This window comes from Paenibacillus chartarius (genome assembly GCF_042432825.1).
Taxonomy (GTDB): domain Bacteria; phylum Bacillota; class Bacilli; order Paenibacillales; family NBRC-103111; genus Gordoniibacillus; species Gordoniibacillus chartarius.
The window spans coordinates 1-52,823 of the sequence record NZ_JBHLWN010000070.1 but is presented as its reverse complement, the minus strand read 5'-3'; the positions used below and the strand labels follow the sequence as shown (position 1 = coordinate 52,823).

The 52,823-nt window shown below is 57.2% G+C and carries 45 protein-coding genes and 1 other annotated feature; of the genes, 3 read left to right on the top strand and 42 right to left on the bottom strand.

The genetic code is table 11. The annotated features are described in order from the left end of the window. Window positions 1-352 precede the first annotated feature (352 nt). The 8 genes from ACFFK0_RS17310 to pyrR all read right to left on the bottom strand — a co-directional run bounded on the left by ACFFK0_RS17310 (window position 353) and on the right by pyrR (window position 11,248). The gene (locus ACFFK0_RS17310) at window positions 353-2,488 is read right to left on the bottom strand and encodes a putative glycoside hydrolase (RefSeq protein WP_377471542.1); all 2,136 of its coding nucleotides are present in this window, start codon (window positions 2,486-2,488) and stop codon (window positions 353-355) included. Between the two features lie 132 nt (window positions 2,489-2,620). Beyond that, complete coding sequence (gene pyrE / locus ACFFK0_RS17305; RefSeq protein ID WP_377471541.1) at window positions 2,621-3,268, bottom strand: orotate phosphoribosyltransferase; 648 nt, start codon at window positions 3,266-3,268, stop codon at window positions 2,621-2,623. 18 nt (window positions 3,269-3,286) lie between these two features. After that, complete coding sequence (gene pyrF, locus ACFFK0_RS17300; RefSeq protein ID WP_377471539.1) at window positions 3,287-4,012, bottom strand: orotidine-5'-phosphate decarboxylase; 726 nt, start codon at window positions 4,010-4,012, stop codon at window positions 3,287-3,289. Window positions 4,013-4,037: 25 nt separating this feature from the next. Next, window positions 4,038-7,247: a carbamoyl-phosphate synthase large subunit gene (gene carB / locus ACFFK0_RS17295; protein WP_377471538.1), complete on the bottom strand. Its 3,210-nt coding sequence runs from the start codon at window positions 7,245-7,247 to the stop codon at window positions 4,038-4,040. Continuing rightward, window positions 7,234-8,409: a glutamine-hydrolyzing carbamoyl-phosphate synthase small subunit gene (gene carA, locus ACFFK0_RS17290; protein WP_377471537.1), complete on the bottom strand. Its 1,176-nt coding sequence runs from the start codon at window positions 8,407-8,409 to the stop codon at window positions 7,234-7,236. The genes carB and carA overlap by 14 nt, the downstream gene beginning before the upstream one ends. 46 nt (window positions 8,410-8,455) lie before the next feature. Further along, window positions 8,456-9,739, bottom strand: a complete 1,284-nt coding sequence (gene pyrC / locus ACFFK0_RS17285) for a dihydroorotase (RefSeq protein WP_377471536.1) — start codon at window positions 9,737-9,739, stop codon at window positions 8,456-8,458. Between the two features lie 61 nt (window positions 9,740-9,800). Continuing rightward, the gene (locus tag ACFFK0_RS17280; RefSeq protein ID WP_377471535.1) at window positions 9,801-10,685 is read right to left on the bottom strand and encodes an aspartate carbamoyltransferase catalytic subunit; all 885 of its coding nucleotides are present in this window, start codon (window positions 10,683-10,685) and stop codon (window positions 9,801-9,803) included. Window positions 10,686-10,699: 14 nt separating this feature from the next. After that, window positions 10,700-11,248, bottom strand: coding sequence for a bifunctional pyr operon transcriptional regulator/uracil phosphoribosyltransferase PyrR (gene pyrR, locus ACFFK0_RS17275; RefSeq protein ID WP_377471534.1), 549 nt, complete (start codon window positions 11,246-11,248; stop codon window positions 10,700-10,702). Window positions 11,249-11,711: 463 nt separating this feature from the next. Here pyrR and dapD point away from each other — a divergent pair, with 463 nt between their 5' ends. Together dapD and ACFFK0_RS17265 are read left to right on the top strand one after the other, a co-directional pair. Then, window positions 11,712-12,422 (top strand): 2,3,4,5-tetrahydropyridine-2,6-dicarboxylate N-acetyltransferase, encoded by a 711-nt coding sequence (dapD, locus tag ACFFK0_RS17270; protein ID WP_377471533.1) that lies wholly within the window; start codon window positions 11,712-11,714, stop codon window positions 12,420-12,422. Between the two features lie 49 nt (window positions 12,423-12,471). Then, entirely contained in the window at window positions 12,472-13,611 is a 1,140-nt protein-coding gene (locus ACFFK0_RS17265) for an N-acetyldiaminopimelate deacetylase (protein WP_377471532.1), read from the top strand. 188 nt (window positions 13,612-13,799) lie between these two features. Here ACFFK0_RS17265 and ACFFK0_RS17260 read toward each other — a convergent pair whose 3' ends face one another. From ACFFK0_RS17260 to lspA, 3 genes are read right to left on the bottom strand one after another with little or no spacing between them, the layout of a single operon-like run. Further along, the gene (locus ACFFK0_RS17260) at window positions 13,800-14,957 is read right to left on the bottom strand and encodes an aminotransferase A (protein WP_377471531.1); all 1,158 of its coding nucleotides are present in this window, start codon (window positions 14,955-14,957) and stop codon (window positions 13,800-13,802) included. A gap of 52 nt (window positions 14,958-15,009) precedes the next feature. Continuing rightward, window positions 15,010-15,981, bottom strand: coding sequence for an RluA family pseudouridine synthase (locus ACFFK0_RS17255; RefSeq protein ID WP_377471530.1), 972 nt, complete (start codon window positions 15,979-15,981; stop codon window positions 15,010-15,012). Then, complete coding sequence (gene lspA, locus ACFFK0_RS17250) at window positions 15,962-16,489, bottom strand: signal peptidase II (protein WP_377471529.1); 528 nt, start codon at window positions 16,487-16,489, stop codon at window positions 15,962-15,964. Before lspA ends, ACFFK0_RS17255 begins: the two co-directional genes overlap by 20 nt. A gap of 92 nt (window positions 16,490-16,581) precedes the next feature. On the opposite strand from lspA, the gene ACFFK0_RS17245 reads away from it, so the two are divergent. Then, the gene (locus ACFFK0_RS17245; RefSeq protein WP_377471528.1) at window positions 16,582-17,313 is read left to right on the top strand and encodes a TraR/DksA C4-type zinc finger protein; all 732 of its coding nucleotides are present in this window, start codon (window positions 16,582-16,584) and stop codon (window positions 17,311-17,313) included. A gap of 46 nt (window positions 17,314-17,359) precedes the next feature. On the opposite strand, the gene ACFFK0_RS17240 is transcribed toward ACFFK0_RS17245, so the two are convergent. The 31 genes from ACFFK0_RS17240 to bshC all read right to left on the bottom strand — a co-directional run bounded on the left by ACFFK0_RS17240 (window position 17,360) and on the right by bshC (window position 52,657). Continuing rightward, a complete protein-coding gene (locus ACFFK0_RS17240; protein ID WP_377471527.1) occupies window positions 17,360-17,698 on the bottom strand; it encodes a DUF5665 domain-containing protein in 339 nt (112 codons plus the stop codon). 96 nt (window positions 17,699-17,794) lie between these two features. Beyond that, complete coding sequence (gene ileS / locus ACFFK0_RS17235; protein WP_377471526.1) at window positions 17,795-20,569, bottom strand: isoleucine--tRNA ligase; 2,775 nt, start codon at window positions 20,567-20,569, stop codon at window positions 17,795-17,797. Between the two features lie 66 nt (window positions 20,570-20,635). Then, window positions 20,636-20,910, bottom strand: a binding site (T-box leader). Between the two features lie 63 nt (window positions 20,911-20,973). Then, on the bottom strand, window positions 20,974-21,465 hold the full coding sequence (locus ACFFK0_RS17230; RefSeq protein WP_377471525.1) for a DivIVA domain-containing protein: 492 nt from the start codon (window positions 21,463-21,465) through the stop codon (window positions 20,974-20,976). A gap of 98 nt (window positions 21,466-21,563) precedes the next feature. After that, window positions 21,564-22,346, bottom strand: coding sequence for a YlmH family RNA-binding protein (locus tag ACFFK0_RS17225; protein WP_377471524.1), 783 nt, complete (start codon window positions 22,344-22,346; stop codon window positions 21,564-21,566). A 10-nt stretch (window positions 22,347-22,356) separates the two neighbouring features. Continuing rightward, window positions 22,357-22,662, bottom strand: coding sequence for a YggT family protein (locus ACFFK0_RS17220; protein ID WP_377471523.1), 306 nt, complete (start codon window positions 22,660-22,662; stop codon window positions 22,357-22,359). Further along, the gene (locus tag ACFFK0_RS17215; RefSeq protein ID WP_377471522.1) at window positions 22,663-23,091 is read right to left on the bottom strand and encodes a cell division protein SepF; all 429 of its coding nucleotides are present in this window, start codon (window positions 23,089-23,091) and stop codon (window positions 22,663-22,665) included. It abuts the gene before it with no gap. A gap of 55 nt (window positions 23,092-23,146) precedes the next feature. Further along, window positions 23,147-23,839 (bottom strand): YggS family pyridoxal phosphate-dependent enzyme, encoded by a 693-nt coding sequence (locus ACFFK0_RS17210; RefSeq protein ID WP_377471521.1) that lies wholly within the window; start codon window positions 23,837-23,839, stop codon window positions 23,147-23,149. Further along, the gene (gene pgeF, locus ACFFK0_RS17205) at window positions 23,836-24,726 is read right to left on the bottom strand and encodes a peptidoglycan editing factor PgeF (RefSeq protein WP_377471519.1); all 891 of its coding nucleotides are present in this window, start codon (window positions 24,724-24,726) and stop codon (window positions 23,836-23,838) included. Before pgeF ends, ACFFK0_RS17210 begins: the two co-directional genes overlap by 4 nt. A gap of 79 nt (window positions 24,727-24,805) precedes the next feature. Continuing rightward, window positions 24,806-25,111, bottom strand: coding sequence for a YlmC/YmxH family sporulation protein (locus ACFFK0_RS17200; protein ID WP_377471518.1), 306 nt, complete (start codon window positions 25,109-25,111; stop codon window positions 24,806-24,808). Window positions 25,112-25,270: 159 nt separating this feature from the next. Beyond that, window positions 25,271-26,053, bottom strand: a complete 783-nt coding sequence (gene sigG, locus ACFFK0_RS17195) for an RNA polymerase sporulation sigma factor SigG (protein ID WP_377471517.1) — start codon at window positions 26,051-26,053, stop codon at window positions 25,271-25,273. Window positions 26,054-26,301: 248 nt separating this feature from the next. Continuing rightward, a complete protein-coding gene (gene sigE, locus ACFFK0_RS17190) occupies window positions 26,302-27,024 on the bottom strand; it encodes an RNA polymerase sporulation sigma factor SigE (protein ID WP_377471516.1) in 723 nt (240 codons plus the stop codon). A gap of 34 nt (window positions 27,025-27,058) precedes the next feature. Next, on the bottom strand, window positions 27,059-27,973 hold the full coding sequence (gene spoIIGA, locus ACFFK0_RS17185) for a sigma-E processing peptidase SpoIIGA (protein WP_377471515.1): 915 nt from the start codon (window positions 27,971-27,973) through the stop codon (window positions 27,059-27,061). A 182-nt stretch (window positions 27,974-28,155) separates the two neighbouring features. Further along, window positions 28,156-29,277, bottom strand: a complete 1,122-nt coding sequence (gene ftsZ / locus ACFFK0_RS17180; protein ID WP_377471514.1) for a cell division protein FtsZ — start codon at window positions 29,275-29,277, stop codon at window positions 28,156-28,158. A gap of 30 nt (window positions 29,278-29,307) precedes the next feature. Next, the gene (ftsA, locus tag ACFFK0_RS17175; RefSeq protein WP_377471513.1) at window positions 29,308-30,567 is read right to left on the bottom strand and encodes a cell division protein FtsA; all 1,260 of its coding nucleotides are present in this window, start codon (window positions 30,565-30,567) and stop codon (window positions 29,308-29,310) included. A gap of 382 nt (window positions 30,568-30,949) precedes the next feature. Further along, complete coding sequence (locus tag ACFFK0_RS17170; RefSeq protein WP_377471512.1) at window positions 30,950-31,801, bottom strand: cell division protein FtsQ/DivIB; 852 nt, start codon at window positions 31,799-31,801, stop codon at window positions 30,950-30,952. 95 nt (window positions 31,802-31,896) lie between these two features. Continuing rightward, window positions 31,897-33,174, bottom strand: a complete 1,278-nt coding sequence (gene murA, locus ACFFK0_RS17165) for a UDP-N-acetylglucosamine 1-carboxyvinyltransferase (protein WP_377471511.1) — start codon at window positions 33,172-33,174, stop codon at window positions 31,897-31,899. Between the two features lie 16 nt (window positions 33,175-33,190). Next, window positions 33,191-34,099: a UDP-N-acetylmuramate dehydrogenase gene (murB, locus tag ACFFK0_RS17160; protein WP_377471510.1), complete on the bottom strand. Its 909-nt coding sequence runs from the start codon at window positions 34,097-34,099 to the stop codon at window positions 33,191-33,193. 220 nt (window positions 34,100-34,319) lie between these two features. Continuing rightward, on the bottom strand, window positions 34,320-35,387 hold the full coding sequence (gene murG, locus ACFFK0_RS17155) for an undecaprenyldiphospho-muramoylpentapeptide beta-N-acetylglucosaminyltransferase (RefSeq protein ID WP_377471508.1): 1,068 nt from the start codon (window positions 35,385-35,387) through the stop codon (window positions 34,320-34,322). 9 nt (window positions 35,388-35,396) lie between these two features. Next, entirely contained in the window at window positions 35,397-36,494 is a 1,098-nt protein-coding gene (gene spoVE / locus ACFFK0_RS17150) for a stage V sporulation protein E (protein WP_377471506.1), read from the bottom strand. Between the two features lie 70 nt (window positions 36,495-36,564). After that, window positions 36,565-37,956 (bottom strand): UDP-N-acetylmuramoyl-L-alanine--D-glutamate ligase, encoded by a 1,392-nt coding sequence (murD, locus tag ACFFK0_RS17145; RefSeq protein ID WP_377471505.1) that lies wholly within the window; start codon window positions 37,954-37,956, stop codon window positions 36,565-36,567. A gap of 5 nt (window positions 37,957-37,961) precedes the next feature. Continuing rightward, window positions 37,962-38,924, bottom strand: coding sequence for a phospho-N-acetylmuramoyl-pentapeptide-transferase (gene mraY, locus ACFFK0_RS17140; protein WP_377471504.1), 963 nt, complete (start codon window positions 38,922-38,924; stop codon window positions 37,962-37,964). 102 nt (window positions 38,925-39,026) lie between these two features. Beyond that, a complete protein-coding gene (locus ACFFK0_RS17135) occupies window positions 39,027-40,457 on the bottom strand; it encodes a UDP-N-acetylmuramoyl-tripeptide--D-alanyl-D-alanine ligase (protein WP_377471503.1) in 1,431 nt (476 codons plus the stop codon). Continuing rightward, window positions 40,454-41,941: a UDP-N-acetylmuramoyl-L-alanyl-D-glutamate--2,6-diaminopimelate ligase gene (locus ACFFK0_RS17130; RefSeq protein WP_377471502.1), complete on the bottom strand. Its 1,488-nt coding sequence runs from the start codon at window positions 41,939-41,941 to the stop codon at window positions 40,454-40,456. Before ACFFK0_RS17130 ends, ACFFK0_RS17135 begins: the two co-directional genes overlap by 4 nt. Window positions 41,942-41,991: 50 nt before the next feature. After that, entirely contained in the window at window positions 41,992-43,926 is a 1,935-nt protein-coding gene (locus ACFFK0_RS17125) for a stage V sporulation protein D (protein ID WP_377471500.1), read from the bottom strand. 77 nt (window positions 43,927-44,003) lie between these two features. Then, on the bottom strand, window positions 44,004-46,352 hold the full coding sequence (locus ACFFK0_RS17120; protein WP_377471499.1) for a penicillin-binding transpeptidase domain-containing protein: 2,349 nt from the start codon (window positions 46,350-46,352) through the stop codon (window positions 44,004-44,006). Window positions 46,353-46,390: 38 nt separating this feature from the next. Continuing rightward, complete coding sequence (locus ACFFK0_RS17115; protein WP_377471498.1) at window positions 46,391-46,855, bottom strand: septum formation initiator family protein; 465 nt, start codon at window positions 46,853-46,855, stop codon at window positions 46,391-46,393. A 4-nt stretch (window positions 46,856-46,859) separates the two neighbouring features. After that, on the bottom strand, window positions 46,860-47,825 hold the full coding sequence (gene rsmH, locus ACFFK0_RS17110; protein ID WP_377471497.1) for a 16S rRNA (cytosine(1402)-N(4))-methyltransferase RsmH: 966 nt from the start codon (window positions 47,823-47,825) through the stop codon (window positions 46,860-46,862). 41 nt (window positions 47,826-47,866) lie between these two features. Beyond that, window positions 47,867-48,304 (bottom strand): division/cell wall cluster transcriptional repressor MraZ, encoded by a 438-nt coding sequence (gene mraZ / locus ACFFK0_RS17105; protein WP_377471496.1) that lies wholly within the window; start codon window positions 48,302-48,304, stop codon window positions 47,867-47,869. A gap of 112 nt (window positions 48,305-48,416) precedes the next feature. Then, the gene (locus ACFFK0_RS17100) at window positions 48,417-49,577 is read right to left on the bottom strand and encodes a DUF4349 domain-containing protein (RefSeq protein ID WP_377471495.1); all 1,161 of its coding nucleotides are present in this window, start codon (window positions 49,575-49,577) and stop codon (window positions 48,417-48,419) included. A gap of 159 nt (window positions 49,578-49,736) precedes the next feature. After that, window positions 49,737-51,002, bottom strand: coding sequence for an adenosylhomocysteinase (locus tag ACFFK0_RS17095; RefSeq protein ID WP_377471494.1), 1,266 nt, complete (start codon window positions 51,000-51,002; stop codon window positions 49,737-49,739). Between the two features lie 20 nt (window positions 51,003-51,022). Continuing rightward, window positions 51,023-52,657 carry a bacillithiol biosynthesis cysteine-adding enzyme BshC gene (gene bshC / locus ACFFK0_RS17090; RefSeq protein WP_377471493.1) on the bottom strand — a complete coding sequence of 545 codons (1,635 nt, stop codon included), beginning with the start codon at window positions 52,655-52,657 and terminating at the stop codon, window positions 51,023-51,025. Window positions 52,658-52,823: the final 166 nt, after the last annotated feature.

Genomic DNA, 52,823 nt, shown 5'->3' with positions numbered 1-52,823 from the left:
TAAAATTTTTCAATAATTAAGGTTTCGTCTGTTCTGTGAGGTTTCTTGCAACGCTAGTGATCTAAGATCTTTTATATTACACATTTACCCATTTTTATATATTATAGGAATTCGATTCTCGGTTCTAGGGAATTGCTCCCTATATGAAATCGACAATAAATACGTAACAAAAGTTCTATTTATACGACAATTTTGTTCATTCACTAAAGCCACAGACCTATAGTTGTAATTCAATCACATGGGAGAATGATATTTTTCTAGATTGTGTGTAAAGCACACTATCCATCCAGTACTCTAAAACGCTAAACAAAAAAAGCCCGCCACGCCCCTAAAGGCGCAGCCAGGCTCCCTATCACTTCGGCACTGTCACATATAGCGACTTCCAATTCCCCTCATACTGCCCAACAGCATTCCGCGCCCGGATGACCAGATAATAACTCTTCCCCGGCTCCAGCCCCTGTACCTTCGACTCATACGGGTAGCGCTTCGTCCGGTCCCCAGCTCCGGCATAGGCCGCCGGGATATCCTTGCTCAGCTCGATGACCTTTGCGCCCTGCTCTTCAATCGGCTTGGCTTTATCAAAATCAGTGCCTTCCTTCGCATACAGCACATACGAGATCGGCCTTGCCGACGAATGCGCGACGTCCCACTGCACGAACACATCCTTACCTCGTACTGCAACCTGCTGAATGCCTTCGCGAGGACCGTCATACGGCTTTCCGTACAAACTTGGCGTCTTCGTGCTGCCCCACGTCGGGGCCGCAGGTTCAAGGCGATGGCCCGCGGCAAAATGGTTCACAATCGTCAGCCCAGCATCTGTCAAATAATGCACCATGCCGAGCTGCTCCGTCTCCTTCACGTCCTCCAGCAAGGTGGCTGGCGCAGCTGCTCCCGATGCGTCCGTTAAAGCTTGCTTCGCCGCGCCGCCGTCCGGGCCTTCCGCGTAGCCGAGGCTAAGCACCCGGAACCCGTCGCTGCGATCCGCCTCGGCGAGCAGCTTCTGCGCGTAGTTGTACTTGTTGTCGTTGAAGAACGATTCATTAAACCACTCGTCCGTGCGGCTGTCCAAGCGGAAGCTCTCGAACAGGACAAAGTCGACCGCTCCCCTCAGCGTATAGGCAAAGGCCGGCAAATCCGCATTGTAGTAAAACAGTCCGCGGTTGCCGAGCAGCAGCTTGTCCGGGTACCGCTGGCGAATGTTCTGCAGCAGTTCCTTCGTGCCCTTCGCCGTCCACTCGTATTCCGTAACGTTGTAGCTCGAAGCGTCCGTGTACGAATTCGGCGCGGCGGTGTCGAGCGTATCCAGGAACAGCCCGTCACAAGCAAACCCTGCTCCGAAATTCGGCGTCAGCAGTTCCTTAAGTCCGCTCACTTTATCGCTTGCAAAAGTCATGTCCTCGAGCGCCTTCAGCCACTCCGGATGCCCGGGATTGACGAACGCGCTGCCGAAGCCCGGGTTGAATTCCGGCACGCCCTCGGCACCGACCCGATCCGTAACGAAATTATCATTCAGGTAAAATGGCGCAAAGCCTTTGTTCGTCGGCTTGCCCGCCGCGCTATAGCTCCCGGCTAGCTCTCCGCCGTTAGGATACGGCGCTCCCGGCCGCGGATCGACCGAAGGACCGCTGCCGTCGAGCGTAAAGCGCGGGTCATTTTTCATAGCTTCTATGTTATCCTTGAATCCGTCCGTACGCTGGTCTTCACCGACCGAAATGTAGCCAAGCACGATGACATCGTCTGCGGCATCCGCGGGATCTTTGCCGGCGCGCAGCGTCTGGATTTGCTCCGTTGTCATGTTCTTAGCCGTTACAATCGCAAGCTGGGCGTGCGTCCGCGCTTCTTCCAGCTGCTCATTTGACCATGTGCCATAGTTCACGACATAGCGGTCCACCTGATTGCGCACCTGCTCCCGGCTTTGCAGCTTCACATTGCGGATCGCTTGAACAAGCGGCTCCGCTCCGTCCGATGAAACTGACAAACGGATCTCAAAAGTGCTGCCCGCTTCCACGCCATCCTTCGCTTTGTCCCACGCCACCGAGTACATCCGCTTTCCGGCCTGTACAGCCAGTTCTCCGCCGCTCTTTAACGTCGCCGTCCGGAAGTCCGTCTCCCCCTGCTTTTTCACCTGCAGCGTGACACGCAGCGATTGTGCGGAAGCCGATTCGAAGCTGAACATCACCGGGATCGTATCCGCATCCACCTTCTGCGGCGTCCATAGCGTAAGCTTACCCGCCGTTAACGGGCGTTTCGACACAGGGGTTACGGCTGGAGAAGGGGTCGACACCGGTTCTGTAGTATTTGAATTCTCGGCAGCTGCTCGAACACCGGACGCTTCCCGATGATTCCAGCCAAGCTGATCTCGCTCGATGATCGCCGCCGTTCCTGCCGCCGCAAACAGAACGGCACAGGCGATCAGCCATGGACGCCTCATCTTCCGGCGACGCTTCTGTTTCCTATATTCCGATTCCAGCCGTGACAATGAGGCCATAACCTGTTGATCTCCCTAGTAACAAATTGGATATATGTCCACTATAGGTGATAACTCACCAACCGACAATAGCAAAAAAAGGCTCCCGATCCTATAAGAAGAATCGAAAGCCTTGACACGGTTATTCGTCGATTATACTCCGTACGAAGCCGGATCCTCGCGCCAAGCATGCAGCTTGTCCAGATCCTCGCTGCGAATCGCGCCGCGTTCGGCGGCTACTTCCAGCAGGGTCGGATAGTCGGACAGCGTATGCAGCGGCATGCCGGCTTCGGCGAAAGCGTTCGTGCCGCGATCGAGCTTGTACGAGAAGATCGCCAGCACGCCGAGCGCCTGCGCTCCGGCTTCGTTCACTGCTAGCGCCGCCTTCAGCGAGGAGCCGCCTGTCGAAATCAAGTCCTCGATCACAACGACCTTTTGCCCTGGACGCACGACGCCCTCGATCAAATTTTCTTTGCCGTGGCCTTTCGCCTTATCGCGTACGTAGATCATCGGCAGACCGAGCTTTTGTGCGACCCATGCGGCATGCGGAATGCCCGCGGTCGCGGTTCCGGCGATCACTTCGGCGTCCGGATGATGTGTCCGGATCAGCTGTACGAAGCCGTCGGCGATCTGCTCGCGCACAGCCGGGTATGACATCGTCAGGCGGTTGTCGCAGTAGATCGGGGATTTCAATCCCGACGTCCAGGTGAACGGCTGCTGCGGACGCAGCGCTACCGCATCGATGCTGAGCAGCGAAGCGGCGATGTCCCGCGATAATTGCTGCAAATCGGTTGTCGTCATTGTATGATGTCTCCTCTACTATTGGATCGACTCGATAATAGATTCCAGCGCAGCACGCGGGTCGCCAGCCGCCGTAATCGGACGGCCGATGACAATGTAGCTGGAGCCCATGCGCAGCGCTTCCGCCGGCGTCAGCACGCGTGACTGGTCGCCGATGTCGGCCCCGGCCGGCCGGATTCCCGGCGTTACGGTGACAAAGCTGTCGCCAAGCTCGCGGCGCAGAGCCGGTACTTCGAGCGCCGAAACGACGACGCCGTCGAGTCCTGCAGTCTGCGCAAGCCGCGCATAGCGAAGCACGGCGTCCTCCACGCTGCCGGCAATACCGATTTCTTCATTGAGCATCGCTTGGCTCGTCGAGGTCAGCTGGGTGACAGCGATCACCAACGGCCTCATACCAACGCCGCCCGAAACCGCTTTGTCCACGCCTTCCAGCGCCGCTTCCATCATGGCTCGTCCGCCTGCGGCATGCACGTTGAACATATCGACACCGAGCCGCGCAACGCTCTCCGAACCGCCCTTGACGGTGTTCGGAATGTCGTGCATCTTCACGTCGAGAAATACGCGGTAGCCCCGCTCCTTCAGCCCGGTCACAAAACGTGGGCCTGCAGCATAGAACAGCTGCATGCCCACTTTCATGTAACACGGTATGCCTTGGAGCGAAGCGACGAGCGTTTCGGCTGCCGCCGCATCGGGGTAATCGAGCGCCACCATGATGCGGCTTGCAATTTCATTTTTTTCCGCCATCGCTTCCGTCGCCCCCTCTACTGATTTACACGTGCGCAGGCATAGCCCGCGACGAGAAGTTGACGGAATCGAGCATGTACAGCAGCGCCCGCACCGTATCGAGCGAGGTCAAGCAGACGACGCCGTTCTCGACCGCCTCGCGGCGGATGCGGAAGCCGTCGCGCTCCGGCTCTTTGCCTTTTGTCAGCGTGTTGACGACGATTTGCGCTTCTCCCGTACGGATCATATCGAGAATGTTCGGCGAGCCTTCATGCAGTTTGTTTACATGATTCACGCGCAGGCCGGCTTCTTCCATCGCCTTCGCCGTGCCGCCGGTAGCGACGATCTTGTAACCGAGGCGGGCGAAGCCTGTCATCAGCTCAATCGCTTCCTGCTTATCTTTATCCGCAACCGTAACGATGATGTTGCCGGTTGGCGGAATTTTCATGCCTGCTCCGATCAGCCCTTTGTACAGAGCCTTCGCATACGTCACGTCGCGGCCCATCACTTCGCCCGTCGACTTCATTTCCGGACCGAGCGTCGTGTCAACGCGGCGCAGCTTGGCGAAGGAGAACACCGGCACCTTGACCGATACGTGGTCGTCTTCGCGCCACAGTCCGGTTTCGTATCCCATATCGGCCAGCTTCTCGCCCATGATGGCGCGTGTCGCCACATTCGCCATCGGGATGTTCGTCACCTTGCTCAGGAACGGCACCGTACGCGAGGAGCGCGGGTTCACTTCGATGACGTACACTTCATCCTGGAAAATTACGAACTGAATGTTCACCAGACCGACGACGCGCAGCTCGCGGGCGATCTTGATCGTGATGTCGACGATCTTCTCTTTCAGCTCGGCGGACAGCGACTGCGGCGGGTAAACGGCGATCGAGTCGCCGGAGTGAACGCCCGCACGCTCGACGTGCTCCATGATGCCCGGAATCAGAACGGTTTCCTTATCGCAGATCGCGTCGACTTCGACTTCCTTGCCGAGCATGTAGCGGTCGATAAGAACCGGATGCTCCGGATTAATCGTCACCGCGTATTCCATGTAGCTGAGCAGCTCTTCGTCGGAGTAGACGATTTCCATTGCGCGTCCGCCAAGGACGTACGAAGGACGAACGAGCACCGGATAGCCGAACTGTGCAGCCGTGCCGACCGCTTCCCCGACCGACGTAACCGTGCCGCCCGGAGGCTGGGCGATGTTCAAACTGCGCAGCAGCGCCTCGAACTTCTTGCGGTCCTCGGCGGTGTCGATGCTCTCGAGATCCGAGCCGAGAATGCGCACGCCGGCGCGGGCCAGCGGAGCAGCGAGGTTAATCGCCGTTTGCCCGCCGAACTGGACGATTACGCCGATCGGCTTCTCGCGCTCGATGACGTTCATGACGTCCTCGAAGAACAGCGGCTCGAAGTATAGACGGTCGGACGTATTGAAGTCCGTGGACACCGTCTCCGGATTGTTATTGATAATGACGGCCTCGTAGCCAGCAGCCTGGATCGCCCAAACCGCATGAACCGTCGAGTAGTCGAACTCGATCCCCTGACCGATACGGATCGGACCGGAGCCAAGTACAACGACCTTCTCTTTGCTCGACTCCTGCACTTCGTCTTCCGTCTCATAAGTCGAGTAGTAATAAGGCGTCGTCGCTTCGAATTCCGCCGCGCACGTGTCAACCATTTTGTACACCGGCTTCAGGCCGTTCTGCAAGCGCAGCGCCCGCACATCCGCTTCCGCCGTATATTCCGAAGCACCGGCAGCTTTGCGCAGCTCGGCAACCGCACGGTCGGTAAACCCTTTGCGCTTGATCTCGAGCAGCAGCTCCGGCGTCAGCGGTTCGTTCGCGATCACTTTCTCGAACGCTACGAGGCCTTCCAGCTTATGCAGGAACCACCAGTCGATCTTCGTCAGCTCTTGCAGCTGCTCCAGCGTGTAGCCGCGGCGGTACGCTTCGGCGATCAGGAAAATACGCTCGTCGTCCGGCTTCTGCAGGCGCTGCTCCAGCGTTTCCTTATCAAGCGTCTCCGCGTCCTTCAGGCACAGGCGGTGCACGCCGATTTCCAGCGAGCGGACAGCTTTATGAATCGACTCCTCGAACGTACGGCCGATGGCCATCACTTCGCCGGTCGCTTTCATTTGCGTGCCGAGCTTGCGGTTTGCGCTGGTGAACTTGTCGAACGGCCAGCGCGGGATCTTCGATACGATGTAATCCAGCGTCGGCTCGAAGCAAGCGTACGTTTGCCCGGTTACCGGGTTCTTCAGCTCGTCGAGCGTATAGCCGATCGCGATCTTGGCCGCCATCTTGGCGATCGGGTAGCCGGTCGCCTTCGACGCGAGCGCCGAAGAACGCGACACGCGCGGGTTTACTTCGATGACATAGTATTGATACGAATGCGGGTCGAGCGCATATTGCACGTTACAGCCGCCCTCGATGTTCAGGGCGCGGATGATTTTGAGCGATGCGGAGCGCAGCATTTGGTACTCGCGGTCCGACAGCGTCTGGCTCGGCGCTACGACGATCGAATCGCCCGTATGTACGCCGACCGGGTCGAAGTTTTCCATGTTACAGACGACGATGCAGTTGTCGTTCGCGTCGCGCATCACCTCGTACTCGACTTCCTTCATACCCGCGATACTCTTCTCGACGAGGCATTGCCCGATCGGGCTGTAGCGGATACCCGACGAAACGATTTCCACGAGCTCTTCGTCCGTGTTACAGATGCCGCCGCCCGTGCCGCCCAGCGTGTACGCCGGACGCACGATGATCGGATAGCCGATCTCATGGGCAAAATCAAGCGCCTGCGCTACCGTCGTCACGATGACGCTCTCCGGTACCGGCTGCTCCAGCTCGCGCATCAGATCGCGGAACAGATCGCGGTCTTCGGCTTTCTCGATCGCCGTCAGCTGCGTGCCGAGCAGCTTGACGCCTTCGCGCTCGAGAACGCCCGCGCGCGCCAGCTCGACCGCCATATTGAGACCCGTCTGGCCGCCCAGAGTCGGCAGCAGACCGTCCGGACGCTCCGTGCGGATAATTTGCGTAACGAAGTCGAGCGTAATCGGCTCGATGTATACTTTGTCGGCCATGTTCGTATCGGTCATGATCGTCGCCGGGTTGGAGTTGATCAGAACGACCTCGAAGCCTTCTTCCTTCAGCGCTTGGCAAGCCTGCGTACCGGCGTAATCGAACTCGGCCGCCTGGCCGATAACGATCGGACCGGAGCCGATCACGAGAATTTTTTTCAAGTCTTTACTTCTGGGCATACGTAAGCTCTCCTTTCCGATTCGCCGACTGGCCTGCGCTTTCGCGCCATGCGGCTTGCATTTGGGCTTGGCGCGGCAGCTGCGGGTTCGCCAGCTTGTGGTTACGGATCATCTCCAGGAATTCGTCGAACAGGTAGGACGAGTCGAACGGTCCCGGAGCCGCTTCCGGATGGTACTGTACGGAGAACGCCGGATGCACCTTGTGGCGCAGCCCTTCGATCGTTCCGTCGTTATTGTTGATATGCGTCACTTCGAGCTCCGTGCCGACGATCGATTCGTCCAGTACGGTGTAGCCGTGGTTCTGCGAAGTGATGTAGCAGCGGCCGGACAACAGATCCTTTACAGGATGGTTGCCGCCGCGGTGGCCGAACTTCAGCTTGCCCGTATCGGCGCCGCAAGCGAGCGCGAACAGCTGGTGGCCGAGGCAGATGCCGAAGATCGGCATGGTGCCGAGCAGCTCCCGGATCGTCGTTACCGCATGAGCGACGTCCTTCGGATCCCCGGGACCGTTGGACAGCAGCACGCCGTCCGGAGACAAGCGGCGAATTTGCTCAGCGGTCGTATCGTGCGGAACGACGACGACGTCGCAGCCGCGCCCCGCCAAGTCGCGGATAATGCCGCTCTTCGAGCCGAAGTCGATGACGACGACACGCTCCTTTGTTCCCGGTGCGCTGAACACGCTCTTGGTCGAGACGCGAGGCACTTGGTCCGTCATCAAGGACGTACCGTTCATCTGCTCGAGCAGCTCTTCGACGCGTTTGTTCGACGTCGTCAGAATGCCTTTCATGACGCCATGGTGACGAATGCGCCGCGTCAGCATGCGCGTATCGATATCGCTGATCCCGATGATGCCGTACTCCTTCAGGAGGCTGTCGAGCGTGTACTCGGCGCGCCAGTTGCTGGGTGCCAGCTCGTGCTGACGAACGACGAAACCGTGAATGAACGGTCTCACCGACTCGAAGTCGTCGCGGTTAATTCCATAGTTGCCGATCAGCGGATACGTCATCGTGACGATCTGCCCGCAATATGAAGGGTCAGAGAGCACCTCCTGATAGCCTGTAATTCCTGTGTTGAACACGACTTCGCCTACGGAGTCGCCTTCGGCTCCGAACGCTTTCCCTGTGAACAGGGTTCCATCTTCCAGCAGCAGCCTTGCCTGCATTGCTCTTCAGCTCCTTCTTCATCTATAGTCAGAACGTGATTGGTAATTACTCGCTCCACACAACACTGCCGCCGACCATGGTCAGTACCGGCCAGCCGTGCAGCTTCCAGCCGCCGAACGGCGTATTATTGCTCTTCGACAGGAAGCTCGCCGGGTCTACGGCCCGCTCCGTCTCGAGATCGATGATCGTAATGTCCGCCGGCAAACCTTCCTCCAGCCGCCCGTACGGCAGGCCGAACACCTCGGCGGGCGCCGAAGTCATCTTCTCGACGAGGAAGCGCAGCGTCCAGCGTCCCGTCTTGACGAACTTCGTGTACAGCAGCGGGAAAGCCGTCTCGAAGCCGACGATGCCGAACGGCGCCAGCATCATGCCCTTCGCTTTCTCCTCCGCGGAATGCGGCGCATGGTCGGTAACGACGATGTCGAGCGTGCCGTCCTCAATCCCCTCGATCACCGCCTGCACGTCGCGCGGAGAACGCAACGGCGGATTCATTTTCCAGTTCGCATCGAGTCCCGGAATGTCTTCATCCGACAGGATCAGGTGATGCGGGCACACTTCCGCGGTAACCCGGAAGCCGAGCTGCTTCGCCTGCCGGATCAGCCGAACCGACTGCTCCGTCGATACATGGCACACATGGTAATGGACGCCCGTCGCTTCCGCCAGCAAAATATCCCGTCCGACGTGAATCGCCTCCGACTCGTTCGGAATGCCCTTCAGGCCGTGCTTGCGGGCAAAAGCGCCTTCCGTCACCGGCGCCCCTTCAACCAGCGTATTGTCCTCGCAGTGCGCGATGATCGGCAGATCGAGCGACTTCGCGAACGCCATCGCATCCTTCATCATCTGCGCGCTTTGCACGCCGACCCCGTCATCCGTGAAGCCGATCGCCCCTGCTTCCTTTAGCGCGGTAAAGTCCGTCAGCTCGCGGCCAAGCTCGTTCTTCGTGATGCAGCCGTAGGGCAGCACGCGAACGCCGTTTCCTTCCGTCCTCGCCTTGTCGAGCACGTACTTGACCGTGTCGACCGTGTCGATGACCGGGCGCGTATTCGGCATGCATGCGATCGTCGTGAAGCCGCCCTTGGCCGCCGAGCGCGTGCCCGTCGCGATCGTTTCCTTATGCTCGAAGCCCGGCTCGCGCAGATGCACGTGCATGTCGACCAGTCCGGGCGCCACGAGCTTGCCTGCCGCGTCAATCGTCTCGTGTCCGCTCGTGTCCGGCAATCCTGCCGCAGCATCAGCGATCTGCTTAATGCTTCCGTTATCCACCAGAATGTGGCGTTGCGACTGTCCTTCACGGCCGACTGTCAGTCCGTTCAATATCCAAGTTCCCATGAGCGCCTCCATTTACGTTATGATGGCATGCGCCTAAAGGCGCTTATCCATGTGAGATTATTTAGCTCAGCACGCGCTCGATTACCGCCATGCGGATCGGTACGCCGTGAGCCATTTGGGTGAAAATTTTACTGCGGTCGCATTCCACCAGCTCGTCGTCGATCTCGACTCCGCGGTTGACCGGCGCCGGGTGCATGATGATCGCATGAGGCTGCATGCGCGACGCCCGCTCGACCGTCAAGCCGAATTGCTCCCGGTAATCTTCGGCGGAGCGGATCAATCCTTTATCGTGTCGTTCGAGCTGAACCCGGAGCATCATGACGACGTCGGCGCGAAGCGCCTCATCGATCGTGACGTACGGCGCGTTCAGCTCCTTCGCCTGCATCGAGTCCGGCGCGCAGAACGCGACGTTCGCACCGAGCTCGGTCAGCCCGTACAGGTTGGAGCGAGCTACCCGGCTGTGCAGGATGTCTCCGACGATCGAGACGTTCAGCCCCTTCACGTCGCCGAAGTGCTTGCGCATCGTGTACAGGTCGAGCAGCGCTTGCGTCGGATGCTCGTTGTTGCCGTCGCCGGCGTTCACGAGCGCGACGTTCAGCTTGCCCGCCAGCTCCTGCAGCACGCCCGTCGGCTTCAGCCGGATGACGGCGGCATCGATGCCGATCGACTCGAGCGTGCGCATCGTGTCGTAGATCGATTCGCCCTTCTGTACGCTCGACTCGGCCGACGAGAAGTTCAGCACTTCGGCGCCGAGCCGTTTCTCCGCCATCTCGAACGAGAAGCGGGTGCGGGTGCTATTTTCAAAGAAAGTGTTGGCCACGAACTTGCCTCGCAGCACGTCGGATACTTTCGCAGCGGATTGCTCCCAGTAAGCGGCCCGGTCCAGAATGCCCGCGATCTCTTGTTTGTCCATGCCCTTCAGGCCGAGCAGGTGTTTCGTTCTCATGGTGACAGCTCCCATCAAGCACTCCCCCTGTTGTGTAGAATCACGACGCCGTCCTGGCCGTCCACTTCGTTTAGCTTGACTTCAATTTTCTCCTGCTTGGAGGTCGGAACGTTCTTGCCTACGTAATCCGGGCGAATCGGCAGCTCCCGGTGGCCCCGGTCGATCAGCACAGCGAGCTGTATCATTTGCGGCCGGCCGAGATCGATGAGCGCATCGAGCGCCGCCCGGACGGTGCGGCCGGTGTAGAGCACATCGTCGAACAAAATGATTTTCTTGTCCTGGATGTTGAGCGAGCCGCCCTTTTCCGCCGATTCGACCGACTTCAGACGCGCCCTGTCGTCCCGGTATAGGGTGATATCGAGCTCGCCGACCGGAATCGGCACGCCCTCGATGTCTTGAATCCGCTCGGCGACCCGCTGTGCCAAGTAGATGCCCCTGGTTCGTATGCCGATCAGCATGCAGTTGTCGACACCTTTATTTTTTTCCAATATCTCGTGGGCAATCCTCGTCAGCGCCCGGCGGATCGCCATATCGTCGAGGATGAGATGCTGCTCGACCATCATCGGCATGCTCCTCTCTTTACTGCCTGGTGTGCGCACAAAAAAGCTCCTTGTCCGATTCGACAAGGAGCGGGTACGCTTCGCGTATGAAGCTGGGCTGCGGCTGTGCCCTGCACTAGTCTGCATCCTGCGGGTGCAGCTAAGCAGACGCATGCCGGCTTGCTCGGCCCGCCGCGTCTCGCGCATGCGGTTGCCGAAGCCATCCTGCTTCGTTCGATCACCTTGTCAGCCTCACGGGACTGATTTTAAAGGTTGCATATGGGATTACAGTGATTATGCCACTTTCGACAAAGCCTGTCAATACGAAGATGCGCTGAAATTTTCATAAACTAGGTGCGATATGCACGGGTCATGTCCTGCCGCCGCAGAGGCCTTCACTCGGAACGACAGCTAAATCATTTTGTCGAACCGCGTAAGTTTTGGTAATATAGAAGAGTTGACTACCCTACTTAAGGAGATGGAACCCATGAGCGAAATGAACACGATGGAAATTATCCAGTTCATTAGAGACAGCAAGAAGAAAACACCGGTGAAAGTATATGTGAAGGGCAACCTCGAAGCGATCGATTTCGGCAGCGAAATCCAATCGTTCATCTCCGGCAAGAGCGGCGTGCTGTTCGGCGAGTGGACGGCAGTCCAAGCGATCCTGGACGCTAACAAAGCCAACATCGAAGATTACGTTGTGGAGCATGACCGCCGCAACTCCGCGATTCCGCTGCTCGACCTCAAGAATATCAACGCACGCATCGAGCCGGGCGCAATTATCCGCGACAAAGTACATATCGGCGACAACGCCGTCATTATGATGGGCGCACTGATCAATATCGGCGCATCCGTCGGCGAAGGTACGATGATCGACATGAACGCCGTACTCGGCGGACGTGCCCAAGTCGGTAAAATGTGCCACATCGGCGCAGGCGCCGTCGTTGCCGGCGTTATCGAGCCGCCTTCAGCTCAGCCTTGCGTTATTGAAGACGACGTTCTGGTCGGCGCTAATGCCGTCATCCTCGAAGGCGTGCGCATCGGTCAAGGCTCGGTTGTCGCTGCCGGCGCCATCGTTACGCAGGACGTAGAGCCGTTCACCGTCGTTGCCGGCGCACCGGCACGCGTGATCAAGAAGGTCGACGACAAGACGAAGTCCAAGACGGAAATTCTCGCCGATCTGCGTAAGCTGTAAAATGACGAAGCGCGGCGGCATGCCGCTCGCGCATCGGGAGGTGTAGCGGATGACCGCGTTAAGTCCTTTCGTAGAGCTTCGCCGCAAGCTGCATCAAATTCCCGAGCCGGGCTTCGAAGAGTTCAAGACTCAGCAGCTGCTGTTGGACGAGCTGGCGAAGCTGCCGCAGGAACGGCTCACGATCCGTACGTGGCGGACCGGCATCCTCGTCCGCATCGCAGGGACAAACCCGGCGAAGCGGTTCGGCTACCGCGCCGACATGGACGGATTGCCGATTCCCGAGCAGACGTCGCTGCCATTCCCTTCCCTTCACCCCGGCTATATGCATGCGTGCGGGCACGACCTTCATATGGCGATCGGGATGGGCATCGTCAGCGAGTTTGCGTCTGCGCCGATGAAGGACGACCTGATCGTCCTTTTTCAGCCGGCGGAGGAAGGTCCGGGCGGGGCGCTGCCGATGCTTGGAGCCGAGGAGCTGCAGGATTGGATGCCGGATCAGATTGCCGGGCTGCATATCGCTCCGGAATATCCGGTTGGGACGATTGCGACGAAGCCGGAGATCTTGTTCGCGAACACGTCCGAGCTGTTCATCGACTTGACCGGCCGCGGCGGCCACGCCGCTTTCCCCCATCTCGCGAACGACATGATCGTCGCAGCGGCGCAGATGGTCGGCCAGCTGCAGACGATTGTCGCACGGAACGTCAATCCGCTCGATTCGGCGGTCATCACGATCGGCAAAATCGAGGGCGGCACCAAGCAGAACATCATCGCCGAGAAGGCGCGTCTCGAAGGAACGATCCGCACCTTGTCCGCGCAGTCGATGGAGCTGGTCAAAGGCCGGATTGAAGCCGTCGTTCGCGGCATCGAGCAGTCATTCGATTGCCAAGCCCACATCGACTACGGCTCGAACTACAAGCAGGTGTACAACGATCCTGCATTAACCGCCGAGTTTATGGAATGGCTGCGCGGCGATCAGGAGTATACGGGGGTTGAGCTCGTGGAATGTCCGGTTGCAATGACCGGCGAAGATTTCGGCTATTTCCTTGAGCGGATTCCGGGCTTCATGTTCTGGCTCGGCGTCGATACGCCGTATGGCCTGCACCATGCGAAGCTGGAGCCGAATGAGGGCGCAATTGATGTTGCGATTCGAACGGTGAGCCGCTATTTGAGGTGGAAGTCGGGGAACTGACGTTGTACCGGCATCGGCAATGCCAGCATGAAATCAAGAAAGCACCTGGTATACGAGGGAGATCCTCGCATCCAGGTGCTTTTTGCATGTAGTTAACGAATTGTCAGTACGTCCTCGACATCGAACCCATTATATTTTACAATAACATATCCGATTTCGGCAACAACTCATCCATACCAACCTCTGCGTTACCCCAGCTTCTTCACAAACCGCTCCACCCGGTCCAGCGCCTGCTCCAGCACATCGTCCGCATATGCGTACGACAGCCGCACGTACCCTTCGCCATATGATGTGAACGCGTCACCAGGCACGACGGCCACCTTCTCTTCCTCGAGCAGCCTGTACGCAAACTCCTCCGAGCGCAGCCCGAACCGTTCAATGGACGGGAACACGTAGAACGCCCCGCTCGGCTTCTCGGCCGCGAGGCCCATTCGGCTAAGCCGGTCCAGCACGTAATCCCGCCGCCGTACATAAGCTTCCCGCATCGGCAGCGCATCGTCCGCCCCGTGCGTCAAAGCTTCCAAAGCGGCATACTGGCTCACCGAGCTCGCGCAAGTGACGTTGTACTGATGCACCTTCACCAAATGCTGAGTCAATGCAGCCGGCGCGAACGTGAAGCCGATGCGCCAGCCGGTCATCGCATGCGACTTCGACAACCCGTTAATGACGATCGTCTTCTCCCGCATTCCGCCAATCGCGGCAATGGAGCGATGCGGCTCCCCGTACACAAGCTCGCTGTAAATTTCGTCAGACAACACGAACACTTCGCGCTGCTCCAGCAATGCAGCCAAATCGTTCAGCTCCGCCTCGCTGAGCACCTGCCCCGTCGGGTTCGAAGGGTAACACAGGATCACGCAGCGCGTCCGCTCCGTCAAATGCGGCTCGAGCAGCTCGGCTGTCAGCTTAAAGCCGTTCTTCCGCGTATCGACGTACACCGGAACTCCTCCGGCGAGCCGGATCAACGGCTCATACCCCGGATATACAGGCGCCGGCAAAATCACTTCCGCCCCCGGCGTCACGATCGTCCGCAGCACAATGTCCACGGCCTCGCTGGCACCAACGGTCACAATCACTTCATCCGCGCCTCGATACGTTAATCCGTACTTCGAGCCGACGAACGCCGCTGCAGCCTGACGAAGCTCCAAAATGCCGGGATTCGGCGTATAGACCGTCTTCTGCTGCTCCAGTGCCCGTTTTCCCGCTTCAACGATGTGAGCCGGCGTCGGAAAATCCGGCTGCCCGATCGTCAGCGTCAGCGCCCCCGGGATTTCGGCGACCCGGTTCGATATTTTGCGGATGCCCGATATTTGAATCTCTTTCACCGCGGGATTGATCAAATGCTCCATAGCCGACTGCTCCTCTCTCCCCAAGTAACCCAATCCAACCAAACGCGGCTCCTTACGAAGTCCGCAAAATATGCAGCAAATGCTCCATATCCGCCGGCAGCGGCGCTTCGAACATAAGCAGCTCCTTCGTCCGCGGGTGCTCGAAGCCGAGCTTCGCCGCATGCAGCGCCTGCCCGTCCATCTTCAGCCCTTTGCTGCGGCCGTACATCGGATCGCCTACCAGCGGATGGCCGATAAACTTCATATGGACGCGAATTTGATGCGTACGCCCGGTTTCCAGCTTAAGCTCCACCAGCGTATAATCGGCAAACCGCTCCATTACGTGAAAATGCGTCACGGCTTCCTTGCTGTTTTTATCCGTCACGGTAAACATTTTCCGGTCGTACGAATCCCGTCCGATCGGCGCGTCGATCGTCCCTTGGTCATGCGACAGAACGCCGTGGACGAGCGCGATATATTTTCGATGGACGGAATGAGCCTTCAGCTGCGCCGCGAGACTGGCATGCGCCTGATCGTTCTTGGCCGCCATCAGCAAACCGGTCGTATCCTTATCGATTCGATGAACGATCCCGGGCCGCAGCTCGCCGTTAATGCCCGACAGATCGCGGCAGTGATACATCAGCGCGTTGACGAGCGTTCCCGACGTATGGCCCGGCGCCGGATGTACGACAAGCCCCCGCTGCTTGTTGATCACGATAACGTCCGGATCTTCATATACGATGTCGAGCGGAATCGGCTCCGGGTCGATGTCGACGCCGGCAGGCTCCGGTACCGTCACCACAACACGGTCTCCCGCGCCCAGCTTATAATTCGGCTTTATCGTCCCGCCGTTCACCGTTACATGCCCGCTTTGAATCCACAGCTGCACCTGAGACCGCGATGTCTCCGTGTCCAGCGATTCCGTCACGTATTTGTCGATCCGCTCGCCCGCCGAGGCTTCGTCGACGGTCCATTCCAGCACATCCTGCAGCTCCAGCTCCGCGGCGATGTCCTCTATCTCAGCGTCAGCCTTGTTCTTGTTCATGTTCCTGCGTCGCCGCCATTCTTTGCTTATTGTCCCGCCGGGCCCCCAGTATCGCTTCCAGGAAAATCAAAGCGACACCGATCACAATCGCCGCATCGGCGATATTAAAGATCGGGTACGTGTAGTAAATATGCTTCCCGAACCAGTCAAATTCAAAATTAAACTGCAGGAAATCGACGACTTCTCCATACAATGCGCGATCGATGAAGTTGCCGACCGCACCGCCGAGCAGCAAGCTCAGAGCGAAGCAGAGCAAGAGCCTGCGCTCCTGCCTCATCCGTTGCAGGTACCATATAATGCCGATGACCACAGCGATGGTAATGACGAGGAAGAGCCACCGCTGCCCCTGCAAAATCGAGAACGCGGCCCCCTTGTTGCGATGCGACGTCAGCAGAAAGAAATTTCCGATTACCGAATGCGCTTCACCGAGCGTCATATTCGTTTTGATGAGCCATTTTGTCGCCTGATCCACAAGAATGATAACGATTGCGTACAAATAATACTTCACGCCGTCTCCCCCTCCTGCAATTTCCTCGTTAAAACGAAGCACGAACGCCAACACTAACGGCACAGCAGTCCCATGAAAGGAGCTTACTGCGAATGGACGAACTGACGAAACAACAAATGGACGCACTCCGGCTGAAGCTGCTAGAGGAGAAAGTCAGCCTTGAGCGGCGGCTCCACGATAACGAGCATTATCAATTGGCCGGACACTCTCAGCTGGAAAGTCTGACGGAGCTGTCCATGTATGACAATCACCCGGCCGATATCGGCTCGGAAACGTTCGAGCGGGCCAAAGATTTGGCCTTAACCGAGCATACCGAGCATGAGCTGGAGCAAGTAAACAGAGCCTTGCGAAATATCGAAAATCATACCTACGGCATATGCAAAACTTGCGGCGCGCCAATCGATTACGAGCGTCTTGAAACGATTCCTACGACGGAATACTGCGTAGCCCACGTCCCGGACCCGAAGGAATCCGACCGGCGTCCGATCGAGGAAGAGCTGCTGCAGCCGCCATTCGGCCGGACAAGCCTGGATGAGCTGGATTCTTCGCAAAACCAGTTTGACGGCGAGGACGCATGGCAAATCGTCGAAAGCTGGGGCAACTCGGATTCTCCGGCCATGTCGGAAAATCCGAACGCCGACGATTACAATAATATCTTCATCGAAGCCGATGAACACGAGGGCTTCGTCGAAGCGTACGAAAGCTTTGTCGCAACCGATCTGTACGGTCAACAGGTTACGGTTATTCGCAGCAAGCAGTACCGCGACTATTTGAACAGCGGCGAAGGCGAGGGCTTACTTGAGCCCGACCGTTACGAGGAGTAGCATGGAAAGGGAGCCCGCACGACACGGGCTCCTTGATGTTTCCAAGCTAATACGTGTAACCTTCCCGTTCCAGATGCTGCTGCACATGCTCGATCAAATTGGCGATGTAGTCGCCGATAATCGGCAGGTTGAGCGCACCGAGCGCCTGCAATACATAAACGATCGTTGATGTGAAAATCGTAAAGCCGATCGCAATGCCCACCCCCCGCGAAATGCCGGACACCAAATTCAGCATCGCCAGCCGCCAAGGCTTATGCATCAGCTGTACATAATCGGCGATTTGCGATTTTTCCATCGTCCATGCAATTTCGTCGATACGCTCGCGCAGCGAGACGATCAGCTTGCGCTGCTCGCTGACTGCGCCTGTCTCAATGCTGTCTGCCATAGGATGCACCTGCCTCCAAGCCGAACCCTCGCCGGCCGGCCGGGAGCTGTAAGGCCGGATATGGCCGCCAATCCCGGCACGCCGCAGGAAGGTCAGTTATTGATGGCCCACGTAATGCGTCTCAACGACGTCATTGCACCGTTTGCACAGCGTAGGATGTTCTTTACTTTGCCCGACTTCCGGCGTCACTATCCAGCAGCGCTCGCACTTCTCGCCGTCGGCCGTCAGTACGGCGACCGCGGTATGCTTGCCTTTGAGCGCCATGTCCGGTGCCGCATCGTAGCCGCCGCCGATTTCGGCCTGCGATACGATGAACAGCTGATCGAGATGCTCGAACTTGCCCAAGAGCTCCGCCGACTCTTCGTTCGGATACAGCACAACCTTTGCGCCGAGCGAGTTGCCGATCGTCTTGGCCTGACGCGCTTCCTCCAGCGCCTTCAGCACTTCGTCCCGAATGTGCAGGAATTGCTCCCACTTCCGCTCCATTGCTTCATCGAACAGAGAGCTGTCGACTTGAGGCAGCTCCGCAACCTGTACGCTGAACAGCTCCGTACCCGGGATAAACTTCCATACTTCGTCGGCCGTATGCGGCAGAATCGGCGAGATCAGTGTCGTGATCGCCACGAGAGCGTCATACATGACGGTTTGGGACGCTTTGCGGGCCGGGTCGTTCACGGCGTTCGCATACAATCGGTCCTTAATGATATCCAGGTAGAACGAGCTCATCTCAACGGCACAGAAGTGATGAATCGACTGATATACCAGATGGAATTCGTACTTGTCGTACGCCTTCGTTACCCGCTCGATCATCCGGTGCAGCCGCGCCAGCGCGAAGCGGTCCAGCTCGCTCATTGCCTGCGGTGCGACGCGATCGGTTTGCGGGTTGAAGCCGCCCAGATTGCCGAGCATGAAACGCAGCGTATTGCGGATTTTCCGGTATACCTCGGAAATTTGATTCAGAATCGCATCGGATATCCGTTGGTCGGACTGATAGTCGGACGAAGCTACCCATAGACGGAGAATGTCGGCGCCCAGCTTTTGGCTGACCTGCAGCGGATCGATCGTATTGCCAAGCGACTTCGACATCTTGCGTCCTTCGCCATCGAGAGTAAAGCCGTGGCTGAGCACCGCTTTGTACGGCGCTTGGCCTTTAACTGCAACCCCGGTGATGAGTGAAGAGTTAAACCAGCCGCGGTATTGGTCGGACCCTTCCAAATACAAGTCGGCCGGCCATTGCAGATCATCGCGCGTTTCCAGCACGCCCATATGCGACGAACCGGAATCGAACCATACGTCCATAATGTCCGTTTCTTTGCGGAACTCGCCGTGGCCGCACTCCGGACAAGTGGTGCCAGCCGGCAGCAGCTCTTGGTCGGATTTCAAGAACCAGGCGTTGGAGCCTTCCTTCTCGAAGATGCCGGCAATGTGCTCGATCGTTGCATTGTTGACAAGCGGATGGTTACACGAGCGGCAGTACACGATCGGAATCGGCACGCCCCATACCCGCTGACGGGAAATACACCAGTCGCCGCGTTCGGCGATCATATTGTGCAGGCGAACCTCGCCCCATTCCGGCGTCCACTCCACCCGCTTGATCTCATCCAGCATGGCCTCCCGGAACTTATCGACGGAAGCGAACCACTGCTCGGTTGCCCGGAAAATAACCGACTTCTTCGTCCGCCAATCATGCGGGTATTGGTGCTGGATTTGCAGCTGCTTGAGCAGATGGCCGCTCTCCTCCAGCTTGGCGATGACGAGCTGATTGCCTTTCTCATAGAACACGCCTTCGAAGCCCGGCGCTTCCTTCGTGAAGTGCCCTTGATCATCGACTGGATTGAGCACGCCGATATTGTAGCGCTGGCCGATGACGAAGTCGTCCTCGCCGTGTCCAGGCGCCGTATGGACGCAGCCCGTACCGGCTTCCAGCGTGACATGCTCGCCCGTCATAACCAGCGAAGTCCGGTCGTAGAACGGATGCTTGCATGTGACGAGCTCCAGCTCGCTGCCCTTCACTGTGGATATGACGTTCCATTCCGTCCAGCCGATTTCCTTCGCCGCGGCTTCCAGCAGTCCCTGTGCGAGCACATATTTCCGGCCGCCCGTCTCAACGACGGCGTAGTCGAACTCCGGATGCACCGAGATGCCGAGATTCGCCGGAAGCGTCCAAGGCGTCGTCGTCCAGATGACGATCGCCGCATCCTGCGGCAGCTTACCCTTACCGTCCTGAACGTCGAAGGCGACGTAGATCGAAGGCGACGTCTTGTCGCGGTATTCGATCTCCGCTTCGGCGAGCGCGCTCTCCGAGGACGGCGACCAATAAACCGGCTTCAAGCCCTTGTAGATATACCCCTTCTCCACCATACCGCCGAACAGGCGGATTTGCTGCGCTTCGAACTGCGGCTGAAGCGTGATGTACGGGTTGTTCCAGTCGCCGCGGATACCCATCCGGCGGAACTGCGCCTTCTGCTTCTCGACCCACTCCAGCGCATACGCTTTGCAGTACTCGCGGAATTCAGGCACGCTCATTTTCTTCCGGTCGACCTTGCCGCCGTTGGCGATCGCCTGCTCGATCGGCAGGCCGTGCGTATCCCAGCCCGGTACGTAAGGGGCGTCGTAGCCCTGCAGCGTCTTGAAGCGGACGATAATATCCTTCAGCGTCTTGTTGAGGGCATGGCCGATATGAATGTCGCCGTTCGCATACGGAGGTCCGTCGTGAAGCACCCATTTCGGTTGGCCGCGGCGGCTCTCCTGCACTTTGGCGTACACGTCGATCTCGTCCCACCACTGCTGCATTTTCGGCTCCGCCTGCGGCAGATTGCCGCGCATCGGGAAATCGGTTTGCAGCAAATTCAGCGTTTTACTATAATCCATCGTTATGACCCCTTTCCAATTCGGTCTTTCATGTATGGGAGGGCAACAAAAAAGCCCCGTCATCCCCAAAGGGACGAGGAGCTCTCGCGGTACCACCCTAATTAGCAAGCCATCTGTCCTCCGCCGCGCGCAGCGGTGCAGCAGGAATAAGGCATGCTCACTTCACACATCGGTAACGGAATGACCCGGCCTTCCATAGTGGGTAAGTTCGCTAGGCGAAATTACCGTTCCGGCGGCACTCTTGGGAGATCTTCGCTCGTGTGTGCAGCACCGGGCTTCCACCAATCCCCGGCTCGCTGTCTGCATATGGACGAACTACTCGGCCCAATCATCGTTTTGCCACAATAACTTATTACGAAGTATAGCGAATTCGCTCCGCTCAGTCAACAGAACGGAAGCCCGCCTTAAAACCCTTGGCCGCCTTCTTCGCCGTTACCCGGCTCGAGCGCCTTCCAATCGTCCTTGCTGAGCAGCTCCAGCTGCGCCTCGACCAGCGTTCTAAAGCGCGTCCGGTATACCGACGCCTGCTTCTTCAGCTCCTCGATCTCCAGTGCAATCTTGCGCGAGCGGGCGAGCGACTCGTTGATGATCCGATCGGCGTTCTTCTCCGCTTCCTTCAGGATCAGCTGCGCTTCCTTCTTGGAATTGTTCTTCACTTCGTCGGCCGCTTCCTGCGCAACGATAATCGTCTTGCTCAGCGTCTCTTCGATCGTCGCAAAATGGTCGAGCCGCTCCTGCAGCGTAGCCACCTGGCTCTGCAAATCTTTGTTCTCGCGGATGAGCGCCTCGTAATCTTTAATCACTTGATCGAGAAATTCGTTCACTTCGTCTTCATCGTAGCCTCTGAACGAGCGTCCGAACTCCTTGTTATGTATATCGAGCGGCGTTAACGGCATCCGTGCACCTCCGGCAGTAGTAAAAGTAGTCCTAACTAGCATTCGACAAGAAGCAGGAAATTCCTGCACCGAAGCGACAAAAAAGTTGACTTTTGCAGTTATACGAACTTGCCGACCTTAACCCGCAGCCGTCCGCTTTTCGTCGTCCCTTCGACCTCCAGCACTTTAAACCGTCCGAACCCCTGCATCGACACCATATCGCCGGCCTTCAGCTGGGCGCTCGGATTCTCCTCAGGCTTCCAGTTGACTCTGCACCGTCCCGCTTGAATCGGCACAAGCGCCTTCGCCCGGCTCAGCTTCCATACGTCGCCGACGATCCCGTCGAGCCGCATCGATGCGACGGATAAGCTCATTTCCTGCAGCTCTGAGCCGGTCGTGGCCAGCTTGTCCAGCGGCAGCAATTCGGTATGTACGGCAACGCGATGTACTTGCGACAAATTCAACCGCAAATAATCGGCAGCCTCTTCCGCGACAAGATAATGGCAGCCGGCCTCTCCCGCGTGAATATCCCCGATTTTATCCCGCTTCATCCCGAGCGCAAGCAGCGCTCCCATATAGTCGCTGTGCTCCAGCTGCGCGATCTTTGCATCGGCCGACGTAACGGCAAGCACCCGGATGCCCATATCCTCATCATCCAAGGATAGGTAATCCGGGGCAATAATCGCCCGCTTGCGTTCCGCTTCGGGATATCCGCCGTCCAGCCTTACCTGTACGTCGGGATTGCGGTTCGCCAGCGTCTCCAGAATGAATGCCTGGCGCGGATCGAGAAAATCGGTTCGCCGCACTTGATGGTTATCGGCCGCCCGCTCGATCCAGTCCAGCGCTTTATCGACAAAGTGGTGCTCATCCGGATGAAAATGAACGCGAAAGTCTGTGCTCACGGATCGTCACCTACAGGAACAGGCCCAGTACATATTGCACGACAACCTTAAGGCCCAATCCTACAAAGTTTAGTGCGATCAGCGCGACGATGGGTGAAATATCGATCGGACCGATCGAAGGAATAATTCTGCGAAAAATACTCAAGTAAGGCTCCGTCAAGCGCCCGAGTAGATTACCAATGAAGCTTTCCCTGGCATTAGGAAACCAAGACAGCAAAATATAACCGATAATCATATACGTATAGATTTGTTCCAAGACAGTAATGGCACTAATGACCGTGATCAGCAACAAGTTCACCTCAGTTCCGAGGAGCAACTAGCCCTCGTTAATCATTTCTGTAATCGAGCCCTGGATGTCTACCGTGTCCGGCGTACAGAGGAAAATGTTCGGACCTACCTTGGCTATCGTTCCGTTCAAAGCATACACGGTTCCGCTCAAGAAATCCACAATGCGAAGCGCCTGATCGGGCCGGACGCGCTGCAGGTTGACGATAACCGGCCGGCGGGAACGAAGGTGATCGGCGATTTCCTGTGTCTCCTCGTAGGAACGCGGCTCATTCAGGACAACCTTCACATTTTTCTGGGAATGGATGCTGACGATGTTGCTCTTCCCTTTTGTAGTATTACGTGCTTCGAACGTGTTGGTTTCAGGTTCTTCGACTTGCTCTACAATCCGTTCGCGTTCGATGACTTCCTCTTCTTCCTGCAAGCCCAGAAAATTCATGAATTTGTTCATGACGCCCATAATTTCTCCTCCCATACTAAGGTCTATGTATTGCGGCCCTCAAAGGACTGAACCATCAAGCTTCCTTACCGACCAAAATCGTGCCGAGCCGTACCCAAGTGGCCCCTTCTTCAATCGCCACTTCGAAGTCCCCCGACATTCCCATCGACAGATGAGGCGCTTCGTAGCCGAGCGTCCCGCCCGCGTTCAGCTCGTCCCGCAGCCGGCGCAGCTCGCGAAACACCGGCCGGGTAGCTTCCGCCTCGGCCTCAAGCGGCGCCATCGTCATCAGCCCGACGACGCGGATATGCGGCATGTCCCGCAGCTGCCCGGCGAAGCTGTGCAGCTCCTCCGGCGGCAAACCGTATTTGCTCTCCTCACCGGAGACGTTCACCTGAATCAGGCAGTCCTGCACAATGCCGAGCGCCGCCGCCTTCTTCTCGATCTCCTTGGCGAGCGAAAGCCTGTCCAGCGAATGAATATAAGCAAACTTCCCGACAACGTCCTTCACTTTGTTCGTTTGCAAATGCCCGATGAAATGCCATGTTCCCCGCTCGTGGAGCGCCTCCCACTTGGCCTGCACATCCTGCCAGCGGTTCTCCCCGATATGCTCGAGTCCGAGATCCAGCGCCGCCCTCGTCGTCTCCAGCGAAACGTACTTGGTGACGGCGATGACCCGAATGTCGACCGGGTCCCGTCCGCTGCGCTCGGCAGCGGACGCAATGCGCGAACGGACGTATTCGATTCGTTCCTGAAATGTCAGTGTCATTGCGCACGTTCTCCTTGCTTGTTCATACCTTCCGGCCTCCTGGCGATCCAGGCGACCATGCGGCCCGTTCTGCCGCCCTCCTTGCGATGCGAGAAGAAACGGTCGGTGCTGCATCCGGTACATAACATGGTTACTTCGATATGAACCGACAAAATTCCTGCTTTTGTCATCAAAAGTCGGTTTAAAGATTGCAGCCCCAGCTGATACTTGCCGATTTCGCGTCCAGGTGACAAGATCCGAGCCCGGTCTTCTTCCGTCGTCTCAAGCGTATCCAGCAGCGGCCTTACTTTCGCCGCCACCGCTTCGTCGACCTCGTAGCAGCACGACCCGATCGACGGTCCGATCGCCGCCCGCACATGCTCCGGCTTGCAGCCGTATATGTCCGTCATCCGCCGCACGGTCGCCTGTGCGATATTGCCGACCGTCCCTTTCCACCCGGCATGGGCAAGTCCGATCACTTTCCGAACCGGATCGTAAAAATACAGCGGCACACAGTCCGCGTACATCAAATTCAGCGATACGCCGACACGATTCGTAATGAGCGCATCCGTATCCGGAAGAGCGGTTTCCCGGTCGCTTCTGCCTGCGCCAAGCTCCGCGTCCCCGACGACCGCTACATGTGTTCCGTGCACCTGCTCGGCGTACGTCGCCGTCTCGAACGGCACGCCGGCCGCCGAAGCGAGTCGCCTGCGGTTCGTCACGACGTGCTCCGGCGCGTCCTGCACATGCAGCCCGCAGTTCAGCGTTCCGTACGGCGCCTCGCTCACCCCGCCGTGCCGGGACGTAAAGCCTGCGCTTAGCTCCGGGTCGAGCTTCGTCCAGCTCTCCAGCACGTACACGGACGGCTCCTCCGTCCCTTCCGCTTCTTTCCAAACGAACGGTTCCATGCTTGTCCGTCTCCCCTTTGTATGGCCTTTTCCATTCAGTGTACCACAATAAGCGGCAGCGCCGTTAGGCGCCGCCGCCCTAGGCGCGGTACTGCCGATTGAATTCCACGTACGTCGGCTGCTCCTGCTCCTCCGGCTGACGGTACACCCGCGCATCATCAAGCTTAACGAGAACGACGTCCGCTCCGATTTTCACAATGTTCCTCCACGGAATAATAATATCCGTCGAGCCGCCGAACAACCCGAAGAACTTTCCCTGCGTTGGCACAACGATCGCATCGATCCGGCCTTGGCGCAGATCGAGCTCCAGATCGCTCACCTGTCCGAGCTTCCTGCCGTCGACAATATTGATGACATCCTTCGTTTGGAAATCGGAGATTTTCACGTCTGCTCACCACGCTTGTAGAAAAGATGGGGTATCTCGGTTTTAGTATATGAAGAAGCCGGGCATTATTGCCCCTTCGAGACTTGTCCTGTGGAAAAAAGACCCGGACACATGTCCGGGCCGCGGCCGATCAACAGAGTTAGTCTGCGAAAGCGTTCATTACGTCTTTACGTGCTTTTGCATTTGCGAAATTGCCGATTTCTCCAGTCTTGACACCTGCGCCTGCGAGATGCCGATCTCGTCGGCTACCTCCATCTGCGTCTTGCCCTCGAAGAAGCGCATCGACAAAATCATTTTCTCGCGTGAGCCCAGCTTCCGCATCGCTTCCCGGAGCGCTATGCCTTCGATCCACGACATGTCCTTATTGCGCTCGTCGCTGATCTGGTCCATTACATAGATCGGATCGCCGCCGTCGTGATAGATCGGCTCGAAGAGCGAGACCGGGTCCTGAATCGCATCGAGAGCGAACACGACGTCTTCCTTCGGCACGCCGAGAGCTTCCGAAATTTCATAAATCGTCGGTTCGCGCGAATTTTTATTCGTCAGATTATCTCTCACCTGAAGCGCTTTGTAGGCGATATCCCGCAGCGAACGGGATACGCGAATCGGGTTGTTATCGCGCAAGTAACGGCGAATTTCTCCGATAATCATCGGCACCGCATAGGTGGAGAACTTCACATTTTGGCTTAAATCGAAATTGTCGATCGCCTTCATGAGTCCGATACAGCCTACCTGAAACAAATCGTCCACGAATTCGCCGCGGTTGTTGAATCGCTGGATGACGCTCAGGACGAGACGCAGGTTGCCGTTAACCAATTTCTCTCTAGCCGATCGTTCGTTGTTCGTCTGCAGCTGCACGAAGAGCTCGCGCATTTCGGCATTGGTCAGTACGGGCAGTTTTGCAGTGTCGACACCGCAAATCTCGACTTTGTTTCGGGTCACCGTGAATACCTCCCAAGGAGAAACATTAATGTACATTATCTCCTCGAGATGCAATTTTATGCGATGCGAACAGTGATGTAAGCGCTAGCACAAGGACTTGACAAATACGAATGCAAGCCCGCCATGGTTCTGCATCGTTTCCAACGGAAGAAAAAATGAACAGGGTAACCCAGACTGTTCGGGTAGCGTTCTTGCCTTCGAGAAAAATAAAAACGCACAGCCTGCCTCGGCAAGCTATGCGGTCTATCTCATACCATTTTATTAAATTCCTTGCGCAATCGTTTGATGATCCGCTTCTCCAGGCGGGAAATATATGACTGCGAAATGCCGAGCAGATCGGCCACGTCCTTCTGCGTCTTCTCTTCGCCGTCCTGGAGGCCGAAGCGCAGCTCCATAATGATCCGCTCGCGTTCCGTCAGCTTGTCGAGCGCCTTGTGCAGCAGCTTGCGGTCGACCTGCTCCTCGATGTTACGGTAAATCGTATCGTTTTCCGTTCCGAGCACGTCCGACAGCAATAGCTCGTTGCCGTCCCAATCGATGTTCAGCGGCTCGTCGAAAGACACCTCGGTCCGGATCTTGCTGTTGCGGCGAAGATACATAAGAATTTCGTTCTCGATGCAGCGGGACGCATACGTCGCCAGCTTGATTTTCTTCTCCGGGTCGAACGTATTCACCGCTTTAATGAGTCCTATCGCCCCGATCGACACGAGATCCTCAATATTGATGCCTGTGTTCTCGAACTTCCGCGCTATGTAGACGACGAGGCGGAGATTGCGTTCGATCAGCATAGCGCGGATAGCGCCGTCTCCCGTCGACAGCTTCTCGAGCAAATATTCCTCTTCCTCGCGCGTAAGCGGCGGCGGGAGCGCTTCGCTGCCCCCGATGTAATAAATCTCCTCGCCCTTCAGCCGCAGGAACATGAGCAATCGGTACATTTGTAGTTGCAGCCGCAGTTTCCACTTCCAAAGCATGGCAGATCCTCCCGGTAAGCTTCAGCTAGTATTGTCAATTGGCGATAATCGCCGGATGAATAATAGCTTGGTATGCGCAGTCGTGGGACAACGTGCCGCCGTCGAGCCCGATCAGCACTTTCGTAATGTCCCGCACCTGCTCGCCCTGCTTGATCACGACCCGATCAGGCTTCAGCGCCAGCATGAATTGAGTACCCCTTCCGATGCCCCGAAACGGCACTAGCCGCAGTCGATCCTGCCACACGAACGTTTCCTCACCGAAGCCGGCAACGAGCTGATCGACCTCCGAACGGCGGATGCGCTCGAGCCACGCCGGCGGCAGCCATTCCTTCCAGCGATCCGCCTCCATTACCATAACCGGCGTGCGCGTGAGCGGGTCGTACAGCTGATTGCCGGTGTCAATTAAGCCGGTGCATACCGCTTCCACGTCGCCGATCATGATTCTCACCTCGGCGAGCAGCGTTTGCATGTCATTCTTCTTCTTCGTGAACACGAATACGTTGCGAAACATGAAGATGGCGGATAGCGCAAAGACGAACAGCATTCCATACCCAATGTAGAAAATGTTTACTGTCGCAGCTTGGGTAAAAACGATACCGTCCAGCACATCATTCGCTTCAAGAAGAAAATACCGAAGGCCGAATATACAGCCGGCAAACGAAAAGTTAACGAGATAAAACATGCCTATGTCACGCAAGAAATTTTGCAAGCTGGAGAAGCCGAATGCAGTCATAATCATGACGATGGAAAATATAATTTTCACAGCGAACGTATAGAGCATATGAAGATCGGGCAGGAACAGCAGCAATACATAGAAGGCGCCAAGCAATGCAGACAGCGCTATTCGCCACCAAGCTACTCTTTTGTGCCGCGCCCAGGCCGTAGTCGCAAGCACCGCTCCATTGAGGAGCAAATTGGTCAAGAAGATGAGGTCCAGATAGACGATCAAATGCCCGGCTCCCCCCTCCGGCGGTTGAACTCAGTATAAGATAGACGGGCATCAAAGTCTGTCTAATTGCGCCGGGGGGATGTAGGTTTTTTTGTCGAAGGAAGTTCGCCCACATGGAAGGTAATTGAAAAGGCTGCCCCATCTTTTCATAGACGGGACAGCCTCTTACCGATTGCACGTATTTATTTGTCCGTATTGCGGCGATTGCGGAGAAAGGTCGGAATATCGAGCTGGTCGCCCGACGGCTGCGCACCGAACGGCCGCAGGCTCGATGTGCCGCTGCTCGTGCGCGAATCGCCGGCAGACTCGCTCTGGCCCAGCGGACGGCGCGCAGGCGGCGTGGACGCAGCGCGGTGCTCGAAGCCGGTTGCGATAACGGTTACTTTTATTTCATCCTTCAGCGTCTCATCGATAACGGCACCGAAGATCATGTTCACATCCGGATCGGAAGCGGAAGCGACGATGTCGGCCGCTTCATTCACTTCATAAAGCGACAGGTTCAAGCCGCCGGTAATGTTCAGCAGCACGCCGCGCGCTCCTTCGATCGATGTCTCCAGCAGCGGGCTCTGAATCGCCTTGCGGGCGGCTTCGACGGCACGGTTCTCGCCGGTGCCGATGCCGATCCCCATCAGTGCCGAGCCGCGCTCCGTCATGATCGTCTTGACATCGGCGAAGTCAAGGTTAATGAGACCCGGCAGCGCGATCAAGTCGGAAATGCCTTGAACGCCTTGACGAAGCACGTTGTCGGCTTCCCGGAATGCTTCCAGCATCGGCGTCTTCTTGTCGACGATTTCGAGCAGCCGATCGTTCGGAATCAGAATGAGCGTATCGACCTTCTCTTTAAGAGCGGCGATACCTTGCTCGGCTTGCATGGCCCGCTTGCGGCCTTCGAAGGTGAACGGTCTGGTTACGACACCAACCGTCAGAGCTCCGCATTCCCGTGCGATCTCCGCGATAACGGGTGCGGCGCCTGTACCCGTACCGCCGCCCATACCAGCCGTTACGAATACGAGATCTGCACCGCGCAGCGTATTCATAATGAGCTCTCTCGACTCTTCCGCCGCCTTCTTCCCTACTTCAGGGTTTGCGCCGGCACCGAGACCGCGGGTAAGCTTGTCCCCGATCTGCAGCTTGTGCTCGGATTTCGCCGTGTGCAGTGCTTGAGCGTCTGTATTGACCGTAATAAATTCCACGCCTTTGACGCCGTTCTCGATCATCCGGTTCACGGCATTGCTGCCGCCGCCGCCGACGCCAATGACTTTAATTTGTGCCAGTTGGTCCATATCCATATCAAATTCCAACATGCCGGTCTTCCCCCTCATTGTGCAATCAATCTAAATAAATTCGCTCAGCCAATTTTTGAATCTTTCGAACACACCAGGCTTGTCCGGGTTCGACTTGTTCGCTTTAGCCGCAGATTTAACGGTTGGGGGCGACGCCTTCTTGTTATACGACGGCTGACGCGAGCGCATATATTTCGATGCGAATTGGATGACGCCTACGCCGCTAGTAAAAGACGGATCCCGAACACCGATAAATTCAGGAAGCGCAATGCGCACCGATGTCTCCAGCTCATGCTGGGCCACCGCCAGAATGCCCGGCATGGACACCGTTCCGCCGGTCAGCACGTACCCGCCCGGCACGTCGCCATAACCGAGACGCTGCACCTCAGCGCGAATGAGCTGGAAAATTTCCTGAACGCGAGGCTCGATAATATTGGCCAAATCCACCTGAGAAAACTCTTTATCGACATTGCTTCCGATTCGAGTCACTTTGAACAACTGATCCGGGGCCGCATCTTCGACGATGGCACAGCCGTATTTGAGCTTAATCAGCTCGGCCGCTTCCACCTGCGTCCTGAGGCCGATGGCGATATCGTTCGTAATAAATTCCCCGCCGATCGGAAGCGTAGTCGTAGCGGCCAGGTTGCCTTGGTCAAACACGGCGATCGTAGTGGCTCCTGCGCCTACGTCCACGAGTACGGTGCCGATCGATTTCTCATCCTTTGAGAGGGAAAGATGGCCTGCTGCAAGCGACGAGAGAATGAGCCCGCCGATTTTCAGCTCCGCCTTCTCGACCACGCGAATCAAATTGTGAATCGATGTTTTGGCGCCGGTGATGATGGAAGCCTCCACCTCCAGGCGAACGCCGATCATGCCGCGCGGATCGTGAATGCCTTCCTGTCCGTCAACCAAATACTGCTTCGGTACGACCCCGATGATCTCCCGCTCCGGGGGCAAAGCGATGACGCGCGCCGCCTGGATGACCCGATCGATGTCTTCGTCGCCGATCTCGCGGTCTTCATTCGAAACGGCCACGACGCCGTGGCTCGATTGGAGCAAAATGTGATTGCCGGTAATGGCGACATATACGGTATCGATGGTAATGCCGACCATGCGCTCCGCGTGGTCGACTGCGTTCCGGATCGATTGAACCGTCTGATCGATATCGACGATAGCTCCTTTACGAATGCCTTCCGAGTCCGCTGAGCCTACACCGATTATATTAATGGTTCCGCCGGCGATCTCTCCGATAATCGCCCGAACCTTGGATGTACCGATGTCCAAACTGACAATGATGTCGTTACTGCTCAAGCCCGTGGCACCTCCCGTATCCTCATTAAACTTGGGGCTGAGTCGCAAATCTTACGTTACTTATTCCACACAGCGGCGAGATTCCCTCTTTTTTCAACAATATTTTTCAAGTTTCGCGCCGTATACAAAAGTAGCAATGAAAGGGTAAGCTGTAAAAATCCCATAATGATAATTCTAACATGCTTTTTACCAGTTGAGTAGTCTATTTTTTCACAAACGTCAGGCTTACGGGCTCTCCGCCATTCCGGCCAGCACACCGAACAAAGAGACATTCGCACACGATTCACGCGAGGTATGCTCCCGATGCTGATAAATAGCACGACAGCTATCATTCCCAACGTTTCCAATCCTAATCAACTTAGGGGCTTTCGAGAGATTGGCATCAGCCCGACTTCTTGTCATCCTCATTCGCCGTCGCCGGTTTTCCTGTAGGCTTGTCCTGCTCCTTTTGTTGAACAGCGCCGTCGTTCTTATTCGAAGCGTCGGAGCTGCCGCTGCCAAGCGGAGCGTGCGAATCGGTCAGAAGCATCGTGATGACGCCTCCGTGCACGTTATTTTCTTGAAGATTATCCACGATCGAGGGAAGCCGGCCGATCTTCTCCGGCAAATACGATATCGTCGTCTCCACGATGTACTGGGAACGGGTGTACATTTTGATTTTGTCCTCAAAGCCGTTCGTCGGATCCGGTTTGATCTCCGAAATATCGCTCAGCAGCGCTGCCGGAATCATCGACAACGCCGCACACAGCTTGAGGCGGTTCGGGTCGTCGGCCTTCCAGCCGGTCAGCAGCGGCTTGTCCGGAACGGCGCCTGGCTTCTGGAGCGGCGATGTGGAGCCGTCGGCCAGTACCGCCAGCATTTTCCCATCGTCCGCAAGCTCAAAGCCCACCTTCGGGTATTCCTTGACTTCGATGGTGACAAGCCCCGGGAACCGTTTGCGGACATCCACCGACTGCACCATCGGCACCTTGCTGACACTGTTTGCGATGCTTGTCCGGCTGTGAGCAAAATAATGATCGCCCACTGCGATGCCGGAAGCCTTCGCGATCGTTTCCGTAGCGAGAAATTCGTTCCCTTGAATTTCGATCGCGCTGATTTTGCTGAGTGAAGATTGGAAGAATAAGATAACCAGTACCGTCATAAAAAATAGAAATAGCAGCACGAGCAGTTTCCGGTTGCTGCGGCTGCGCCGCTGAGGCTCCCGAAGCACCGGCATGACCCGATCGTCAGGCACTGAACATCCACCTCGCATCATGTGAGAAAAAAACAGAACCCTTATCCTTCCCGCGAACAAAGCGGAAAGGATAAGGAACGAATAAACGAATGAGATCAATTGGACGTTTCCGACGGAACGGCGGCCATACGGCGAATGTTCGCGCCCAGCTTGCTAAGCATTAGCTCGATCCGGTCATAGCCGCGATCAATATGATGAATTTGCTCCACGATCGTCGTGCCGTGAGCGGCCAGACCGGCTATGACCAGCGCAGCGCCGGCCCGCAGGTCGGTCGCTTCCACCGTCGCCCCGTACAGCCTCGGAACACCGCGGATGAAAGCCGAATTCAGATCGATGCGAATGTCGGCGCCCATGCGTGACAGTTCATCCACATGCTTGAATCTGCCTTCGAAGATCGTTTCCTTCATAATACTCATGCCGTCGGCGAGTGTCAGCAGCACCATTACCTGCGCCTGAAGATCGGTCGGAAACGCCGGATACGGCGATGTCACGATGCGCTCCACCGCCCGCGGTCTACCCGAGCAGCTTACTTGTATTATATCATCGCCGACCGTCATTTGAACACCTGCCCGCTTCAGCGCATGAATGACGGACGTCAAATGTGCCGGATTTACGTTCTCCAGCGTTACGCTGCCTCGTGTAGCCGCAGCCGCGACGAGCACCGTGCCAGCGACAATGCGGTCAGGGATAATGGAGTATTCGACCGGCTGCAGCTCGCGCACGCCGCGAATCGTGATCGTATCCGTCCCCGCGCCGATGATGTCGGCTCCCATTGCATTCAAATAATTTTGCAGATCTTGAATTTCCGGTTCGCGGGCGGCGTTAAAGATCGTCGTTACGCCTTCGGCAAGCGCCGCCGCCATCATGATATTCTCGGTCGCGCCGACGCTCGGGAAATCCAGCACGATATCCGTGCCGCGCAGCTGATCGGCCGCACAAATAATCGCGTTCGGCGTTTCTTCGATCTGCGCGCCAAGCGCAGAGAGGCCTTTGAGGTGAAGATCGATCTTCCGCTCGCCGATCGCGCAGCCTCCCGGCTGGGATACGTGCACACAGCCGAAGCGCGCCAGCAGCGGTCCCATCAGGAAGATCGACGAGCGCATTTGCCGCATCAGTTCCTCGGGAACATGGAACGAAACGGCCGTAGCGGTATTGAGGGTAATCGTATCGCCTTCCAGCTCGGCTTCGCAGCCCAGCCCTTTCAAAATTTGCAGCATCGTACGAATATCGAGCAAATCCGGCACATTACGGAGCGTATGCACGCCGCCGGCCATCATGCTTGCGGCTAGAATCGGAAGCGCCGCGTTCTTGGCGCCGTGAATGCTGATCGCTCCAGAAAGAGGTCTCCCGCCTTCAATGAAGAGCTTCTCCAAAGTTCCACCTCCGAGTTTACCGCTCTCCCACCACCAGTACTTCCGGATTCAGCCCAACGCCGAACTTTTCCAGCACGACGCGCTGTACTTCCTCCATCAGGGAGAGAACGTCGCTTGCGGTCGCTTGCCCGGTATTTACGATGAAATTGGCATGGAGCGTCGACACTTCGGCTCCGCCGATACGAAAACCTTTCAGACCCGCGTCTTCGATCAGCTTGGCGGCGAAATGGCCTTCCGGGTTGCGGAATACGCTGCCGGCACAAGCCAGCTGCAGCGGCTGCGTCCGCAAACGCCGGTCCTTGTAAGCGGCCAGAGCTGCCGCAATCTCTTTACGGTCGCCATGCTCCAGCTTGAATTCCGCCTCCGTGACGATGCCCTTCAAATCATGATGCAGTACAGAGTGCCGGTAAGCATACTGCAGCTGATCGCGATTCAGCGTTGCCAATTCCCCATTCTCCAGAACAAGCTCGGCTCGCGTCAAAATGCGTGACACATCCGACCCGTGAGCCCCTGCGTTCATATAGACGGCGCCTCCCACCGATCCGGGAATGCCGCCTGCGAATTCAAGCCCTGTCAATCCTTCCTTGCCCGCCATTACCGACAGCTTGATGAACGAATAGGCGCCGCCTGCAACCAGTGTCGTGCCATCAATATGCAGCGTATCCAGAGCAGGGCCGAGCTTCAGGACAAAGCCTCTTATCCCCTTGTCGCTGATCAGCATGTTGGAGCCGCGTCCGAGCACCGTCCACGGTTCGCCGAACCGATGCAGGATGCGAACGGTCTCCGCCAGCTTTTCTTTGGTTTCAGGGATGAGCAGTACATCGGCGGGACCGCCGATCTTCCAAGTCGTATATGCGGCAAGCGGTTCATGAAGTTTGATTTCACCGATTGACGCTGCCTGTAATGCGGCAATTACGGATGACATGAGCTAACCTCCTTCACAGACCGCAAGGGGACCGAAGCTTCGCCGCTGCTCAAGCGGTGAAGCTTCGAAATTCACATTCGGGCGGCGCCTTGGATGGTGGCCACGCATCGCAATAGCGCAGCTCCGAATGCCTTGGGTGTCTGTCACGGTTATAGTGTAGTTTATGTAAGAGCCCGGAGAGTGTGACAATAGCCTAACCAATTCGTCGGATAAGCAAGAATTAGGCGCCTGCCGTCTGCACGATCAGGCCGAGCACCGCTTCCGTTCCGCGGTCCGCTCCCCCGCCTTGCATCGCCTTGCGCATCTCGTCCGCCCGCGCTTGCAATTGTTCAATGCTTGCAACAAGCGTCCGAGGCTCCAGCTCTTCCTCCGGCAGTACGGCGGCATAGCCTTGAGAGCGGAACGATTCGGCGTTCAAAATCTGGTCCCCCCGGCTCGCTTGACGGGAAAGCGGGATGAGCAGCATCGGCTTGCGCAGCGTCAAAAATTCAAAGATCGAAGTCGAGCCTGCGCGGGACAATGCAATGTCCGCCATGGCCAGCAGATCGGGAAGCTCATCCTTCACATATTCGAACTGCTTGTAGCCGTGTTTGCCCTCGAGCGACGGGTCGAGATGGCCTTTGCCGCAAATATGAACGATTTGCAAACGCAGCAGCAGCTCTCCAAGCGACGCCCGCACCGCTTCATTGATCTTCTGTGCGCCCAGCGAGCCACCCATCACGAGCAGAACCGGCTTCTGCCGGTGAAAATCGCACAGCTGCAGCCCCCTCGCCGCACTGCCCTGCAGCAGGCCGTCGCGGATCGGAAGTCCGGTGCAGACGGCCTTTCCGCCTTTAATATGCTTGAGCGTCTCGGGAAACGTGACGCATACTTTCGAAGCGAACGGAACGGACAGCTTGTTGGCCAGTCCCGGCGTCATGTCCGATTCGTGAATCAGCACCGGTATGCCCCGCATCTTTGCGGCGACAACAACGGGAACGGACACGAAGCCCCCTTTGGAAAAGACGACGTCCGGCTTCAGCTTGCGAAGCAGGACGTAAGCGTCGAGAACCCCTTTGGCAACCTTGAACGGATCCTTGAAATTTTTAAGATCGAAATAACGACGCAGCTTGCCGGAAGAAATCGAATGGAACGGAATCTTCTCGTGCCGGATAATATCTTTCTCGATCCCGGTGCTTGAGCCGATATACTCGACCCTCCAGCCGAGCTCCCGCAGCCGTGCGATCAGCGCCAAATTCGGCGTTACGTGGCCGGCGGAGCCTCCGCCGGTGAAGACGATGGTACGCATGGAATCCGTTCACCTCGAATATCGGGATATATTTAGAAGTATTCCTATGGATGCGAGAATGAGCGTGAGCGACGAGCCGCCGGCGCTGACGAGCGGCAGCGTAATGCCGGTGACCGGAAACGCGCCGATCACGACGCCGATATTAATGATGACTTGTACGGCAATCATGCCGGTAATGCCTACCGCGAGCAGCGATCCGTACGTATCGGGGGCCGTTACGGCCGCCCGCATGCCACGCCAGATCAGCAGCAAGAACAAGAGCAGCACCGTCGACGCGCCTATAAAGCCAAGCTCCTCGGAAACGATGGAGAAAATAAAGTCCGTTTGCGGCTCGGGCAGGTAGCTGTATTTCTGGCGGCTCATGCCGAGGCCGAGCCCGACGAGACCGCCGGGTCCGATCGCATAGAGCGACTGAATGATCTGATAGCCCGTACCGAGCGGATCGGACCACGGATCGAGAAAGCCGGTAATCCGCTTAAGCCGGTAAGGGGCGGCGATGACCAGTCCGACAAAGCCGGCCACCCCGACGAGCGCCAGCATGCCCAAATGCTTGATCCGTGCGCCTGCGGTGTAAATAATGAGCAGCGAAGCGCCGCACATGACGGCGCCGGTGCCAAGGTCCGGCTGAAGCATAATGAGACCGAAGGCGAGACCCATAAGCCCGAGCGGCGGCAGCAACCCCTTCGTGAAATGCGTTATGCCGGACTGCTCTTGCGACAGCCACTTGGACAGGAACAAGATCATACCCATCTTCATGAATTCCGAAGGCTGTATGCCGAACGCGCCGATGCCGAGCCACGAACGGGCCCCCCCGCGCACGACCCCGATACCCGGAATGAGTACGAGTACGAGCAGTACGAAGCAAACGATCAAAATTAGCTTTGCATACTTCTTCCATACCCAATAATCCACATTCATCGTAAAAAACATCGCGCCGATGCCGAGCGCGGCGAACAACGCCTGCCGCTTCAAGTAATAGAAGGAGTCGCCGAACTCGCGGAAGGCGAGCACGGCGCTCGCACTGTACACCATAATAACGCCGATCGTCAAGATGAGCAAGGTAGCGGCAATCAAGTACAAATCGGGCGCAGAACGCGCTTTAGCCATATCCGGGACACCTCTGCCGTCGCATACTGGGGCGGCAAACCTCTCGGACAAGCTAAGCTTGTTTACCGCCCTACTTCAATTTATGCACGGACTCCTTAAACATGCGTCCTCGAATCTCGTAGGAAGCGAACATGTCCCAGCTGGCGCATGCCGGCGACAGCAGCACGATGTCACCGGGCCCGGCCATGGCGTAGGCGGCTGCTACCGCTTCGGCAACGGCGTCCTCTGCATGTTCACCATTATCGACGGTTTTGCGGCTCGTTAATCCCGCCAGCTCCGCTACCCGGTCCAGCTTCGCGCGCGTCTCGCCGAGCGTAACCAGTCCCTTCACCTGCGTCCGGAATGCAGGCAGAAGCTCCATATAATCCGAGCCCCGGTCAAGCCCGCCGGCGATGAGGATGAGCTTCCGGTCGAACGCATCGATCGATTTGAGCGTCGCTGCCGGATTCGTCGCTTTCGAATCGTTATAGAAGGTGACCTCTCCCACTCGGCGCACCCATTCGAGACGATGCTCGACACCGCGGAATTCGCGCAGCACCTTGGCGATGGAGCCGAGATCCGCGCCTGCCGCTATGGAGACCGCCGCTGCGGCAAGCGCATTTTCCACATTGTGGCTTCCTTTAATGCCGAGCTCCGCTGCGTCCAGGATAGGGTGTGCAATACCGTCTCGATCGCGATACACTAACGTAGCGTCCTGCTGGAAGCAGCCGTAGCTCAGCTCCTGCGTTCGCGAGAACGGAAGCAGCTTGGCCTGCACCGACGGCGCCAGTCGTTTGCATACTTCGTCGTCCATGTTCAGCACGGCCGTATCGGCTTCCGTCTGGTTCGCAAACAGCTTCGCCTTGGAGCTTATGTAATCGTTCATATCGCCATGATAGTCGAGATGCGTCTCATAGATATTGAGCAGGCAGGCGACGGCCGGGTGAAACTGCTGCGTGCCTTTAAGCTGGAACGAGCTCAGTTCGACGACCATCCGGTTGTCCGCCGTCGCTTCCTGGGCCGCCTCCGTTAAGGCACGGCCGATGTTGCCGGCTACGATCGGCTTAAGGCCTGCTTCCTCGAGCATAAGTCCGATCAACGTCGTTGTCGTCGTTTTCCCGTTGGAGCCGGTAATTCCGATGATTGGCGCCTGGCAGATGCGAGCGGCAACCTCCACCTCGGTAACGATATCGATCCCAAGCTCGGCCGCCTTCTGCAGCGGTTCGATATGGTAAGGGATGCCCGGATTTTTCACGACGAGCGCTACGCCCGGATGAATCAGGCCTTCCGGATGGGAGCCGCATAACACAGAAATGCCCAGTGCCTCGAGCTCTTCGGCTTCGGGGCACTGGGTTCGTTCTTTTTTATCGTTTACGACGACGGTCGCACCGTAATCGTGAAACAGCTTGGCTGCCGCAACGCCGCTGCGGGCCAGCCCCAGAACGACGATGTGTTCGCCTTGATAGTCGCGCGGATGCTTCATACGTATTAGAACACCTCGTTAATATAGAGTCCGATACCGGCTAAGACGAGCCCCGAAGCCCAGAACGTCAACACGACGCGCCACTCGGACCAGCCGACCAGCTCGAAGTGATGGTGAATCGGGCTCATGCGGAAGACGCGCTTGCCTCTTGTCTTGAACGATACGACTTGGATAATAACCGACAGCATTTCCATGACGAACACGCCGCCGATAACGATAAGCAGCAGCTCCGACTTGGTCAAAATTGCCGCAGCCGCCAGGCCGCCTCCGATGCCGAGCGAACCGGTGTCGCCCATGAACACCTTGGCCGGATGCGCGTTGAATACGAGGAAGCCGAGTACGGCCCCGATCATCGCCGCACAAAAGATCGCCACTTCGGGCATCGTATTGTTCATCGCGATGATGGCATACGCGCCGAAGGCGATCGCCGCCGTTCCGGCCAGCAGGCCGTCCAAGCCGTCGGTGAAATTCACTGCATTGGAAGCGCCGAGCATGATGATGAACACGAACGGCAAGTACAGCCAGCCCATCGGCAGCTTCACGTCGAAGAAGGGAATCGGCAGATCCATGCTGTGCCCCTGCTGCACGAGCAGCACGCAAACGATGACCGACACGATAAATTGTCCGAGCAGCTTCTGCTTGGCCGTCAAGCCTAGCGAGCGCTTGAACAAAATTTTGATGTAGTCGTCCAGGAAGCCGACCAGACCGTATCCGAGCGTAGCAATGAGCAGAATGATAAGATCCATATTTTTGTCGGCAAAGCGGATAACCGCCAGCGTCAAGGCGAGCAAAATAATAATTCCGCCCATAGTCGGGGTGCCGGATTTCTTCTGATGGCTCTGCGGGCCTTCCGTGCGGATTTGCTGGCCGAACTTCAATCTCCGCAGCATCGGAATGAACAGGGGCCCGGCGATGAGCGCAATCAGAAATGCCGCACCCATCGTTAATAAGATCACTTTGAGATCCACGTCGGAATCCTCCAATGTTTGGGATTGCTTAACAAGATTCGTAGCATCATTCGTTTTAAAGGGAGTAGGCTCCGGAAATCGGGCGTTTATCCTTTAGATATTCTAATGACCGCTCCCTGCCGGCTCATCGCCGAGCAGCACGGCGACGACGTCCTCAAGCCGCATGCCGCGCGAGCCTTTAACCAATACGACGTCATTCGGCTCCGCTAAGGTCAGAAGGTGCTGCGCCAGCTCTCTTTTATCGTTGAACGAGCGTATACGATCGGCAGGAAGCCGGATGAGAGCGCCATCCGCGATGTGGCGGGCCCGCTCCCCGTACGTCAACAAGTAATCCGCCGTCTCCGGCCCGATTCGTTCGCCGATGCCGCGGTGCAGCTCAGCTTCCTGCGGTCCCAGCTCCAGCATGTCGCCGAGTACGGCGAATTTGCACCGGAAGCCGCCGAGCTCGGCCAAAAGCTTCAGCGCAGCTTCCATCGATGTCGGGGAAGCATTGTAGGCATCGTTCAGCACCGTCAGTCCCGACGGAGCCTGGCGCACCTCGATGCGCATGCCCGTCATTTGGACGGAGGCCAAACCCTCGGCGATGCACTCGTCGCTGATGCCGAGCTCACGTCCGACGGCAATCGCCGCGATCGCATTCGTGACGTTATGGCGTCCGAGCAGCGGAATCGCAAACTCAACAGCACCGCCGTCATTCAGCGTAAAATGCGCCCCGTCCGCGGTCATTTGCACATTCGACGCAAACAGATCGCAGTCCTGTCCCATCCCGAAGCGCACGGTACGCATTGTCTTAGGCTTCGGCATCTCCGGAAGCACGGCTTCAATCAATTCGGAGTCGCCGTTATAGACGAACAATCCTCCATCGGCAAGACCGGACAAAATTTCAACTTTCGCTCTGGCGATTTCTTCTCGCGACCCAAGCTGTTCCAGATGCGACTCGCCGATAATCGTAATGACGGCGATATCGGGCGCACCGATGCCGGACAGCAGTTCGATCTCGCCACGGCCGCTCATGCCCATCTCCAGCACGGCCGCTTCCGTGTCCTCGCTCAATTGCAGCAGCGTCAGCGGCAGGCCGATATGATTGTTCAAATTGCCTTGCGTCTTATGGACACGGTACTGCACAGCCAAGACGGCGTGAACAAGGTCCTTCGTCGTCGTCTTGCCGTTGCTGCCGGTGATGCCGACAACCTTCATGTCAAGCTCCTGCCTATATGCTTTGGCAAGCTGCTGCAGCGCCCCCAGCGTGTCGTCAACGAGAATGAGCGGCGCCCCTTGCGGAGGCTCAGCTTCATGCCCCCGCTGCCACAATACAGCAGCTGCGCCTTTATCGACAGCCTGCTGAGCGTATTGATGCCCGTCGAACTTTTCGCCGACGAGCGGCACGAACAAGTTCCCTTGCGCAATCGTCCGCGTATCCGTCGAAACGCCGATGACGAGCCGTTCCGCCTCTTCCTTCGTCCTGCTCTCCAGTTGTCCGGCGTACCGCCTTGCCAGCATCCGCTCGATCTGCGCGATGGTCCGTCGCATCATCGGCCTCGACTCCTTATCGCTGCTTCCGCCTCGCGGCGGTCGTCAAATTCGTATTTTACCCCGTTTATCTCTTGATACGTTTCATGACCTTTACCCGCTATCAATACTACATCTTGAGGGCCTGCCCTATCAATAGCCATTTGTATCGCCGCACGGCGGTCCTGAACGAGCGCATATTGCTCTGAAGCGAGTCCGGCATCGCGTAAACCGGGCACAATGTCGTTCAGGATCGCATGCGGATCCTCGCTGCGCGGATTGTCCGAGGTAACGATGACACAATCGCTGTGCTCCGCAGCAACACGGCCCATGATCGGCCGTTTCGTCCGATCCCGGTCGCCTCCGCAGCCGAACACGGTAATAATGCTGCCCTGCGCAAATTCCCGTATCGTTGTCAGCGCCTTCTCGAGACTGTCCGGCGTATGCGCGTAATCGACGAGCACCAAGTACGGCTGACCGGCATCGACACGCTCCATTCGTCCGTCAACACCGGCAACCGTACCGAGGCTTGCTGCGATGTCGTGCAGCGCGATCCCTTCCGCCAGGCAAGCGGCGACGGCGCTGAGCGCATTATATACGTTAAATTTACCGACGAGCCGCATGACGACTTCCGCCGAGCCCGCAAACGTATGTAAGGTGAATGCCGTTCCTCCCGAGGTTAAGCGGATGTCCTTCGCACTCACGTCGGCATCGCGGTCGATGCCGTAGGTGATCACCTGTGCGCTGGTCAGCTTGGCGTAATGCGCCGAGACCGGATCGTCCGCATTCAATACCGCGAACTGCCGTTGGGCCGGATCTGCCGAGAACGTATTGCCGAGCCGCGAGAACAGCAGCCCTTTCGCCGCTTCGTACTGCTCCATCGATTCGTGGAAGTCGAGATGATCCTGAGTCAAATTCGTAAAAATCGCCGTTCGGAAGCGCGTACCCTTGACTCTGCCGAGCTCCAGTGCATGGGAGGATACTTCCATGACCGCATACTCCGTCCCGGCATCGAGCATCTTGCGCAAGCTGCGCTGCAGGTCCAGCGCTTCCATCGTCGTACGCTCCGCTTCGATCGTCACATCCCCGTATTTCATCCGGATCGTGCCCATAAGCCCCGTACGGAAGCCGCGCTCACGCAGCAGATGCTCCAGTACATAAGTCGTCGTCGTCTTGCCGTTCGTCCCGGTAATGCCGATCAGGTTCATGCCGTGACTCGGATACCCGAACACATGAGCGGCGATAACTGCCATTGCGAATCTCGTATCGGGCACGACGAGCTGCGGTACCGGCAAATCAAGCGGCCGCTGCGTCACAAGCGCAGACGCTCCTGCCTGTACGGCCTTCGGGGCAAACTCATGACCGTCGGCGACAAAGCCGGGAACACAGATGAACAGATGTCCCTGTCCTACTTTCCGCGAATCGATCTGCACATCCGTAAATTCCGTTTCGCCGTCCCCGATGACGCGCGACAAGACAAGCAGCGAAGCAAGTTCCTTGAGCAGCATTCCGCTTCCTCCTCCAGCACTTTCCACCGATACCCGTCAACTAGCAATCATTATTGACCGGTGTCGGATAAGTATACTCGGATCGTCGACCCCTTCTCAACCCGCGTTCCCGGCTTCGGCACCTGATTGATGACCGTCGAGCCGTTTCCGGACTTCGCGAGCAGGAAGTCATCGTTCATGTCTTCCAATATATCTTGAACGGTAGCCCCGATCAAATTCGGAACCTCGACGATCGGCGGGGTCAGCTCTCCATAAGTGTATTCCCGTTCCAGCTGATTTTTGCTAGGCTCTACCTTCAAATATCGCAGCGATTCGGCCATAATGTTCTTTACGAGCGGTGCAGCGATCAAGCCTCCGAACTGCAGCCCCTTCGGATTATCGACGGCCGCGTAAACGACGACGCGCGGATTGTCCGCAGGCGCGAAGCCGATGAACGACACGATATGCTCCGTAGACGAGTACCGGCCGCCGATGACCTTCTGGGCCGTACCGGTTTTGCCGCCGACCCGGTAGCCGTCGATGAACGCGTTTTTACCGGTGCCTTTGGCGACGACGCTTTCCAGCGTTTCCCGAACCTGGCGGGACGTATCGGGGCTGATGACATTATCGCGTACAAGCTTCGGCTCCATGCGCTGCACGACCTCGCCATTGTCGGGATTAACCAGCGCCCTGCCGACATGCGGCTGGTACAGCTTGCCGCCGTTAATCGCCGCCGACACCGCCGCAACCTGCTGGATCGGCGTCACCGATACCCCTTGGCCGAACGCTGTAGTCGCGAGCTCAACCGGTCCGACGCGGGACAGCTTGAACAGAATGCCGTTCTCTTCGCCGCCCAGATCGATGCCCGTCTTCCGGCCGAAGCCGAAGCGATTGATATAATCGAAGAGCGTCTCCTTGCCGAGCCTGTTGCCCAGAGCAACGAAGCCCGGGTTACATGAATTTTCCACAACCTCCAGGAACGTCTCGCTGCCGTGTCCGCCCCGCTTCCAGCAGCGCAGACGCGCCCCGCCGATCTCAACGGCGCCGGGATCGTGGAACGTTTCGTTCTTCAGATCGACCTTCTTCTCGTTAAGAGCCGCCGCAAGCGTTATGATCTTAAACGTCGAACCGGGCTCGTACGTCATCCAGATCGGCAAGTTGCGGTTATACGTCTCGACCGGATAGTCGGCAAAATGGCTCGGCTCATACGTCGGATAGCCCGACATCGCCAATATTTCCCCGTTATTCGGATCCATCATTATGGCAATGGCGTGCTCCGCCTGATATTTGACCATCGCTTGCTGAAGCTCCCGCTCCACAACCGATTGCAGATGATAATCGATCGTAAGCTGCAGGTTCAGTCCGTTGAGCGGCTGCTCGAAGCCGGAGGTCGAGCCGGGCATCTTGTCCCCGTTTGCCTGCGACAAATACGTAATGTATCCTTTCACGCCGGTCATTTGCTTGTCGTACTTCGCTTCTACTCCGGTCAAGCCCTGGTTGTCAATTCCCGTGAACCCGAGAATATGCGAGGCCAGCGAGCCGAACGGATAATAACGCTTGTTATCTTCCGTAACATAGATGCCGTCCAGCTCCAGCTTGCGGACTTCATCGGCTTTTTCCAGAGAAATTTTGCGGCCCGCCGGTTTGATGTAAACCGATGATTGCCGCTTCGAGATGATACTCAGAATATCGTCCGCCGGCATGCCCAGGATGTCGCCAAGCTGCTTCGCCGTGCCCGGCTTGTCCTTAATTTGAGCCGGTACGGCCATCACCGTCGGTGTGCTGACGTTGTACGTAAGTCTCGTCCCGTTGCGGTCCCAAATCTCTCCGCGCTTCGGCGTAACCGTAATTTGCCTCCGCCAATTGTCCTCGGCAGCTTGCGCCAGCTCCCTGCCTTTCCAGAGCTGCACGTAGGCGAGCCGCACCAATAGGCCGACGAAAATACAGGTGCCGACAATAAGTGCAATAAACAGCCTGCGGCGGACAGTGACATTCGATACGCGCATACGGCTAACCCCTCCTGTCTCCAAAGCCATGATCCTTTCTTTCATGACTATTCGGGACAACCAGGGGTTAGAACAAGCTATCGGCTCGCAGAAGTGTCTTTCTTGGCCGGCGGCGGGCTTTGCTTCGCTGAACTGTCTTTCGTCGAACTGTCTTTCGACGAATTATCTTTGGAAGCACTATTCTTAGAAGCACTGTTCTTCGCCGCATTGTCCGCCGCCAACGTTTCCGCCGCAGCCGAAGCATCGTCGGGGGCTCGCAGCTGCAGCGAAACGACGCCGTTCTCGGCAGTTTCCTGTCCGACGACATAGCCTTCGCCGACCGCGGTGCACGAAACACCTGCGAACGAACATACCTCAACCGCTTCCCGCAAGCTCCGGCCGACGAGATTCGGCAGTGTCAGGTCGGCTTCCTGAAGCGCCACCTCAACGAGCTGGGAGCCCGTAATTTGCGCTCCCGGCAGCGGGAACTGCTTGACAATCTTATCGCCATTGCCGAGTGTCTCCAGCTTGAGGCCATACTTGCCGGCCGCCGCCTTCGCATCCGCAACCGACATCCCGACCAAATCGGGTACGGACAGCGTCACTTCTTTGAGCGTGAACGGAGGCTTGGCCGATTTGTTATTGACATTGACCGTAGGGGGAATACCTAAATATTGAAGCGATTGCGCCATAATGTCCCGGAACAGCGGCGGTCCGACTTCACTGCCCGCATGATAGTCGCCCTTCAAGTCCGGGTCCTCGACGATAATCGCGATCAAGATCTGCGGATTTTCCACAGGCGCATAGCCGACGAACGAAATGTTCCAGCGCCCGACGGCATATCCGCCCTTCTCGCCGACGAAGTTCGCCGTACCCGTCTTGCCGGCGATACGGTAGCCGTCGATGTACGCCTTGCGGCCCGTACCGATCTGTTGATCGGAAACGACCTGTTCCAAGTATTCCGTCACCTGCTTCGCCGTAGCTTCGCTGACGACTTGCCGGACGACCTCCGGCTTCGTGCTCATCTCGACCTGGCCCGTCTTCGCATCGACAATGTCTTTGACGACGTAGGGCTTCATCAGCTTGCCGCCATTTGCAATGGCAGCATATGCAGCCGCTTGCTGCAAAGCGGTAACCGTTAATCCCTGCCCATATGTAGCCGTCGCAAATTCCGAAGCGTACTTCATCGGAATGGAGCCTTTCAGCTCTCCGGCGATGTCCACATTCGTCTTCGCCCCGAAGCCGAAGTTTTGAATGTACGCCTTCAGCTTATCGGTACCGAGCGCCTCCAGTCCGAGCTTCACGAACGCAACGTTACTGGAACGCTTCAATCCGTCCAAGTAAGAAATGCGTCCCCACCCGATCTCGTTATGGTCATGGAGCGTTCGGTCGCTCACTCGAATCGATCCCGATTGATATTGATCGTTAGGACGAAACAATCCTTCCTCCACCGCTCCAGCCAGCGTAACCAGCTTGAACGTCGAGCCCGGCTCGAACTGAGCCGCAATCGTGCGGTTCATAAAAGCATCCGGTTTGCCCACCGACCAATACCGGTTCGGATTGAACGTCGGATAGCTGGCCATGCCTAGAATCTCCATCGTACGCGGATCGGCGGCGACAACGGCCATACTTTTCGGCTGAAACTTCTCGGCAACTTTCGCCATTGCGTTTTCGATATAGAATTGGATGCTTTTGTCAATCGTCAGACGCACGTTCTTCCCGTCGACAGCAGGCTCAATCGTTACCTTCGCATCGGGGAGCTCTATCCCAGAGGCAGCTTTCTCGTAGTTGATACGTCCGGGAACGCCCTTCAGTATGTCGTCCATTTGAGCTTCGATGCCCATTATCGCTTTGCCTTCTTTATCGCTGTAGCCAAGCACATGCGCGGCAAGCGTACCGCCGGGATAATACCGCTTCTTTTCCTCGATCAGCGAAATGCCGACCGACGACGGGCTCTTTTTCTTGAGACGGGCTTGCAGCTCGGCGGTCAGCGCTTTCACTTGGTCCGCCTGCTCTTTGTCGATCTTCCAGCCGTCCGGACGTACCTCCACCTGATCTCGCGGCGTGCCGTCCTCCTTCTTCTTCGCAACGAGCTCGCGCAGATGCTCCTGAATCAACGGAATATCCGAGCCGTCTTCGGACGACTTCAAAATCGCGGATAGACCGAGGACGACATCGTTCTCGATCTTGTTCTGCACGATCAGCCGCGGAGAGATCGCCACCGTATAGGCGGGCGCATCTTCCGCCAGCACCTTGTCCTTACGGTCGACTATGTCGCCGCGCGCCGGCTGAATGGTTTTGTCCGCCTCCCAGCGTACTTGCGCCTGTTCAAGAAGCCATGAGGCCTGAACGACTTGAACCCAATACAGCCTAACGACCAACCCAACAAAAAAGAGGGTGAAAAGCCCCCCTATCATCAGTGTACGCCATTTTAACTTTTTGGGCATATGTATCAACCTCATTAACTCTTATGTTCTCAAAGCGTTTACCGCTGTGCGACTGCCTTCTTCGTTCCGTCTTTCGCCGCGGCAGTTGTCTTTGCAGGCTGACTCTTCTGCGCGTTCGCCGTCTTGGATGCGGATTGCTGCTGCGGCTGCACCGATTCGTCGACAGGCACGAATCCGCGTGCGACAGCCTCTTCCTTCAGCCGGTCCGGACTTTGCAGCTTGTCGATCTGCTGCTTTAAGGCCATATTTTCCGCTTGCATTTGCTTGATTTCTTGCTGGACCTGAAGGATGGCGGCGTTCATCTGGTAAATTTGCGCATAGCGCCAAAGAATTACCACGGACGCGATAACGAGAACGGCTACCGTAAATAAATATAACAGCTTTTCCTGCGTTGGCAATGACTTGGTACGAACTACCACTTTCCGTGTTTCTTTCACTTTCAGCTTCTGTACGGTATCCTGCTTCGGCTTTCTTGCCAGATTGCCTTGAATGTATGCCGCCATCGTATCAGGTCCCCTCCTTAGGTAATTTCTCCGCTACTCGCAGCTTAGCCGATCTCGCTCTCGGGTTCGCTTCAAGCTCTTCCGCGCTCGCTTCGATCGGCTTGCGATTAAATAATTTCAAAGCCCCTTCTTTCCGACAAACACAGACAGGAAAATCCGGCGGACATGTACAGGTTTCAACATTTTTCGCGAACAACTGCTTGCAAATCCGGTCCTCCAGCGAGTGGAACGTGATAACCGCCACTCTGCCTCCCGGCGCCAAGCACTCGACCGCTTGCTTCAGCGAATCCTCGAAGGCGCCCAGCTCGTCGTTGACGGCGATGCGCAGCGCCTGAAAGCTTCGCTTGGCCGGATGACCGCCGGTTCGCCGCGCCGCTGCGGGGATGCCCTCTTTGACAAGCTCCGCCAGCTGTCCGGTCGTCCGAATCGTCCCTTCGCTGCGCGCCTCTACGATCTTCGCCGCAATCCGGCGGGAAAATTTCTCCTCGCCGTATTCAAACAAGATGCGTGCCAGCTTGTCGGCCGGCCATTCGTTCACGATCGTCTTCGCGGTCAGCTCCGTAGAGCGATCCATACGCATGTCCAGCTCCGCGTCATGCTGATAGCTGAAGCCGCGTTCGGCTTCGTCGAGCTGCGGCGACGACACGCCGAGGTCATACAGAATGCCGTCTACGGCGGGAACGCCGTCCCGCATCGCCCGCGGCTCCGCGCGGAGCACATCCTCCAAATACCGGAAATTCGATTTGACGAGCTTCACCCGGTCCCGGTACGGCGCAAGCCGCTGCTCGGCATTGGCCAGAGCGGCGTCGTCCTGATCTAGCGCAATTAACAATCCGTTCGGCCCCAGCCTGGAGGCAATCAACAAGCTGTGCCCCGCGCCTCCCAGCGTGCAGTCGACATATACCCCATCGGGCTTCACTTGGAGCGCGTCGACGGACGCCTCCAACAGTACGGTTACATGATGAAACAACGAAATTCCTCCCTGTTCAGGCGATTACGGAGCATGTCCGGCTACAAATCAATATCGAAATCGACCAGCTTCTCGGCGATTTCATTGAACGATTGCTCGGACTCGTTGTAGTAGTTTTCCCAAGTCGATTTGCTCCAAATCTCCACCCGGTTGGAAACCCCGATAACTACGCAATCTTTGTCCAGCTTGGCATGCTCGATCAAGTTGTTGGGCAAATTGACCCGGCCCTGCTTGTCGAGCTCGCATTCAGTCGCTCCCGAGAAGAAGAAGCGGGTGAAAGCGCGCGCATCGGACTTCATAAGCGGCAGCGCCTTAAGCTTCTGCTCCAGCACCGCCCATTCGGATTTCGGATAAACGAATAAGCAGCTGTCGAGGCCGCGGGTGACGACGAATTGATCACCGAGAGCTTCACGGAACTTGGCGGGAATAATCATACGGCCCTTCTCGTCGATGCTGTGCTGATATTCCCCCATGAACATCCCGGCTGTCCCCCTCTCCCCCACTTTGCCCCACTTTCCACCACTTTTACGTATAAATTCTCCACTGAAAACAAAAATCCTGCCGGGAAACCGGCAGGATGGAAACTTTTTTTCAATTCTCGGAAGGCGGCGAACCGCCGTCAACCTGCGCCCTGTCTGGCAAGGCGGCATTTTGCCTCAATTCGGCTCTGACTTGCTGCAGCTTGCGAGCTCTTGACTTTCGGACATAGAGGTATATGGCGGCGACCACCGCGATCAGAATAAGGACCGGGAAAATTGTAACAAGGACTATCAGCACGCCTTGCCCGAAATCGCTCAGGAAGCCGATCGAGCCGAGCCAAGCTTGCTGCAGCCTTTCGCCGAACGACGCTTTCCCCTCCGTCTTCGTCACGGCATTAGCTTTAAGCTTCTGATACATTCGCAGCTCAATGGTCGACAGCGTTACATTTTGATCCAGATAGCGCATGCGTCCTTTAATTTGCTCGATCTCCGTCTGCACCTTCGACAGCTCATTCGAGAACGCAACGAGATCTTCCGTCTTCTGCGCCTTCTCCATAAAAGCAAGCAATCTCGCTTCCACCGCCTGCTTCGCCTTCAGTCTGGCTTCCAGATCGACGTACTCTTCGGTGACGTCCTGCCCCTGCACACTGCGCTGCAGCGACGGGGAGATCTTCTCCAGTCCGTCCAAGAAAGAAGTGAAGCCGGCAGCCGCCACTTTGATCGTGTAATTGCCGCTTCGCTCAAGGTCGTTCGACGTTTCGTTAAATTGCAGGATGAACGCTCCGCTCAGCGCGGCCAAATTGCGGAGCTGGGTTTGTGCTTCGCCGTAATCTTGGACCTCCATCACAAGATTTGCCTTGTAAATCAGCTTGCGGTTGAATGCATCGCCCGTGTCTCCCGCGCCGATCGGCGGGGTAATACCGGCCGCAGGCACCATAGGCGCAGGACTGCTCGGAGCCGTTGCAGGCTGGCTGGGCGCTGCTTGCGTCTGGCTTGAAGCCGCCTTTGCATCCCCCGCAGGTACCGCACTCCCGTCTGCAGCGGCCGGCAGCGCCTCCTCCGTTCTTGCAACGGATGCTGTCGCGCTCGCGCCGTTCGAGCTCTTCGCCGCCGCATCCTGCTGGCCGCTGCTGCATCCGGCGAGCAACCCCAGCAGCAAAATGCCTGTAGCTGCAGCCGCAAATATTCTATTCAGACTCCCCTTCCATTCACCGGTTCCGTTTACAGACAGCCCTCTCCGCTGCAGCTCTCCGTTTTTCTGTAAGACCCCCATCTCGCTCGCCTCCATAACCAAATATTAGACACACACCCTCTTAACGGAAGGGATAGAGGAAAGGTTGCTGAAGCGGGCGATGAAGCCCGAAAAACGAAAAGCGCGGCACCCGGTCCGAAAACCGAATGCACGCGCTCGTTATGACCGCAATTGTATTGCTTAATGCTCCGCCCAGCTGTCCAAATACGCCTTCTGCTCGGCCGACAGCGAATCGATTCCGATTCCAAGCGCCTCCAGCTTGTAGCGGGCTACTTGCTCGTCAAGCTCGTAAGGCACGTTCATGACCTGCCTGCCGATTTCCTTGTAACGATCGTTCACATATTTAAGAGACAGCGCCTGCAAGGCGAACGTCATATCCATAATTTCCGCCGGGTGTCCGTCTCCCGCCGCTAGGTTGACCAGCCGGCCTTCGGCAAGCAAATACACTTTTCGTCCGTCGTGCAGCTGATACTCTTCGATGTTGCGGCGAACGGTACGCTTGGCTACCGACAGGGCGTCAAGCTCCGGTTTGTTCACCTCTACGTCGAAGTGACCGGCGTTCGAGAGAATCGCTCCGTCCTTCATGACTTTGTAATGCTCGCCGCGGATGATGTCGCGATTGCCCGTCACCGTAATAAAGTAGTCGCCGACCTTCGCCGCTTCGATCATCGGCATGACCGAGAAGCCGTCCATGTACGCTTCCACCGCTTTGATCGCATCGACTTCCACGACGACGACCTGAGCGCCCAGTCCTTTCGCCCGCATCGCTACGCCTTTGCCGCACCAGCCATAGCCGCAGACGACTACCGTCTTGCCGGCCACGACGAGGTTCGTCGTCCGGTTAATACCGTCGAACACGGACTGGCCTGTGCCGTAGCGGTTGTCGAATAAATATTTGCAGAATGCATCGTTAACCGCGACCATCGGGAACTGCAGCTTCCCTTCCTTCTGCATCGCTTTAAGACGAAGAATCCCCGTCGTCGTCTCTTCCGCTCCGCCGCGCACCGTCGCCAGCAAGTCCTGACGCTCCCCGTGCAGCGTCGATACGAGATCGCCGCCGTCGTCAATGATCAAATCCGGCTTCGTCTCAAGCGCCTTCACCAGCAGCTCCTTATATTCCTGCGGAGGCGGGTTGTGCTTCGCAAATACGGTAATGCCGTCCTCGACCAGCGCGGCACAAACGTCATCCTGGGTGGAAAGCGGATTGGAATGCGTCATCGTTACTTCCGCTCCGCCGGCTTTAATCACTTTGCCGAGGTATGCGGTCTTGGCTTCCAAATGTAAGGAGATCGTTACCTTAAGACCTTGAAACGGCTTCTCCTTCTCGAACTGCTCGCGGATCCGGTTCAATACCGGCATGTGGGCGCTCGCCCAATCGATCTTCAGATGTCCCTCGGGCGCCAGATTCATATCGGCTACGATACTTTGATTTATAGAGTTTGTCATGTTCGCAATTTCCTCCCTGATTACAAGTAGACGAGCAAATGCCGTCCGTCAAGCGGCAGACGCGCCGCCGCCAGCTCATGAAGCCAGCCGTCCCCATAACGGTTGACAACCATCAATACATTATATACTCGCTCTTGGGGCTTCCCGTGTGGGGCGAGCGATACACGAATTCGCTCCAGCTGCCGGAGCGCCGTATCGAACTGCGATTTTTGCGCATCCAAACCTTTTGCGAGCATATAGTCGATTTGTTCGTCAATTTTGGTCATATTCGTATCGCCAAGCTTGCGAAGTCCAGGGTTTAGGCCCGCAATCAGCTCGATCAACGGCTGATACGCCGTGTGAAATTCAGCCTTAACCGCCGCAAACTTGTCTTCCAGCCCCAGTGTATCCCGGGATTTCAGCCATTCGTTCTTCCGCTCCTCGAACCGGTCGAACACATCGTCCACCGACAGCTCGAACTTGCGCATGTACTTGTGAACCGCCCCCTCCAGCAGCGTCACTTCAACGCGCGGCACGATCGGCGGCAGCTTCATCCCCATATGCTCAAAACCTTGCTTCAACAGAGCCCAATACGCAATTTCGCCGTGCCCGAGCACCGTCGCCAGCACAGGAAACACATACTCCTGCATCAGCGGTCTCGTCATGACGTTGTTGCTGAGCGATTCAGGCTCACGTCTCGCACGGGCCAGCAGCTCATCCATCGTCAAACGGACAGTGCCTCGGCGGTTCACCAGTGTGCCGTCATCGTCTCTGAACAGCAGAGTCCGCTCTCCCCCTTCAAAAATAAAGAGGTTGGCGGCATTCGCGGCGACATCCGCCTGCACCGGATATCCGAGCGACTTTACCCGCTCTTGCCCTTGCAAGAACGCTTCGTTGAGCGGCTGGCTGCCGGCAGCCAGCCGCTCAAACCATGGAGCTTCCAGCTTCCGCAGCGCAGGGTCGTCGGCATCGACCAGAATAAGCCCGTAGCGCCCGAACAGCATGGACAAAATTCTGGCGAACATCTCCGAAAGCGTACCGCTTTGCGCGGCTGCGGTCCGCATCTTGTCCATCCATTCCGCCTTATATTCCGAGTCGGGAAGCGAAGCATCGACCTCACTTAGCACCGCCGACCATTCGGAATCGGAAACCGGCGTACGGCTGACAGACGTGCGCCGTTCATCCTCCTTGACCATACGGATGCGCTGCACCTCCGCTCCCGAGGAGAGCAGATGAACATGATTGACTTCGTCCCAGTCGTGATCTTCGCCCGCGATCCAGAACACGGGCACAACGGGCCGGCCAAGCTTCTCCGCCGCTTGACGAGCCGTTTGAATAATCGTTATCGCCTTGTACATGACGAGCAGAGGGCCGGTTAACAGCCCCGCCTGCTGGCCGCCGACGACGGCCAGCGCCTCCCCGCTGCGCAGCTGCTCGATGCCGGCAGCGGCAGCCCGATCGCCGCCGATCGCTTCATGGTAGCGAAGCAGCACGGCGGCCAGCTCTTCGCGGCCGGCATGCGGATAATCCCCCCGGTCAAGCCATTCCGCACGGGCCTGCCAGACGCCCGAATCGGAAGTATTATATTCGAACAGTCCGCTCACTCTTTCGAACTGCTTCATGTAATGTTCGGCGATCGGTTGACCGCTACTCCTATGTATCGCTTCAATCTGCACGGCACTGCCTCCCCCGAGATCAATACTCCCATTGTACAACTGCGCGTCAGCCGCGTCAAAAATAACCAGCTGATTACCCAAATCGTACAAATAAGGGGTCGCATGACACTAGCGTTGCAAGAAACCTCACAGAACAGACGAAACCTTAATTATTGAAAAATTTTAC

Excerpts from the sequence above, each read along its gene's own strand:
- murB (WP_377471510.1), bottom strand. The coding sequence starts at position 34,099 with ATGTCATCCGTAATTGCCGCATTACAGGCAGCGTCAATCGGTGAAATC.
- ACFFK0_RS17210 (WP_377471521.1), bottom strand. The coding sequence starts at position 23,839 with ATGACACTGACATTTCAGGAACGAATCGAATACGTCCGTTCGCGCATT.
- pyrF (WP_377471539.1), bottom strand. The coding sequence starts at position 4,012 with ATGGCGGAAAAAAATGAAATTGCAAGCCGCATCATGGTGGCGCTCGAT.
- dapD (WP_377471533.1), top strand. The coding sequence starts at position 11,712 with ATGAGCGAAATGAACACGATGGAAATTATCCAGTTCATTAGAGACAGC.
- spoVE (WP_377471506.1), bottom strand. The coding sequence starts at position 36,494 with ATGGCTAAAGCGCGTTCTGCGCCCGATTTGTACTTGATTGCCGCTACC.
- murG (WP_377471508.1), bottom strand. The coding sequence starts at position 35,387 with ATGCGTACCATCGTCTTCACCGGCGGAGGCTCCGCCGGCCACGTAACG.
- ACFFK0_RS17255 (WP_377471530.1), bottom strand. The coding sequence starts at position 15,981 with ATGAACAAGAACAAGGCTGACGCTGAGATAGAGGACATCGCCGCGGAG.
- ACFFK0_RS17115 (WP_377471498.1), bottom strand. The coding sequence starts at position 46,855 with ATGGCGGCATACATTCAAGGCAATCTGGCAAGAAAGCCGAAGCAGGAT.
- ftsZ (WP_377471514.1), bottom strand. The coding sequence starts at position 29,277 with ATGTTGGAATTTGATATGGATATGGACCAACTGGCACAAATTAAAGTC.
- pyrE (WP_377471541.1), bottom strand. The coding sequence starts at position 3,268 with ATGACGACAACCGATTTGCAGCAATTATCGCGGGACATCGCCGCTTCG.
- ACFFK0_RS17215 (WP_377471522.1), bottom strand. The coding sequence starts at position 23,091 with ATGGGCGTCATGAACAAATTCATGAATTTTCTGGGCTTGCAGGAAGAA.
- ACFFK0_RS17095 (WP_377471494.1), bottom strand. The coding sequence starts at position 51,002 with ATGACAAACTCTATAAATCAAAGTATCGTAGCCGATATGAATCTGGCG.
- ileS (WP_377471526.1), bottom strand. The coding sequence starts at position 20,569 with ATGGATTATAGTAAAACGCTGAATTTGCTGCAAACCGATTTCCCGATG.
- ACFFK0_RS17120 (WP_377471499.1), bottom strand. The coding sequence starts at position 46,352 with ATGCCCAAAAAGTTAAAATGGCGTACACTGATGATAGGGGGGCTTTTC.
- ACFFK0_RS17280 (WP_377471535.1), bottom strand. The coding sequence starts at position 10,685 with ATGAGAACGAAACACCTGCTCGGCCTGAAGGGCATGGACAAACAAGAG.
- ACFFK0_RS17260 (WP_377471531.1), bottom strand. The coding sequence starts at position 14,957 with ATGGAGCATTTGATCAATCCCGCGGTGAAAGAGATTCAAATATCGGGC.
- carB (WP_377471538.1), bottom strand. The coding sequence starts at position 7,247 with ATGCCCAGAAGTAAAGACTTGAAAAAAATTCTCGTGATCGGCTCCGGT.
- ACFFK0_RS17100 (WP_377471495.1), bottom strand. The coding sequence starts at position 49,577 with ATGGGGGTCTTACAGAAAAACGGAGAGCTGCAGCGGAGAGGGCTGTCT.
- pyrC (WP_377471536.1), bottom strand. The coding sequence starts at position 9,739 with ATGGGAACTTGGATATTGAACGGACTGACAGTCGGCCGTGAAGGACAG.
- pyrR (WP_377471534.1), bottom strand. The coding sequence starts at position 11,248 with ATGATGGTCGAGCAGCATCTCATCCTCGACGATATGGCGATCCGCCGG.
- ACFFK0_RS17135 (WP_377471503.1), bottom strand. The coding sequence starts at position 40,457 with ATGATGCGACGGACCATCGCGCAGATCGAGCGGATGCTGGCAAGGCGG.
- pgeF (WP_377471519.1), bottom strand. The coding sequence starts at position 24,726 with ATGGAACCGTTCGTTTGGAAAGAAGCGGAAGGGACGGAGGAGCCGTCC.
- mraZ (WP_377471496.1), bottom strand. The coding sequence starts at position 48,304 with ATGTTCATGGGGGAATATCAGCACAGCATCGACGAGAAGGGCCGTATG.
- carA (WP_377471537.1), bottom strand. The coding sequence starts at position 8,409 with ATGCAGGCAAGGCTGCTGCTGGAAGATGGAACCCTGTTCACAGGGAAA.
- ACFFK0_RS17130 (WP_377471502.1), bottom strand. The coding sequence starts at position 41,941 with ATGCTGCTCAAGGAACTTGCTTCGCTGCTTGTCTTGTCGCGCGTCATC.
- ACFFK0_RS17265 (WP_377471532.1), top strand. The coding sequence starts at position 12,472 with ATGACCGCGTTAAGTCCTTTCGTAGAGCTTCGCCGCAAGCTGCATCAA.
- sigE (WP_377471516.1), bottom strand. The coding sequence starts at position 27,024 with ATGCTTTGGAAGTGGAAACTGCGGCTGCAACTACAAATGTACCGATTG.
- ACFFK0_RS17240 (WP_377471527.1), bottom strand. The coding sequence starts at position 17,698 with ATGGCAGACAGCATTGAGACAGGCGCAGTCAGCGAGCAGCGCAAGCTG.
- ACFFK0_RS17125 (WP_377471500.1), bottom strand. The coding sequence starts at position 43,926 with ATGCGCGTATCGAATGTCACTGTCCGCCGCAGGCTGTTTATTGCACTT.
- ACFFK0_RS17245 (WP_377471528.1), top strand. The coding sequence starts at position 16,582 with ATGGACGAACTGACGAAACAACAAATGGACGCACTCCGGCTGAAGCTG.
- murD (WP_377471505.1), bottom strand. The coding sequence starts at position 37,956 with ATGAAGCATCCGCGCGACTATCAAGGCGAACACATCGTCGTTCTGGGG.
- ACFFK0_RS17230 (WP_377471525.1), bottom strand. The coding sequence starts at position 21,465 with ATGCCGTTAACGCCGCTCGATATACATAACAAGGAGTTCGGACGCTCG.
- ACFFK0_RS17310 (WP_377471542.1), bottom strand. The coding sequence starts at position 2,488 with ATGGCCTCATTGTCACGGCTGGAATCGGAATATAGGAAACAGAAGCGT.